The sequence below is a fragment of the Gemella sp. 20925_1_85 genome (assembly GCF_041433735.1).
Lineage (GTDB): Bacteria > Bacillota > Bacilli > Staphylococcales > Gemellaceae > Gemella.
In genome coordinates this window covers 57672-114898 of record NZ_JAPWCC010000003.1, presented here as the reverse complement: position 1 = coordinate 114898, position 57227 = coordinate 57672, and the positions used below count along the sequence as shown (strand labels likewise).

Below are 57227 nucleotides of genomic sequence, written 5' to 3'. Positions count from 1 at the left end.
GAAAATAATTTTCTTAGTAACAGTCTCAATCTGATTACTAGCGAATTCTTCAACATACTTATCTTTTATTTCAGAGTAAGACTTGGATTTCTCCCATAAACTATTAAACTCATCTAAGATATTATCAGTTAGAATCCTATCTCCTTCAATAAAGGTATTCCATTCTTTATTTATCGTCAGTGCTGCACTCGTTAAGTTAGAACTTCCCATTAGCACTTTCCATGAATCGCCATATCTAAATAAATAACCTTTAGTGTGGAACCCGTGTTTATTTTCTACACAATCATAAATCTTTAGAGAGATATTTTTAAAATTAGACAATTTCTCTAATACTTTAGGAGTATTAAAATATAAATAATTCGTCGTTAAAATCTTTCCACGGATATTTTTTTCTTCCAAATTCTTCAAAGTCTGAAGCAAACTAGTCAAACCACTTTCTGAAATAAATGCCACGCTGAAAATAAATTCATCACACATTTCTAATTCACTCTCGAGCGTACTAAGAACTTTCTTCGCTTCTAAATGATTATTATAAACAAATGTATTCTTCATTTTAACCTCCTTTTATTAGATTAGCCATTAATTATTTCATAAGTTATTAATGCTTCTTTCATAACTTTTACATTATGAACACGTACCATTCTAGCTCCTCGTTTCACCGCTTCTAATGATAAAGCCGCACTTACTATATCTCTATCCTTCGGATTACTATTACCACCTAGCACATAATCTGTAGTTCTCTTTCTACTTACCGCATATAAAATTTCACAACCTAGTGAATTAAGTAATTCTAGTTTTCGTGTAATTTCTAAGTTAGCTTCTGCAGTTTTACCAAATCCCATTCCAGGATCGACGATTATGTTTTCTTTCTTCACACCTACATTTAGACAAATATCAACGCTCTCGCCTAATTCACGTACAACTTGTTCAATCTCTTGCCCTTCTTCTACACCACCATTGTGCATAATAAAGATAGGAATATCATGTTTAGCAGCGACATCAGCCATACTACTTCCTTTAGCACCATTTACGTCATTTAGTACATCTACTCCTACTTCAATCATGTATTCAGCTACATTAGGCTTATACGTATCAACGCTAAAGCACACATCAGGGAATGTTTTTCTTAATGTTGGAAATACACTTTGTAATCTAGCAAGTTCATCCTTCTCGCTAACTACAGTAGAACCTGGACGAGTCGATTCGGCACCGATATCAATAATATCCGCACCTTCAGCTACCATCTTATGAACACCTTCTATCGCAGCTTCCACATCATAAAAATCTCCACCATCCGAAAAAGAATCAGGAGTAAAGTTCAATATTCCCATAATTAAATATTTTTTTTCATTTAATAATTGTTTTAATTTATTCATTCTGTCACCTTATCGTTTTATTTTACATACCTTACTATTATATCATGTGAGTATGGTGTTTGCAGTAAAAAAAGATAAAAGCCCATCGCCAATTCGATGAGCTTTTATAATTAGTAATAAAGAACTGAAGTATTGTAAATATAAACCTAATTAATCTACAATATCTTCACTATATTTTAGTTTATCTTCCGCTACTTCTCTTACTTCTTTTTTCTCTTTTAGAATTTTATTATTTCTTAATGAATGCTCCGAAAAATTCTCAACTTGTTCCATTACTTTATTGAAAACTTCATTATCATATTTTGGTGGATATCCATTTTTAGCTAAACAGATTTTTATAGATAGTTGCAATTCATTTCTAACATTCTGATTATTTAACCAATCAGCAAAAGAAGATTTTGTATCTATTTCCTCTTTAATTTTCTTAGATAACTCTTTACATTTCTCATTAATTACTACACCCTCTATAACAACGTCCTTTCCATAATCGAAATTATATTTATCTCGCATGGCTATTAAAATATCGTAAAATGCTTTTTCCTCAAAAGTTAATCCTAATTTTCTGAAACTTTCTCGACTCTTCTTCATTTTCTCTAATATTTCTAAAGCCTGTTTTGTAGGCATTGTTATAATATCTTGAGACGTCAATTCCTGAATCTCTCCTACCTCTTCTTCTCCATTTTCTAATATACTTTCTACTTCATTATATTTTAAAACTTCCTCGATCATTTTTGACACATCTCTATTCATAGAATCTGCATCTATATCACTTGTACCACTCATCTTACGAACAAATCCTGCTATAGCCATAAAACACCGAACTAAAGCCATATCTTTTTCATTTAATTCTCCAGATGGTTGACAAATATCATAAGCTGCTTTCATTCTTTTTACTGTCTTCAAAAAATATGTTTTAAACAATACCCCCCTTATCTTTCCACTAGATTCAATATTTAATTTTTCTAGAGATGAGAATACATATTCAGCTGCTGAAGCTAATAATGTATACCTTTCTATCGGATTATACTCAGCACTTATGAACGGTGACAAATCATAATTAGAAAACAATCTCTTCAAAATTTCTAGTTCTTCTATAAATGCACCCTTAGCCTGATAAACATCGTCCTTTGTAGGTGCAATAGATGTGTCTCCACCATAAGTTTTTAGGGCTTCTCTCATATTTTTTCGTATTCCTATATAATCTATAATTAATCCATATTCTTTATCTGGATATTTTCTATTAACTCTACTTATAGTTTGGATTAAAAGATGTTTCTTTAAAGGTTTGTCATTATATAGGTATGTTAGTGTAGGAACATCAAATCCAGTTATCCACATATTTACAACGATAACTACTCTGAAATTTGACTTATCATGCTTAAATATAATATCTAGTTCTTCAGAACGACTATCATTTTTTCCTCCCCCCAGATAATTATACATTTCTTCACGGTCGATTTTCCCTACACTTGCCACAATAGCAATAGTCGGCATTGGTTTTATTTTTTTCAATTCCTCAGATGTTACTTCTATCCCCTCTGGAACTTTTTTCTTTTCAAACCATGTAGGATACAATTGTTCAAATTTCTTCAGTAAGTTAAATGCAATTTCTCTATTAGAACAAACTACCATTGCTTTTTGAATTCTGTCTGGATTATTTTCACAAGAAGAAGTATAATGCTCATAAATATCTTTGGCTAATCTTTCTAAACGAGAATCTTCTCCTAAAATGATTTCCATTGAACTCATAGCTCGTTTACTAGCTTCAATATCTTCTTTTGTAGCACCCTCTTCAGCACATTTTTCATAATAAGATTCTATTTGTTTTACTTTATTTTCATCTAACAATACTTTTGCTATTCTAGGGTGATATTTAATTGGCACTGTTAAACCATCAGCTACCGCCTGATCCATCGTATATCTAAAAATCTTATATTTTATATTATGAAGAATCTAGCTAAAACATTATCTTTTAAAGATATATCTGAATTAAGTAATGTATCAGTATCTACAGTAGTATCATGAAGAGAAGTATTAGGAATTAAGACTCATTCAAACTTACCAAAGCAACTATGTTTCGATGAAATAAAATCTACTAAAAATAGTAAAAATGGAATAAGCCTCGTATTCTTAGGTGCTAAAATACATGATTTTATAGATATAGTAGATGGAAGAACACAACATATATTAAAACAATACTTTATGAGATATCCAAGAAAAGTAAGAAAGAAAGTTAAAACGATCTGTATAGATATTTACCCTCCTTATATGAATATGATTAGAGAGATGTTTCCTAACGCTGAAATAATAATAGACAGATTCCATATGGTTCAAAATATTAATAGAGAATTAAACAAAGCTAGAGTAAAACTAATGAATCAATATAAAAATAAAAAAGGCTCTACTTACACTATTCTAAAGAATTTTTGGAAAGTAATATTAGAAGATAGAGACAAAGTGAATTCAACAAAAACATTCTATTCTAGAAGCTTTAAACGCTATGTAACTAGAAAAGAAGTATTAGATTATATATTAGCTATAGATGCTGAATTTACAGCTAGCTATGAGAGAGTACATGAGATAAGAGAAGCTATTAAGACTAAAGATTCTGCAGAATTAGAGAAGTATATAGATATGGATACTAGAGGATTATCTAGAGGTGTATCTAAAGCTATAAATACTATGAAAAAGCACAAAGAGTATATGCTTAACGCTGTAAAATATGAGTATTCTAATGGTCCATTAGAAGGAGTTAATAATAAAATAAAACTACTAAAGAGAGTATGTTATGGATATTCTAGCTTTAGTAATTTCAGATTACACATTTTAATTATGTCTAGATTATTTGTTTCTGAGTATAAAAATAATATCAAACTTAAAGAAAATAAGAAAAAATCTAAGTAGTAAAATGCTGCCTAGATTTCTAGAGTGAATTTTTCCCATGCCCCGAACTTGACAAAGAGCCAGAATAAAAAAGGAGGACTTCTACACTTTGGCGTAAAAAGTCCTCTTTTAGAAATGTATTCTTTTTCTATTATATTATTTAATAACGCATAAAAATTTTCCTAAACAAAATATCTTACTTTCACACGATAAAAGAAATTCACATACACTTATATTTTCTATTATCATATCATGATATTTCATATTTTTATCTCCTTACATCTTTAAATCTCCTTTATTTTGATTTTTCAAATATGAGTATCTCTATGGATATTTACAAATATATAACATTGTCAGCTATCGAATTTAAAAATTCTTGGTCATGTGAAACAATAAATATTATTTTCTTATCACTTTTACATTCGTTGATTAGATGGGATATGTTCATCATATTGCAATAATCCATTCCACTGGTAGGTTCATCAAAAAACATAAGTTTAGATTTTTTACATAGTACAGATGCAATTGCTACCCTTTGCTTTTGTCCACCTGACAAGCTCATTGGATGACGATCTTTTGATTCATATAAATCAAGTTTTTTCAGAATATTTTCAACATAACTACTTTCAATATTTTTTATTCCAAGACTTACTTCACTTGCAATAGAATCGGTAAAAAGCTGATAATTAACATCCTGCATTACAAGGGATGATATTTTTAGCCTATCTGATTTTGAAAGTCTTTTGCCGTCCAAATAGATTTCATCCTTCGATTTTCTTTCTAAGCCTATAAGGCATCTGAGCAAAGTGGATTTACCAAGTCCGTTTGTTCCTACTATGCCGTAAATTTTTCCCATTTCAAAAGAGAGGTCTTTTAAATGCAATTTTTTATCTATGCCATTAAACTTAAATTCAATGTTTTTCACTTCTAAATTTCCCTTATTTTGATTTTCGGGTACTGTAAGTTTTACTCTATTCTTATTTCTTAAACCTAACTTCTTTAGCTTTTCAGACGGTATTTTCATAAAATCTATTTGAGTATATTCCTTTTGTATTTCCCCATCTTTAATCAAAAAAACTCTATCTACAATATCCATTAGATAAAATATTCTATGTTCTGAGATTATAAGAGTTTTCCCCTTATCTTTAAGTTTTATAAGCATTTCTTTTATGATTAGAATGTTTTCTTCATCAAGATTTGATGAAGGCTCATCTAAAACAATGATTTCCGTTCCAGATATATAACTTGCAGCAATACATAAAATCTGCTTTTCTCCACCCGAAAGCTTAAAAATATCTCTATTTAAAAGATGTTTTATCGGAAACAAATCCAACATATCATTTAGTCTTTCATCCATTTGTTTTTTTGAAAGCCCTATATTCTCCAAATAGAAAAGTAATTCAAGAGTAGTATTTATATTGAAAAAGTGTGTCTTTGGATTTTGAAATACATTTGATACTAAGAGCGATATTTCGTATAATTCGAGGTTTTTAATATCTTTATTATCAATCCTGATGGTTCCACCCATAGAAGCTCCATCATATCGTACAGCTAACCCATTGATAGAATTTATAATTGAAGATTTTCCGCTACCACTTTTCCCAGTAAATAATACACATTCACCTTTTTTTACATCTAAAGAAATGTTTTTTAACACTTTAGGAGAATTTCCATAAGATAGAGATAAATTTTCAATTTCTACCATAAAGCTCCTCCTATAACCATAATCAATATTGAAAGCACATAAACAAAATCAACTATTTTCGTTTTGACGGATATGTACCTTGTCTTTTTAACAGGATTTTCAATACATTTTGTTTCTGCTGCCTTTGCAATATCATCAGAAATATTAGAAGATATAACAAGTAAAGGCACAATTACATACTCGATGTATAAAATTGGATTTTTAAATGTAATACCTCTTATTTTCATAGCAAGTTTTATATTGTGACTTTCTTCCCTAAATGAAGGAAAAAACCTAAACATTACAGCAATTGGTATAGAAACAGTACGAGGCAAATTCATTTTATCCATTGAGGATATTACACTTCCTACATCCGATGTTTTTAAAAAAAAACTTCCCGCACTAAATGGAAGATAAAACATCTTACATACAGCAAATAGCATAAAAAACATCATTAAAATCGCATTCATATTTCTAATTACATCAAGATTAGGTATCAAAGAAAGAACCCCAAAAAATGATATGTTTTTTAAGGCTTCTTTCTTAAATCCATTCACTAAAAAAAGAAATGAAATAAGAAGCACAATTCCCCATTCAAAATAGGTATTTACTTTATAAAATACAGCAAATCCAAGTGAAAAACTTACTAAAATTTTACTAATTGGATTGGGATTATATGGATTGTCTAAAGAAACGGGCATTATACAATACCCGCTTTTTCGAAATGCTTTTTCAAAAAGACTTTACCGATATATGCGCCGAGTATCCCGCCGACAACAGCACCGATATATACCAATACCATACTGCGATAATTCAAAAGTGCTATGAGCTTCATTATATAATCGTGACCCATACCGCCTGTTTCAGCCAGTTTAATAACCTTGTCTTTAGCCAACAAAACTTGCATAAGGAAACCACAAATCCAAGTGTTGAATACGGCAAATGAGAGCATATTAAATTTAAATGATTTATATTCTCCTTTTTTTCTTAAAAGTTCCGCAATTGCCATACTGATTACAGCATGTATCAATATTACATATGTATTTCCCATTGCAATTACTACAAGACTACAAATCAACCCAAGTATAAATAATCCCCATGATTTTTGAACTTTTGTCATAAAGAGCATTATAACTATTCCTGTTATAATGCCTGCCAGTGTAGGGTATGCCAAGTATAAAATCGGTACAATACCAATCATTCCCGAAGCAAACATAAGTACAAAATATATTACTGTAAATACACCTATCGTAACTAAATCTTTAATTCTTAATTTTTCCATTTTTATATTTTCCTCCTAAATAAGTTTTCACTGAATATTTGATTTTCTAAGCATTGCTTTATAAAATTCCGAGCTTTTACAAAGTTCTTCATCTGTCCCTATCGCTTCTATTTTTCCGGCATTTAATAAAACGATTTTGTTTGCATTTCTTATTGTTCTTAATCTATGAGCAATAACAATTGCCGTTTTTTCTTTTATAAGTTCAGATAAAGCCTCTTGAATTAGACTTTCATTTTCAACATCCAGAGATGCTGTAGCCTCATCAAGCAATATGATTGGTGCGTCTTTTAGTATTGCCCTTGCTATTGAGATTCTTTGTCTTTCTCCGCCTGAAAGTCTTTGTCCGTTTTCACCTATTACTGTATCTATTCCATCCGGCATTTTGTCTATAAATTCATAACATCTTGCTATTTTAGCCGCTCTTATAATCTCTTCATCTGTAGCATCTTTTTTACCGATTTTTATATTATCTTTTATGCTTGAATTAAAAAGAATAACATCTTGGAAAACGATAGAGAAATTTTTAAAGAGTGTTTCCGGATCAATTTTACCGATGTCCTCTCCTCCTATCAAAATCTTTCCTTTATCTATATCCCAAAATCTTGCAGCAAGCTTGGTGAGAGTTGTTTTTCCGCTTCCACTTGAACCGATTAGTGCAGTGATTTCACCCTGCTTTGCAGTAAAGCTCACACCATTTATTACAGAATAATCATCATATCCGAAATAAACATCCTTGAACTCAATATCGTAATTTTTAATGTCAATATCTTTTTTTCCTTCTTGAACAGGCATGGTCTTTATTTCCTTTATTCTCCCTACAACCGCATCAAGCATAACTATCATTGACATAAAGGTGATTATTCCTTCTATAGGAAGATAAATACTTGCTGTAAGCATTAAGAATGCGATATAAACCAGCACACTTACCTCCCCTGCCATAAGCATGTTGACGCCGATAACGGCAACACTTATAATTCCAAGCTTTAAAATTGCAGTAGCTATTCCTGTAAGTGTTCCGGCAACAACTTCACCTTTCGTCTTCTGTTTTGTGGATGCATTTAATTTTTCAAAAAAATCATTTAACATCCTATCTTCTAAGTTGTAAGATTTTATTTGCTCTATCTGCTCTATATTTTCCTGTAGATTATCAAAAACCTTACGATTATCATCTATCCAGCCTTGTACTATTTTTTTCTGACTTTTCTTTGATAAAAATATAATCAAAATAGAAATTGGAATTACCCAAAGGGCTGCAAGTGCAAGTTTCCAATTATAGAAGATAAGCATTAAAGCAATAATACTTGTGGATATAGCCGTTGAATATATATGAGGTACAGCATGAGAAAAAATTGTTTCATATAAGTTCATGTCATTCATCATGGTTTCCGCAAGGTCTGCCAAATCTCTTTTACCAAAATAAGAAAGAGGTAATTTCTTTAACCTTTCCGCTAACTCAATTCTTGAATTTGCACTCTCGTTGTACACATTGGTGTAAAGTCTTACATAATCCCACCTCGCTATTAAGAACATCACAATCATCATTACTACAATTAGTGCAATGTAATGAACAGAAGTAAAATTGTAGCTCTCAATACTTTTTAAAATGCCTATATACTGAAACAGAAATATAAAAGCGATCATTGGTGCGAACAATTTAGTTAAATTAACAAGCGTGTGTGAAAATATGGCTTTTTTTAAGTTAAGAGCGCCTTTTTCTGACATCGCATATTTTTTCATAAAATAAGAAACCATATGTTTAACCTCCTATCTTCCAATTTACGGATTTTTGATATTCTTCCCAAAGTTTTTTGTAATGCCCATTCATACCTATTAAATCTGAATGCTTGCCTTCTTCTACAATTTTCCCCCTATCAATAACAAGAATTTTATCCGCATCTACTACTGTAGATAATCTATGAGCAATCATCAATGTTGTCTTGCTTTTTGATAGTTTCTTAAAAGACTCTTGAATCAAATGTTCATTTTCAGGATCTGCAAAGGCTGTAGCTTCATCTAAAATGATAATATCTGCATCTTTCAGAAAAGCTCTCGCTATAGAAATCCTTTGAGCTTCTCCTCCTGAAAAATATGTGCCTTTAGTTCCGTAAACAGTATCAAGTCCTTTATCTAAATTTTTAATAATATCTTTAGACCCTGAATTGATTAAGGCATTGTCAATTTCTTCATTAGTTGCATCAGGCTTTCCGATTAAAAGATTATCTCTTAAACTCATTTTAAATAGTTTAGAGTTTTGAAAAACAAAAGCAATTTTTCTCATTAAACCCTCTTTTTCAAAATCTTTTATATTAATTCCTCCAATATAAATTTCACCTGTTTTAATATCGTAAAATCGTGCAGCAAGCCTTGCTATAGTAGTTTTACCACTGCCTGATGATCCGACTAAAGCAACTCGTTCTCCTTTATTCACCTTAAATGAAATATCGTCTAATACATTTTCATCTTCATAAGAAAAGCTTACATTTTTAAACTCTATCCCAACATCAGAACTTGTTTTATTTCCATAAACAAAATCATCAAACTCAAGTATATTTTCAATTTTATCTAAAGCAAGTTCCGCAAAATAACTGAATTGTGTAATCGTCGCAGTTCTCATAATAAAAGTAGCAAATGCCGGTCCTATTAGGAAGTAAATAACAGAATCTGCAACTACATTAGATAAGTTTCCATTAAATTTTATTAAGAGTAATGCCACAGGTACCAAGAAAAATGCCGTCGATGTAGAAACGGTTTCAAACCACGACATTTTATTCGTATAACTCATAGTAAGCTTAAGTACATTGTCTTTTATTTTTATGATTAACGAATATAACTTATCAAAGCTCTCAACACTTTGTGCAAATGTTTTAACAACAGGAATTCCTCGAACATATTCCACTGTCTGAGAAGATAAATTGGAAAGTCCTGCATAATACTCATCTTTCATTTTTTTTGTTTCGGCTGTCATCATAGATGACATCAATGTCATACCGATAATCATCGGTATCATACTGGCAAGTCCTAACTTCCAGTTAAACACGAAGAAAAATACAAGCAGAACGATTGGCGATATAATGGTCATCGCCATATCAGGAAGTTGATGCGCTAAAAAAGAATGGGTTTCAGACGCTCCGGACACAATTACATTTCTTATCCTTCCACTTTCTTTGTCATCGAAATACCCAAGCGGTTTGTTTATTAGTTTTGTTACGGAAGTCTTAATAATGTTATCTTCCACTTCAAATGCAAAAATATGGGATAAAATTAAACCTATTAGGTATATGAATAGCCCCAGACCGGCAAAGACTGCTGCATAAATTGAATTTTCCTTTACATAATCAAAATTCACCATCCCATTTAAAATTAAGTTATTTACAATTCTATGAATATATACCATAGGCATCAAAACCATGACACCTGATATAGCAGACATAACCATAGCAATATAGAGTAAAAAACTTTTTTTACCACCGTAAGGCATTAGTCTTTTCAGTATTGATTTCTTCTTATTGTTCACTGAACAACTCCTCCTTTTTCTTAAAATTAGCAAACCCTATAAATAGCCTTTTTAGACTGATTTTAGAGGCTTGTTTTCAAACTTTTTTGCAATACGCATAGTTTTTTCTTGTTTTTATCTGTTATTTATTATATAATAAATAAGGATTTCAATCAATTAGATATGGCTAACTAAGTCTATTCGGGATAATGTCTATTCGGGATAAAATATAAAGCACGGAGGTATAATATGAGTGATTTTTATAACTTTGTTAAAAACTTTTTTTCAACAGACGAATCTATCGATAATACAAAATACTCCACTGTAGGACATGAATTCCGTTTTAGCACGGATAATACAGAAGGCATATATTGGTTTTACGAGGGCGATAATTTCACTATTGATATTTATGATGTTTTCATAAAAGAAGAAATTATCCATACAAGTCTTTCTGGTTTGGATAATTTCTATTCCTTTTATTCATCTTATTTAGTTACAGCAAACGGTGAATGTTTTAATCCTTATCAAAATCTTTCTTCAAATTCACTTTATATTATAAATACAAAAAATTCTAAAGACTATAGGTTTATACTTCACAAAAACTCTCCTTATTTAGGAATCGGTATAAATTTCAATCAGTCCATGATAGAGCAATGCCTGTCCTCTTATAAGAATAAAGTCTGTAACTATGAAGATTTATTTTTAAATGCCAGCACTATAATAAACAAACCTTTGGAAAGAATCGCAAAAGATATCCTTAATTGCAAGATGGAATCTCCTGCTGCTGAAATCTTTTTTGAGTCAAAGGCAAAGGAATGGTTAAGTATTACAATAGACTCTTTTTTAAATAAGTACACCAATCCACTATCTATTGCCGATGATGAGGCTTTGAAAAATGTCGCCAATTATATAGACGATCATTATGCAACATCTATCTCACAAGATACTTTGGAAAAAATATCCACTATGAGCGGCACAAAACTAAAAAAATTATTTAAGCAAAAATATCAATGTACAATTACAGAATATACTCAAAGACGGCGAATGAATATGGCGGAATTACTCCTACTGAACTCTACCCTTAAAATTCAGGATATAGCAGAGGCTGTAGGATATTCCTCTCACAGTAAATTTAGTACATACTTCAAAAAATATAAGGGATTTTATCCCAAAGACATAAAAAAATATGCGAAAAATAATCTTTCTGATTAAATACATAAAGAAGCCTAATTGAGGGCTTCTTTTGTATTTAACTCTTTATACTCACTTAAAGGTATCCCAACTCTTTTCAAAACCTTTATTTTCTCCCGTTTCTTCTGCTCTCTCCTTTTTCTTATATTTATCCTCATACTCTTTCTGTTTTCCGCTTGCTTTTCGTTTCAGGTAATTTTGGTGTAGCTTGTCTTTTCTTTCTTCGATTTTTCTTTCTTCTTCCTCAAGTTTTTGTTTTTCCTCTTCGCTTAACTCCGCCTGTGGCAGTTCATAATTACCTATGAAATTAAAGTAAATTGCTATCTTTTGCTTTGATGTCTGACTTCCTTTTCTGTCTCTTTCATGTACGATAATTTTTTCTACAAACTCATTTATCATTGTAGTTGTAAGTTCATCAAAGTTTTCATAACGACTGATAAGAGATATAAATTTTCTTGCTCTGTCTATTTCTTTTTTATATCTTGATATCTGATGCTCCAAATCCTTAATTTCTTTACTTAAAGTTACCTGCTCCGTTTCATATTGATTATTAAGGATTTCATAGCGATTATTCGGTATTTTATTCAGGATCATATCTTCGTAAATTCTGCACATAAGTCGTTCAAGTTCCTGAAGTCTGTTTTGGCTTTCCGTTAATCTTATCTTTTTCTTTTCTATCTCTATTTTTTCCTTTTCTTTCATTTCATTTTGAATGGAACGGATAAAGTCTTTATTATCTTCATCAAGGTATTTTTTAATATCTTTTAGTGTTTCCCTAATATGGTTTAAGACCGCTTCTGCTTTTATTCTGTGTGCTGATGGGCAAAGTGTGTCGCAAGGGGTTTTGGTATAGGCACTACAAGTGTAATATGGAATATTCTTATAGTTACTTGTTCTATGAACATACATCTTGCTCCCACAATCTGCACAATACATTAGTCCTGTGAGTGGGGGATATTCTCCCCAACCGTCAGGATACCTTTTTACATTTCCTCTTATCCTTTGCACATTGTCAAAGCTTTCTTAGTCTATGATTGGTTCATGCGTGTTTTTAAAAATAAGCCAGTTATCTTCCGATACATATTTACTTTTCTTGTCCTTGAAATGCTTTCTTGTCTTGAAATTGACTGTATGCCCCAAGTATTCTTGTTTCTTTAAAATGCTTGCTATGGTTGAGCTGCACCAACGATAGGAATGTTCAAAGTTTTTGCTTTGATATAGCCCATATCCTAATTTCTGTTGATGATAGGCGGGTATATCTACTTTTTCACTCTCCAATACCTTTGCTATTCGATACGGACCATTACCTTGCATGATCATATTAAATATTCGTCTTACTACTTCGGCTGCTTTTTCATCTACTATCCATTTGTTTTTATCTCTTTCATCTTTGATATAGCCATAAAGCGGTGTGCTTGCAGTATGTTTCCCACTTTCACCTTTTGACCTAAAAGTCGATTGGATTTTTCTTGATGCATCTCTTGCATACCATTCATTCATGATATTTCTAAAGGGAGTAAAATCATCTTCTCTGTAGAAACTATCTACATTGTCATTGATGGCGATTAGTCTTACGCCCTTTTGTCTTAGTATCTCCATACATTGATCGACTTTGAGATAATCTCTGCCAAGTCTGCTTATATCTTTTACAATGATACAACCAATATTTCCTTGATTGACTCCGTTCATCATTGCCATAAATCCCGGACAATCAAACTGTGTTCCGCTAATTCCGTCATCGGTAAAATGAATAATGTTCTCCAAATGATTTTTCTTTGCGTATTCTTCCAAGATTTTCTTCTGATTGACAATCGAATTGCTCTCGCCTTGTAGTTCATCGTCTCGGCTTAACCTTTCATACAAGGCGGTTATTTTCTCGTAGTTTTTCACGATACCCTCCTTTCGCCGGGATTCTTAATACCAAGTATAGGAATAGGTATAGTGATACCATTCTTCATTTTTCAGCCTTACACAAACAACTCCTTTTTCCAACCATACCTTTACAATGCTGATTCCATCTTTGTAATCATTACCGACTGCATTTTTATGGAGTTCATTAGTTTTGAATAGGATTTCTTTTTGTCTGTCATTTAGTTTTTCCAAGCCTTTTATCATAAATCACTCCTTTCAAACAATAAAAAAAGAATTAAGCAAAACATCTTTCACTCAAATAGTGATGAAGTGTTCTTCTTAATTCTATAACTCCAGCAGCAAGTTTGTACTTTTTATATTACTTAACTGCAAAATGTGTAGTCTCTTTCTTTTCCAAAGCTTCAAACAGTCTATCAATGGGATTCATATATGTTTCATCATCTTCCCTGACTTCTGAAGCATCTATCATATCCAGTAGTGTCGCAAAGTTCTTTTCTTCTCTTGGAGCTTCATAGAAGATATATCCAATAAGAGCTGTATAGTAGAGTTTTTCGGCTTTGACCCAAAAATCCTCACCTGCTTTTCCCCCTTCATCCTTAGTTTTTGCAATAATTGTCTGCACTAATTTGAGTATATCTTTTTCACTTCTAAGGTAATATATTTTTCTAATCATGAAGTACAAAAAGAAGCAACCCTAAAATCTTAATTTTAGAATTACTTCTCTATTTTGTTAATTGGGTACTACTCCCAGCTTTCTACTCACTCTTTTTCTTCAATGAACGAATGACGGGTTCTTTCCTAAATGCATAATACAATTGAGCTGCCATTACAACCCATAGAATAGGTTCTACAAATATTACTCCTAAATATCCTGCACTTGGAATAATAAATATTACAAATAATATTTTCCCTAGCATTTCTATAATACTTGAAACTAGTGGCATCATCTTTTGTCCTAATCCTTGCAAGGCATTTCTTAATATTACTAATACACTTAATATCGGATAAAATGCTGAACTAATTTTTAGATATAATGAAGCTTGATAAATTAATTCTTCATCATTGCTTCCTGTGACAAGTTCATTTAGATATGGACTAGCAAAAAATAATACAATACTAATAAAAATTGACCAAGTAATCGCAATAGCCATTGCTTGTCGAAGACCTTCAACAATACGTCTATATTGTCTCGCACCAAAATTCTGCGATGTGAAGGTTGTTACAGTCGCGTTCATAGCTATTATTGGAAGAAGTGCAAATATCATTATTCTTCTAGCACTTGTCTGAGCACTGATAATCGTTGAACCTAAGGCATTAATCGAAGTTTGCAAAATTAAAGTTCCAATCGAAACAACAGAAAACATAAGCCCCATAGAAATACCTTGCCCCAATAAATCAGCATAAAGTTTTTTATTCCATGCAAAATGTTTTTTAGATGGTATTAAAAACGGAGTTTTTTTGCGAATATAAATAAAACACAATACAGCAGACACTCCTTGTGAAATAATAGTTGCTACCCCAGCCGAGCGCACACCCATATGTAAGTATGCAATAAAATATATGTCTAATACAGTATTAACAATTGCTGAAAAAATTAAAAAATATAATGCAGCCTTACTATCTCCTACTGCTCGAAGTAGTCCAGCACATAAATTATACGCAAGAGTAACACCTACAAATACTACTATAAGATAAATATACTCATAAGACTGAGCAATAATATTACTTGGTGTCCCAAGTAATTTCAATAATGGATATAAAGCAAAATTACCTAATACGGCAATTATAATGCTCAATACTCCACCTATAACAAACATAACAGCTACAGCACTCTTTAACTTTTCATAGTCTCCTGCACCATAATAACGGGCAATAACTATACCCATACCATTTCCTGTACCTAATGCAAAACCAACTACAAGCTCAAATATCGCAGCAGTAGCTCCAACAGCAGCAAGGGATTCTTCTCCAAGGAATCTACCAACAATCATAATATCTACCGTATTATAGAGTTGCTGAAAAATATTTGCTATCATAACCGGTATCGCAAAAGCAATCATCGCCCGTAAAATCGGACCTTCTAATAAATTTACTGATGTTTTTTTCATAAATAATATTATAGCACTTTGAAATAAAGTTTCAAGAAATAACCTGAAAACTATTCTGAAAATGGAGAAAGGGACTGATAAAATAATCAGTCCCATATATTATGAAAAAAATATTATTAAGTTTCGTTATGTTTATATTATATCTCACTCACCTTATATGAACTTTAGATTATAATTAAAATGAAACTAAAGTTGAAAAATTTTGAAAATAATAATTATCTAGTTCTTTTCATAATATACTTCAAATTTGGACGTTCTATAACTTTATCAATTTTAAAACCTAATTTCTCATACAGGTTCTTAGCGATTATATTAGAATCAAATACTGTTAAAGTTATACTATCAATATTTTTATCTTCAAAAATACGCTGAACAAATGATCCTAATGCATTCTTTCCAAGACCTTGCCCTACTTTTTGTGGATTTAAAATAAATCTTCCTAAATGCACATTATCTCCCTCGATTTTTATAATTTGTATTATCCCAAGAAATTCTTCTTCATGAAAAATAGAAAATATATTCTCTAATTTCTGTATCTTATTTAAATTTAAAGGATAAGAAACCTTTAATCCCATCCATTGCTTTTGAAATTCTTCACCTTTCTCATTCGACCATTTACAGATCACTAGAGAATGGTTTTTGTTTATACCTTTTTCAAATCTAATATCCATATCTACACCTTCGTAAATATCACCTATACTAAAAATTTACACACTATTCCATTCTTTATAAAATTGTTCTAGTTTAATTTCTAAAAATCTAGATTTTTCATTTTCTAATCCCTTAACAGTATGAACATTCACAAAATTTTTAAAATAGTTATCCTAATTCATTCTATCTAATTAAATTAGACATATCAATTTATTTAACCTTAACTAGTAAGGCTTTCTCTTTTTCAAGCATCTCTCCTTAATCAATAAGGCTCTTAATACACCCTAATAATATCTTAAAAATTATTACTTGTCAAATCTCCATAAAAATGGAGAAAGGCCCATCTTTCGATGGACCATATATTATGAAAAAAAATATTATTAAGTTTTGTTATGTTTATATTATATAATCCGAACCTTATATCAACTTTAGACTATAATTAAAATGAAACTAAAGTTGAAAAAATTTGAAAATAATCCTCTGAAATGGAGAAAGGCCCATCTTTCGATGAGCCATTTATATTATGAAAAAAATATTATTAAGTTTTGTTATATTTATATTATATCCCACTTACCTTACACGAACTTTAGACTATAATTAAAATGTAATTAAAGTTAAAAAATCTTGAAAATTATTCTCTGAAATGGAGAAAGGCCCATCTTTCGATAAGCCGTATATTATGAAAAAAAATATTATTAAGTTTTGTTATGTTTATATTATATCCCACTTACCTTACATGAACTTTAGACTATAATTAAAATGAAATTAAAGTTGTTAATTTTCATATTTAATTTCAATAATACTATATAGATCTACTAATCAACATAACCATAAATAATTTATAAGGATTATTTATATCTTATTTTTGATTTTAACTTAAATTCCTTCACCAAAATTATATCCTTTACAATTCATCTTTAACATTATAAAATTAAATGTATATTATTAGAAATGTTGGTGTTTATTTATGAATTTGAATTGTAAAATAAAATTTGAAAAATATTTAAAAGAAAATAATTTAGAAGATAGAAATAACATATTAGAACTTTTCAATCAGTTAAGTTTAGAGCAACTTGCCGAAAAACTTCTAACTTTAGATGAAGATGAAATTGTAAACTACGCAATTGAGTGTGTTTGTGAAGAACTTCTTATTACTTCATCGTATAAAATAGAACGTACTGGGATGAAACTAGGTCTTCACAGAATGGAACATATTCTTGAACTTTTCGACCATCCTGAAAAAGATCTCAAGGTAATCCATGTTGCCGGTACTAATGGTAAAGGATCTACTTGTTCTTATTTGAAAGATGTCTTAAAAACTAAGTATAGAGTTGGATTATACACAAGTCCTGGTATGCTGAGTTTTAACGATAGAATTCGTGTTAACGATGATTTTATTTCATATAAAGAAGCTTATCGTTTATTCAAACTAGTTCAAGAGACTTACGACGAAAACAATCCAGATCCAAGTGACAAACTATCATTCTTTGAAATTATTACAGGCGTAGCATTATTATACTTTAGAGAGCAAAAAACAGATTTCGTAATTATGGAAGTTGGTCTTGGCGGAAGATATGATGGAACAAATATTTTTAAAGAAAAAGTATTATCTATTATTACAAAAATCGGTCTTGATCACACCGCTATTCTTGGCGATACTCTTGAAAAAATTGCCTATGAAAAAGGTGGAATTATCCAAGAAAATGATAATGTCCTAATATATCCTGCTAGTGAAGGTATTGTAAATGTAATAAAAGATATCTGCCAGGATAAAAATGCTAGCTTAAACATACTAAACGAAGAAGATATCGTCGTAAATAAAGTTGAAGCTAGAGGTAACGAATTCTCATATAAAGGTATAGATTATTCTACAAAAATGGTCGGTGCTCACCAAACTTTTAACGCATCTTTAGCTCTAGAAGCATTATCAAATCTGAAAAAACGCAATATTATCGATATAGAAGATAGTGTAATAAAAGAAGCCTTAAGTAAATCAGTTTGGGTAGGTCGTTTAGAATGGATTCGCGACAATATTCTTCTAGACGGTGCGCACAACAATGATGGTATTGATAGTTTAGTAGCCTACCTAGATAAGCAAAAATTCGCTAAACTGAAGATTCTACTTGGTATTCTGGAAGATAAAGACTACAAAGATATGATTGAAAAATTAAAAACTATTCCTGCTGAATTCTCAGCAACTAAAGTTCCAATAGAGATTAAAGAATCAAATCTTGATAACCTAGTTCAAAGTTTTGGTGATACTCATGTTGCTAAATATGAGAATTATGAAATTGCTTTAAACAATATTATTCCAAATCTGAAAGATGATGAAATTCTTCTAATTACAGGTTCACTTTATCTTATCTCAGCGGTAAGAGGTGAAATATTAGAAAAATATTAAATACATAACAAAAGAACCAGCATCACTGCCGGTTCTTTTATTTTATTTTATTTAGTTTTTTTCATTCATCGAATTAAACAACAAATCCCAAAAAGGAGGTGAACTAATCTCACCTCCTTTTAAAATTATTATTTTTTACTTTTCACCTTATTTTTAGGCACACGTTTTGATGAACCTATATTCCAAACAGTTTCCTCTTGTGAAGCTATTTCTTTATAGATACTTGCATTACTTTGCACTGAATTTTCTACTTTTTTAGCTTCTACTGTTTTTTTTTCTGCTGATTGTGTTTCAGTTTTTTTTACTTCTGGAGTAGTAGTTTTTACAGGATCATTAATAGATAGTCCTGTAGTTGATATACCTACCTGTTTATTCGAACTTTCAGCAGTATTGCGTGTTGCTGAACCATATACAGATGAGTAAACTGGTGATGGTTTGAATTTACCTACGTTACGTGGTTTTGGTGTGATAGTATTCGAACTCATCATTTGGCTCGTTACTGATTTAGTTGGCGCAGATAATCCTGATGAAGAGTATTTTTCAAAAATAGCATCAAGTATTTTTTGATTATTTTCTATTTTCTCTTTACTCACAGGTCTATAACCGTAATCAACTGTTTTATATTCCCCAAGTTTAGTACCATTACCTTTATCGAAGTATTCAGAAACATCATTAGTATATAATTTTTCTGTATAATCGATTCCACGTTCCACTTCATCCTCTTCTTTTACTTCTTGATGAGCTTTAACGTCTTCTAATCTCTTCTCTGCAACTTCCTTAGGAACAACTTTCTCATCAGTAAACTTATCTACATCATTAGTAACTTTAACAATCTTATTATTTGGTGAAACTTCTCTTAATAAGCTATCGATGTTCACTGAATCAGCTGATTCTTCAAGGTAATTTTGCTCTTCAAGTTCTTCGATTTCCTCTTCATCTAAGTGGTAATCGCTATAGCCTGATAATCTATCTTTTTTAACTTCCTTAAGTTCTTCATAGTCTTCAACTTCGATATCTTCGATCTTAGCCGCTTCTTGAACTAAATCAACATAAGATTCTTCTTTCTTGTCTTTTCTTAAATCTTCTAGATTTTCATTTAGTTCTTCGATTTCTGGTAGAGTTTCTTCTTTTTTCGGTGAAACATCTATATTTTCAGTCTCAATTAGCTCATCTAATGCTGTTCTTTCTTGTGAACTATCTGCTTTTTTACCTTCGTATAAACCTTTTCTAAAGTTTTCTACATCTTCTGTAGCTTCTTGGCTTCCTTCAAACCTGTCACCTACAAGTTTTTTACTAACTCTATCGATATCATCTTCAAATAAATCTTCAGCACCTTCTAATACATCATTTACAGAAGTATATTTAAGTTTTTCACGACGACTTCCTTCTGCATCAAGTTCTCTAACTTGTAGTTCAGGAGTCTCTTTCTCATGAGTTTTACTTTCTTTGTCGCGAATTTCATCGAAAATACCATCTAATTTTTCATTTTTCTTAGTATATAGAGGATTATCTTTTTCGATTTTATCGCTTCTTCTCTCAAGTGTATTGAAGTTTTCTTCAAATTCTCTTCGCGCTTCTCTGTTTTTAGTAACTCTTTCTTCTTGAACTGGAGTTTCTTCTTTAGCTTGTCCCCTGAATGAGCTTGCTACTTCTTCTTTCAACTCACTACTATCTTTACCTAGTACTACACGATCTCCAAGAGCGTCAATCTTATGATCTTGTTTTAGTCTCTTAGTTCTTACGGCTGCAAGTGTTGGGTGAGTTCTTCTCGGTGGATTTGCATCAAAGATATCAACATCGCGGATTTCAGATTTTTCCACTCCAAGTTTTTTCAATGCATCACTTAAGTCTGTTACTTTTCCTGCTGGTGCTACTTCTTCTTTTTCTTCATATGCTGTAATATCAATTTCCTCAAATTCAGATGTAGCTTTTTGTTCTTTTTCTTCTATAAACTCAATTTCTAACTCATCTTCAGTTTTTTCTATAACTTTTTCTTCGATTTTTTCTTCTTTAAATTGAGATTTTTTCTTATCAGGCTTTTTCTCTTCTTCTATTTCTTCTTCGAAATCATCTAATACTGCATCTAATTCCTCTTGATCAATTTCATCGTCACTTACATTGAACAGTTTGTCTTTTAGTCTTGAGAAGAATCCCACTTTTTTCTCAGTTTCTTCTTCATAGTCATCTTCATAATCAGACTCATCATATTTTTCTTCAATTACTCTAGATTTTTCTCTTTGTTCTCGTTTCTGACGCTCTAGATATGTTTTATAGTCCTCAGCTTCATCATCGTCTTCATCTTCTTCATCTAGATATTCATCATCTGAAAATTCTTCATCTTCTTTTTTATTAGAACTGAATAATCCTTTAAATTTAGAAATAAAGCCATTTTCTTTTTTAGATTTTTTCTCTTCTTCTAATTCTTCTTCGTAGTCGTCTTCGTAATCTTCAAAGTCATCGTAGTTATCTACTTCAAAATCATCAAGATTAACTTCCTCATAATCCTCAAATTTTCCTTCCTCTTTCTCATCACGTTTTCTAATACTACGTTGTGAACTAAACTCATCCTCATCAAATGATTTTTTAGACTTATTAGAACTGAAATCTATTTCGAAATCCTCTTCTTCATCAAGATAAACTCTCTCTTTTCTTCTATTCTCAGCTCTTTTTTCCCTACGTTCAGCTAAATCATCTTTTTTCTCTTTTTTAGCTGTGCCTTCTTCGTATATCTCATCTTCATCTTCTTCTAAAAACCACTTTTTCCAATTCACCATATTTTACACCTCCTAATTAGATTTTTTATTTAAGATTTAAATCTTTCACACGAGTTCCTACTTTAGTATCCGCGTCTAATACTAAAATACCTCTTGCTTCTTCTTGTGGTAAACCTAGTTCACGTTTTGAACATAGCATACCATTCGATTCAACTCCACGTAGTTTTGATTTTTTAATTAATAGACCACTTGGCATCATTGCCCCACTTAGAGCTACTACTACCTTTTGTCCTGCTTCTACGTTTGGAGCTCCACATACGATTTGTAGTGTTTCTTCTTCATTAACTTTTACTTCTGTTACTTTTAATTTATCTGCATCTGGGTGTTTTTCACAACTTAAAACTTCCCCAACTACGAAGAACTCATCATTATTACCTTCTAGGTCAATTTTGATTCCATTTTTTTCTAATCGTTTTTGAAGGATTTCTTTTTGATCTTCTGTTAAATCGATACTACCTTCTCCATCTAATTTTAAGTTCTCAACATTGAAAATATTTAGTCCAACTAAAGCTCCATTCTCATCTTTAATTAGTGTAATATTCTTCTTATCTTCATATGTTACCTCTTCCTTACTTTGAATAGTAATTAATAATGTTTCTCCTAACATCTTCTTATTGTAAAAAAATAACATGAATCTCTCTCCTATAATAAATTTTAATTTTAAAGTTATTCTACAAAAATAAAATAACTCTCTAGTTCTTTTCCATCGTATTTAAACGTTATTGTTGTTATCGGTACTAGTCCTTCTGTAAAAAAATGCACCATCATTTTTTGTAAAATTTCTAGTCCTTGCTTATTCTGTACATCTGCAATTATCAATGTATCTTGATGAGGTAAACCTACATAGAATGAATCACCTATTTTATCATAAAAGTAATTCAAGACGTTTTTATCGATTATTCTCGCCCCATCGTAACCGTCTTTCGCATTTAGGAAATAGAATTTATTTCCTGCAACTTCATCCACATTATACTTAAGTGGTAGTTTTTCTAAATTATCTTTAGCAAACCCTAAAAGTTCTTCTTCAGTTTTAGAAAATTTACTCAAAAAACTACCGTCTAATAATTTATAACCATCTTTAAAATCATAAGCTAAATATATTCTAGTTTCATTTGTATGATCAAAGCTAACAAGATTTTTCTCGTTATCTTTGTTAAAACTACTAGCTCTAACCACTGGAAAAATATTTTCCAATAATTCATCCTCAGTTATATCATCTATAGAAAGTTCTTTTTGTGCATTGAAGTTTCCTACTATGTAGTAAACAAATTCTTCTATCTTCTTGTCACTTTCGCTAGTTTTCTTATCTCCTAGCTTCCTTACAAAACTATCTATATCAATCTTAGCACGGCGATTTTCATATTCTAAAATAAAAACACTGCTTTCTTTTTCTCGCCTCTCATGAATTTTTAAAGTAGGTAGTTTTTCTATTATTTTTTCAAATATATAATCTCTTGAATAAGACATAATGCCTCCTATTTTGTGTATAATATGGCAACTTAATTATACCATATTTATTCGCATTCAATCAACATAATTAAGCAATATATACAAATATTATTCACTATTTTACACTATATATATTTTATTGCAGCTTTTCTTTTATTTTGTTATAATTTTATATATATACTTCGGAGGTTTTTTTATGGATATAGAGATAAAAAGAGCCGAATTACAAACAAAATACAATAACTGGATTAAAAAGAATACAAGAAGATTAGTAGTTGCTTTTATAGCTTATATAGTAATTATCCTTATAAATTTTTTACTATTAAAAAAACCTAAGATCACTCTTTTTTCTAGCTTCTTATTTTTCACATATACAGTTTATGTATTATCATTAATTTGGTTTATAAAAAATAAATTAATCGCAAATATCGACTCTGTTGATTTCGATGTGAAATAAAAGTACTTAAATTAATCATATAAGATTATTTAAGTACTTTTGTTATTTTCTATATAATATTATAGATACTATTTTTAAATTTTTTATAAAATATACCTTTATATTTTTAAAAATGAAAAACTGAAAAATATATAAAATTTTTTCAAAAAAAGATAAAAAAAAACTTACGAAAAAAATTTTTTTATGCTATAATCTGTTCATATTTCTCAAAAAATCAAAAGGAGTCAACATGACATTAAAAAGAAATTCTAAATTGTTTCTAGTGCTCTTTCTAGGAACGTTATCGGCTTTTGGGCCATTTGTTACAGATTTATATTTACCAGCACTACCTACTATGAGTTCGTATTTCAATTCTAGTACATCAACAATTCAACTTACTCTAACAGGTAGTATGGTCGGACTTGCATTAGGACAGCTACTTATCGGACCTATTAGTGATAAATATGGTCGTAAGAATCCATTAATAATAAGCTTAATAGTTTATTTAATAAGTACTATTGCTATTATAATTTTTCCTAATATATATGCAATGATAGTGTTACGATTTATCCAAGGTGTATCTTCTGCAGGAGCTGTAGTTATTTCTCGTGCTATTTCTACAGATTTATACCACGGACGTGAATTAGCTGCTTTCTTTGCCCTACTTATGGCTGTTAACGGCTTAGCACCTATTCTTTCTCCTATCCTAGGAAGTTTATTACTAGAACTTACAGACTGGAGAGGAATTTTCGTTACACTTGCACTGATCGGTGTAGTTTTATTAGCTGTAAGCTTTAAATTCAAAGAATCTTTAGCCGTTGAAAAATGCTTAGATCTTCCAATAACTAAGACATATTATTCTATTGTCTATGTTGCGAAAAACAAACTATTCTTTGCTCTTGTTATTATTCAAGGATTTGCCTTAGCTGCAATGTTCTCCTATATTGCGGCATCTCCATTTATCTTACAAACTCATTATAGCTTAAGTCCATTAATGTATAGTTTATGTTTTGGTTTAAACGGCTTTGCTATAGTTTTAGGAAGCAAGAGCGCTGGTAATTTCAAAGAGAAAGTTAGTATCAAACTAGGGTTATCCCTTATGTTATTAGTTAGCATCTACCTTGCAGTTGCACTAACTCTTACACTACCTTTCCTATTCATTGAAGTAGGATTCTTCCTTCTTTTACTAGGATTAGGATTTATTTTACCTGCTGGTTCTGCTATCGCTATGAGTTTAGAACGTGAGCGTGCTGGAAGTGCCTCGGCTTTCTTTGGATTTGTACCATTCTTCTTAGGTGGTGTTGTTTCACCATTAGTAGGAATTGGAAATATCTTCCACTCTAGTGCAATAGCAATCGTAATTTGTTCAGTTATATCATTCGTAACATTCAAACTAGTTGAAAAGAAAATATAAAATAAAAAAATCTAAGTTATAAATTCGGATACTAAAAACATCTAATTTAAAGATGAGTTTTTCCAATATAACTTAGATTTTTCTTTTTCATTTGAATGCGTTATTATTTTATTATACCATATATTCTTAATTATTATAAGACTTGTTTTACCCCTTAATTTATGATAAGTTGAAGATGAAAAGTAATAGCAAGTATGTTAGGGAGCAACTCAAAAATCGTGATTTTTAAAAATCAATTTTATTGAGTCATTATAAATAAAAAAGGGGGGCATAGAGATGTATATTCCAACAATAGTAATAATTTGTATGGTATGTGGCGGTATAGGTGGAGCTCTGGGTTCTTATCTTACAAAAAAGAATAAAAAACAAAAAAATAAAGAAGACGATTAATCGTCTTCTTTTACTTATTTATTACATTCCCCAAGCTGATAAACCTTGTGCTTGATATGCACGAGTTGCTGCATCGATTTGGTCTTGAACTGTTGCTGTAGATCCCCATCCAGGCATTGTTTGGAATAATCCACTAGCTCCTGAAGCATTTCTAGCTCCTACTTGACCATTTGATTCACGAGCGATGATATGTTCCCAAGTTGATGCTGGTACTCCAGTACGACGAGCCATTTCTTGAGCTGCTGCTGCTCCATCTGCACCTGCAGTGTTACCATTTGATAATACAACAGATCCACCTGGTGCTGAATATGATTGAGCTGGTGCTGCGTAAGATTGTTGTGCTGCTACTTCTTGTTGTTGAGCTGCTGGACGTTGTTTAGTTCCTACTACTACTACTTTAGCTGTAGCTTCAGTAATTACTTTCTCAGAAGCAACTTCTCTAGATACTTCTTTACCTTTTTCTCTTACAACGTTGTAAGTAACTTCTTTCTCACCGTTTTTACCTTCAACTTTTGTAACTTTTTCATCTACATATTTAGAATCATCTTTCTCTTCTTTTGTTTCAAATTTGATTACTTCTTTTTTAGTTTCAGTAGTTTTTCCAGTTCTAGCAATTTTAATTGTATCAACTGTAGCTACTTCACTGTTTAATCCTGGTGTAACTTCATCTTTTTCACCAAGAGTAATGTTTAATTCTTTTAAGATATCTTCAACTTTTTTGTAAGTAGTTTTTCTTACCGTAGTTGTATCTCCATCAACGATTGTTACTTCATGAGCTTTATAAATGCTGATAGTTTCCCCACCGTTTACTTTTGTATCTAAACCTGGTTCTACTCTATCATCTGCACCAAAAGGAATATCGTTAGCGATAAGAACTTCTCTTACTGTTCCTTTTTTAGTTTTTAGCTCAATTTTGTTACTATTATCTAAGTTTACGGCAAAAACATTGTGCCCTGTGTATTCTTCCGCTACTACGAAAGCTCCTGATAATAATAATCCCGATGTTGCCGCTGCGGCTATAATTCTAGCTAATTTCATGTATTAATTAATCTCCTTTTTATCTTCTAATCCGAACAACGCACATGCATTATTGAATGTTTGTTTTGTTAGTTGTTCATATGACATTTCTTTAAGATCTGCAATTTCTTGTGCTACATAATGCACATATGCAGGTTCATTTCTTTTTCCTCTATATGGTGTTGGTGTTAAGTACGGACAATCCGTTTCAATTAACAACTTATCTAATGGACAAGCTTTTGCTACTTCTTTAGGTGTTTTTGCATTTTTAAATGTTACTGGCCCACCCAATGAAATATAGAAGTTCTCTTTTAGCATTATATTCATGCTTTCTACAGATCCAGAAAAGCTATGCATTATTCCACCGATTTCACTAGCTTTTTCTTCTTGAAGTATTTGTATTGTATCTGCCATAGCATCACGCGTGTGAATTACTATTGGTTTATTCACTTCTTTCGCTAGTTGAATTTGTCTTCTAAATACTTCTTTTTGAATATCCTTTGGACTTTTATCCCAGTGATAATCTAGACCAATCTCTCCGATAGCTACTACTTTATCATTAGTTAAAGCAATTTTTTTTATCATTTCATATTTTTCTTCTGTAAAATCAATTGCTTCTACTGGGTGCCAACCTACTGTTAAATATAAAAAGTCATATTTAGCTGTGATTTCCAGTGCTTTTTCTATACTTTTATCATCGAAACCAACTATGTTTATTAATTTTACTCCCGCTTCTTTCGCACGAGCAATAGTTTCTTCTAAGTCTTCTAAATAAGCATCATCATTTAGATGCGCATGTGTATCAAATAACATACCACGCCTCCTTATGTTAATAATTATATCAAAACAACGTTTCATTAGAATATCTAAACTATTTCAATTATGTTACAATACATTTTCAATTAACGGAAATATTGTTACTTTATGCGTTTTCAGCAATATTTAGGGAGAATTATTGTCTTTTTTCAATAATTATTTCTAAATATTTAAGAAGTTGACAAAAAAGATGCCTTAGAGCATTTAAGCACTCTAAGACATCTCTATAAAATGAGTTTATTATATTTAATTTAGTTCTCCATGATACCAAACACGTACTTTACCATTCCCTATTGGATAAATATCACTGAAGTATAATGTACCTGAAGCCCAACCACTCCCATCATAAAATTGACTATAATTTACACTTGTTGGATATGATGAACCTACAGGATAGTCATAAGGAATACTTTTAGAAATCTTCTCTCCAGTATTTTCAGAATTATTCACAATTGTACTTTTATCTACTTCAACTGCATTATTTTTTTGATATGTTGTATTTTCTTCATTCACATTAGTATTTCCACCTGACGAAGAATAGACTGTACCAACTCCTAGGCTTCCTGGAAGTAGCACTAATAATAAACTCATCGCTCCTATTTTAATATTTTTTTTCATAAGTATGCACCTCCCCAACTACTTATCTTACTACTATTATACTCATTTTTTAAAATGATGCAAACCTTTTCATAATGATTTTTATAAAAAATGACTTTAAATATAAATCTGTCCTAAATTTCAGGAAAGCACATCATTATCTAAAGTCATTCTACTTATATTATTCAGCTTTGAAGTCTACTACTTGAGCACCGATAAGTTGCTCTAGTACTTCTGGTTTTACTTCTACTTGGTGACCTACTTTACCTGCAGAGATAATAATCGTTTCAACTTCACGACATTTCTCATCTACAAAAGTCGGAAATAGTTTTTTCATTGCAAATGGTGAACATCCACCTTTTACATATCCTGTAATTTTTGTCAGGTCTTTAAGTGGTAACATTGATAAACTTTTCACTCCTGCTGCTTTGGCAAGTTTCTTAAAGTTTATACTGTCTTCACTCATAAGTACACCTACAACGTAGTTACCTTTGCCATCCGTAGTCATAATTGTTTTAAATACTTGATTATGATCACGCCCGATAATATCAGCTACTCCTACACCAGTCTTCGCAGCATCACTTTCTGCATCAAATTCAAAATGATTATATTCTACACCGTTTTCATCTAAAAATCGCATAGCATTTGTTTTTAATTCTTTTTTCTTAGCCATAATTATACCTCATTATTTAATTTCTTCATAGGGCTGACCTAAAATCCCTAGATTTTAAAAAAGTTTGCAAGAAAACTCATAGACGCAGTGGTTTATTGATATCTAAATGCGCTTTATAAAAGCTTTTCAGATATCTAATAAACTTTGCGGGGGTGACTCGACAAAATCGATTTCTACGAAATCACAATTTTTGAGTCACTCCCTTATTTTACTCCAAAGTTTACCTACTGTCAAAATTTGTTTCAAATTATTTGAAAAAATACCAATCTCAAGAGCTAGATCTTCTATATCTTTGAGATTGATATTTTAATTTACTATTTTAATACAAAGTGTCCTTCTTCAACTTCTTCGAATTTTTCACTGCCAGTTATTACTATTTCCTCTGCACTAACTTCAAATTCCTCGAACATCTTTCTAGCTCTTACCGGATCAATTATCGGCATAGAACTTAGAAGGCGTTTTGTATAAACGTGCTGTGGATTTTTCATGATCTGTGCTGTTGTTCCTAATTCTACTAGATTACCTCTGTACATTACAGCTATTCTATCTGCGATATACTCTACTACACCTAAGTTATGTGAGATGAATAAATATGTTAGAGAAAATTTTTCTTGCAAATCTTTTAATAAATTAATTACCTGTGCTTGTGTTGAAGCATCTAAAGCTGAAGTCGGTTCATCGCATAAAATGAAGTCTGGTCTTGTTACAACTGCTCGAGCAATACCAATACGTTGACGTTGCCCTCCACTAAAAGCATTTGATAATTTTAACGCATCCTCATTAGAAATTCCCACAAACTCTAGTATTTCTAACGCTTTTTTCTTCGCTGTTTCTTTATCCTCTTTGTGTAAAGCTTCCATAACTATATCTAAAGCACTCATTCGCGGATTTAGTGATGAATAAGGATCTTGGAATATAATTTGCATCTTGCTATATACTTCTGCAAGCTCTTTTTTTGACATTTTTGTTAAAGACTTTTCATTACCTTCTACAAAAACTTCCCCTGATGTGAATGGATCAATATTTAAAATCCCCTTACCTAGAGTAGTCTTTCCACTTCCAGATTCACCTACTACAGCTAGCGTCTCAGCTTTATAAATATCTAAACTAATATCATTAACAGCTATAGTTTCTTTGACTTCTTTGCCCATTCCTTTAGACTTATAAACTTTTCGTACATTTTTTAGTTTTAAATACTCTTTACTCATTACTCCACCTCTTTCAGATACTCATGAGTATCGCTAAGTTTTTGCCAAGTATAGTGTTTGTCATCTTCTTTATAATCAACAGTAAGAAGTTCTTTATCAGTATTTTCTAATCTTGCCGCTGCAAGAAGTTGTTTTGTATATGGATGTTGTGCATTGCTGAAGATTTCTTCAACATTTCCTTTTTCGACAACTCTACCTCTATACATAATATACACATAGTCACACATTCCAGCTATTACACCGAAGTCGTGGCTGACTAGTGCAACACTAAGTTCTGTTTCTTTTTGTAATTTCTTAATAAGAGATAAAATCTGTGCTTGCACCGTAACGTCTAAAGCCGTTGTTGGTTCATCCGCTACCAATAACTTAGGATTAGCAAGTAATGCCATAGCTATTAATATTCTTTGACGCATACCACCAGACAATTCATGTGGATATTGCTCCATTCTAAGAGGTGCATTAAGAATTCCTACTTTTTCAAGTTGCTCTATTGCTAATTTTTTTGCTTCTTCTTTAGACTTATTCTGGAATCTTTCTATTACTTCTATTAAGTGAAAACCAATTGTTCTAACTGGATCTAGTGAAGTCATAGGGTTTTGGAAAATCATAGAGATTGGTAATTTTTCACCCTTCTTAACTTCCTTTCCATCAAAGAAAAACTTATCATTTTTATCGAAAATATTGTTAGGAAGAATAGACATTATGCTACGCATCAGGATACTTTTCCCACTACCTGATTCTCCAACAACACCAGTGATATGACCTTTTCTAAAATTAATATCGATACCGTGTATTAACTGTTTATCTACTTCTTTATTTGGTTTATAATTAACCGTTAGATTTTTTAATTCTACTATATTTGTCATACTATTCTCCCTCCTTTTGAATATATTTTGTAAGTAAGTTACCAATATTATTGAATGAATAAATTGTTAACATTACAAATAATCCAGGGATGATAGCCATATGAGGAGCACGTTGTAGACTTTGTTGTGCATTTTGTAGTAATGTTCCCCAAGAAGTCATAGGTTGTTGAATACCAAGACCTAAGAAACTAAGTGCCGCCTCTGTCATTATTGCATTTGCTATTGAAGCACTCGCTGCTACTACTAAAGTTGGTATTATAGCTGGAATAATGTGTTTCTTTAGGATAGAGATAGTTTTTACACCGCTAAATCTGCTATATACAACGTAGTCATATTCCTTTGCCGATAGAGTTTCTGCTCGAACTAATCTCGCAAGACGCATCCATGAAAAACATCCTATTACTATAATTATTGAACCAATTCCTGGTTTTAAAAATACACTAAGTACAATTACTAATACTAACCATGGAATAGATGATAATACATCAACTAAACGCATAAGTAAAGTATCAACTACTCCACCAACATAACCTGCTATAAGTCCTACTATCGTCCCGATTGTTACGGCAGTCACCATTGCTAGTAACCCTACTATAAGAGAAATACGACCTCCATAGATTACTCGAATAAAGTAATCACGACCTACCTCATCAGTCCCAAACAAGTGTTGTAAACTTGGCGATTGAGATAGATTTGCTACATCAGTAGCCGCTGGATCAATAGGAAGTAAAGGTGCTATTAATGATACAAACACTAATATTGCTATAAAAATAAGTGAAAAAATATAAATTTTTGAACTCTTAGCTATTTTAATAAATCTTTTCATCTTATTTACCTCCTCTTCTAATTCTAGGATCTACTATAGAGTAAAGTATATCTGAAATTAAATTACCTACTATTACTAGTGTAGCTGAAAGTAACATTACTGCCATTATAATAGGATAATCTAAAGCTCTAGTTGCTTGTGTAATATATGGTCCAATTCCTGGCCAACTAAATACTGTTTCTGTAATAATCGCTCCAGTTACTAACATTGGTAGTGACATACCCACTTGAGTAATTACTGGTATTAACACATTTTTTATAATGTGTCTTGTGAAAATTTGAGTTTTTGTCGCTTGAAAAGCTTGTTGAACTACTACATACTCTTCATTTGTTTGGCTTAAAGCTGAAGATCTTACATAACGTGTAAGTTCTGCAAAGAATACGATTGTTAAAGTTAGATAAGGCATAATAAAGTGTGATAAGAAATCACCAAAATCGCCTTCTTTACCAATTGTGTGCATTCCTATTATTGGGAATAAGTTTAATTGGTATCCTAAAACATAGATAAATATCATCGCTATCCAAAATGATGGAGTAGCTATTCCAAGTGAAGCTACAGCATCGATGAATTTATCTTGCCATTTACCTTTATTTGCAGCAGCTAGTAATCCAAGTACTATTGCGATTATTAGTGCTGTTATGTAGGCTGGTAATACTAATGATATTGTATTAGGTATTTTCGCTAGGATTTCTTCTCCTACACTATTATGAGTTACTAGTGAATGCCCGAAGTTCCCGCTTAATATTTGTCCCAACCAATCAACATACTGAATTAAGAATGGTTTATTAAGCCCACTTTGCTCACGAAGAATATTTATTTCTTCTTGTGACATATTCGACGTTATCTGTGCATCGATAGCATCATATGGTGCTAAATGTATTAAAGTAAATACTATAAACGATATTACTAAAAGTAGTGGTACTGCTTGTAATATACGTTTCAAAATATATCGAATCATACAATCTCCTTTAAATTCTAATTACTATATTTTTATGGAATTCATTTATAATTTATCACAAATCTTTTGGATATAAATTATAAATGAACGTTCCCCTTAAAACTAATAAAGCGAGGGAGATACTATAAAATCTTATTATAAATAGGATTTTATCGTACTCCCCCTCACACTATATTTTATTTTCCACTACTATTACTATTTAAGAGTAATTTTTGATAAATCATCAAATGTGTAGATTGGTACTAACTTAGCATCGTTAACATTTCCAACACGTTTGTTAACCGCTAAGATTTTTTGGTTATCTACGATTGGGTATAGGTATGCTTGGTTAGCAATTTCTTGTTGAAGGTTTTTGTACACTTCTTTACGTTTAGTTTCATCTAATTCAGCTGCACCTTGTTTGAATAATCCATCAATTTTTTCACTTCTGTATTGGAAGTAATTTGAAGTACCATTTGATCCAAATAGCTTAGAGTATAAATCAGGATCGTTACCCATGATATATCCACCTAAGAATAGGTTGTAAGCTTTAGAACCAGGTTTTCTTAACTCTGTAAAGATAGCTGTTTCATCTCCACCACGAAGCTCAACATTAATTCCTACTGCTTGTAATTGTTGTTGAATGAATGTTGCTTGGATAGTATTTGCAGCATCGTTACTTGCATACCCTAGGTTAAGTTTCAAGTTAGAAACTCCCGCTTCTTTTAATAGTGATTTTGCTTTTTCAACATTTTGAGTATATTTCTCTACATCATCAGTATGGAATGGATTTTTCGGTGGTAAGAATGAATAAGGGTTTTGGTAGTATTTGCTATCTAAGTAAGCCGCTTTATTCATGTCTTCTTTGTTTAATGCGTATAAAACAGCTTGTCTAACTTTAACATCTTTTAATTCATCTGTGTTTGTGTTTAGTCCTAAATATCCGATACGGTTTTCACTGTAAGGATAAGTATCGATGTTTTTAGAATCTAAATCTTTAATTACAGCAGGTAATACATATGCTGCATCTACCTCACCTTTTTGTAATGCTACTTTTGTAGTATCAGCACTTTTAATAATACGTAGTACTACATTTTTAACTTTTGGCTTACCGTTGTAATAATTTTCATTCGCTTCAAATTTAATGTATTCTCCACGTTTGTTTTCTACTAGTTTGTATGGTCCAGTTCCTACTGGTGTTTCTTTTAATTCTTTAACTGAGAAGTCAGATACATTTCCATAAACATGTTTTGGAATAATGTAAGTTTCATTCGCAATGTTATTTGCTGCAGCTGCACTTGGTTCTGGGAACTTAAATACTACAGTGTAGTCATCTACTTTCTCAATAGTTATCGGTTTGTCACCAATCCATAAGTTTTTAAAGTTTCCATTTTCTTTTTTAGCTTTTGTTTGATAAGTGAAGACTACATCATCAGCTGTGAATTTTTGTCCATCAGACCATTTTACATCTTTTCTTAAGTTAACTTTTAAACTAAGACCATCTTTTGCAAGTTCAGTAGATTCTGCTAACGCATATTCTTTTGAACCATCCCCATTAACTTTGATTAATGGTGAGTAAATAATATTAGTCATTGTTAATCCCCAACGGTCACTTACCTTGATTGGGTTAGTTGATGATGGATCATCACTAATAGCATACGTGAAAGTATCTTTATCTTGAGAAGTGGTAATTGTGTTTTGCGTTTTTGAACTACATGCTGTTACAACACTCATTACTAACGCTAGTGCTCCTATAAACAATTTGTTCTTTTTCATTCTTTTTTCCTCCTTGATTTTAAGTCCTATTTTTCTAACTACAAATTATTTTGGTTTCCCCTATTTAATAATGGTTAAATACATTTGTCTATTCGACAGTGAGAGACTTACATTGCTACTCATGTATTAATTAAATAGACTATATTTCATAATAAGAATAATAAAACCAGATATTATTTAACATTGAACGAATGAAATCAATGCTAGTTTAGTTTACTGTATTATATATAAAAATGTCAATTTATGTGCTTACTTTTATCATTTACTTTAATTATATAATTCTATTTATTTAGTATACTTTAAATAATACTAAAGTATTATTAATTTTCTGTGCCCCAAACTTCTTCTACGATTTCTTTTATTAGGGCGATTTTCTTCCATTGATCTTCTTCAGTAATCACATTTCCTTCTTCTGTAGAAGCAAAACCACATTGTGTACTTAAGTATATATTTTCTAATGGTACGTATTCGCTAGCTTCTTTAATTCTTGCAATTACTTCTTCTTTATCTTCTAAATCTGCAAATTTAGATGTAATTAATCCTAAAACAACTTTTTTATCTTTTCCAACTTTTGCTAGTGGCTTGAAATCTCCTGCACGATCTGTATCGTATTCTAAGTAGTATGCATCTACGTTTTCTCCCGCAAGTAACTCGTCTTCAACGTTTTGGTATCCACCTTGAGAAATCCATTTAGAAGCGAAGTTCCCACGACAAACGTGTGTATTGATTGCTAAATCTCCTGGTTTTCCTTCGATAACTTCATTATTTAATGCTAAACAACGTGCTGCATATTCTCTACGAACTTCTTCTAATGGACGCGCATCACGGAAACGATTCGCAAATCCATCATCAGCTAATGCTCCCCATGTACAATCATCGAATTGTAATACTCGTAATCCTTCTTTATAAAGGTCTGCGATTACTTGTTTATAAGCTGCTACAATCGCATCTTTTAATTCTTCAAATGTTGGGTAGAATTTTTCATATCCTTTAATGTGATCTTCAGTACGGATTAACTCGAAGTATAGTTGTGATGGTGATGGAATTGTTAATTTTACAGTCACATCTTTTTTATCCGCTACTAAGTCTCTTAAGAATTTGTAGTGTGCTACAAATGGATGGTTTTCTCCACTAATTTTCCCTGTTACTTTGGCTGTATCTGGTTTAGTTTCGATACCTTTGAATGGATATCCTTTTTCTCCTTGAACATGTTCTACACCGTTAAGTCCCCAAAAGAAGTCTAGGTGCCAATATGCACGACGAAACTCTCCATCTGTTACTCCTTTTAGTCCATTTGCTATTTGTTTTTCAACTAATTCTGTAATTACTTTATCTTCTACCTTAGTTAATTCTTCTTGTGATAATTCTCCTTTTGAAAATTTTTCACGAGCTTCTACTAACTCCTTAGGTCTTAAAAATGAGCCCACGTGATCTACTCTGTATGCTGCTCTTTCTACTACTTTATTTTGACATCCTTGACACATAATATTTTTTCTCCTTTTGTTTAACTAATTTATTTTCTCTATCTTCTTAGATTTATTTATCAAGCAACCAAGAAAAGGCTGGATCCTGAAAAATATGACGTTTAGGAACAGTTTGTAAATTCTGATCGCATTCATCTATTGTCCCTAATTTCAAAGCACAGACTTCTGGTATATTTTCTTGAACAGTGAAAATTTGACTATGACAGTTCTGGCAGTAATAACGCTGTTTTCCTGGAGAAGAACTATAGGAAACAAGATTTTCTTTTCCATGCAATACTAGCTTTTTACTGCTAACTTTAGCATTAACTGTATAGGCAGACGCAGTTGCTTTCCGACAAAATGAGCAATGACAAAAAACTAATTCCGATAATTCCTCATCTAGAGTGTAGGTCACTGCTTTACATAAACAAGATCCTTTAAGCATTATGTACGCTCCTTTCTACTACTTTATTTTGACATCCTTGACAGATATCCTTTTATTTAACTAATTTATTTTCTCTTTTAACTTTACTCTTCTGACTTTATTATTTTGACTTTATTATAAATTGCTAATTAATTTTGACCCCAAACTTCTTCTATGATTTCTTTTATTAGGGCGATTTTTTTCTCATAAACTAAAACTTTTTTATAAAGACCGTTCTATTCGTCTTCTGGTAGTATCGCTACTACTCTTACTGGTGATCCAGTTGCTTCTGTCCAGTTTGGATAAGCAATTGAGATTAGTGCTCCAGTCGCTGGTACTTGATCAAGATTTGCTAAAACTTCGATTTGGTAAATATCTTGTTCTAGTAAGTAATACTCTTGAATAAGTCCTTCAGCTGCCGCTGTAACACCTGAATCAGTATCTAGTGTTTCATGACCTACAGCTTTAACTTTTCTTTCTTTAATTAAGAATTCTAGTGCATCTCTTCCCCATCCTGGAGTGTGTTGAACATCATTTTCATCTAGATTTCTAATTTCATCATAGCTAGGCCAACGCTTAGACCAATCACTTCTGAATGCTACGAATGATTCTGGTAATATTTCTCCATGTTCAGCTTCAAAATCAAGAATATCTTGTTTAGAAATTACATAGTCATTATTCTCCACTACTTCTTTACTCTTATCAATTACGTATAAAGGTAATAGTAAATCTTTAAGTTCAATTTCATCTAACCAACGTCCACCTTCAACAAAGTGAATTGGCGCATCGATGTGTGTTCCGTATTGTCCAACAACTGAGAATTTTTGAACATAGAATCCATCTTTTAAAGTAAAGACATTTTCTTTTTCTAACGCAGGTAACGCTGGGAACTTAGGGGAATTTTCATCGATTTTGTGACTTAAGTTAACCCATTTTTTGTTTTTTAAAGTTTTATAAATATTTAGTAATTCTGACATGTTTCTTTCCTCCGAAATGTTTATATTATTTCTTTAAGTTAAGAATTCTTGTGATTATTTTGAGAAATAAAAAAAGTCCTCACAGAAGCTTTTGCTTCTGCAAGGACGTCTAATAATTTACGTGTTACCACCTTACTTTATGATATTCTCACAAATATCAACTCAAAAAGTACGCACCAAAATACAATGGTGTTATACCCTGAAGCTATAACGGGCTCACCCGTAAAGGTCTAATTATTCGACCATTAACACTCAAAGACCATTTTCAAAGTTTCCAATACGATCTCTTTTCACCAACCGAGACTCTCTTTACCATCTTTCACTTTTACTTATCTTATCAACGTGTGAATCATTAACTTGTGATTAAGTATAACAAGTTATTTTTTATCTGTCAATAGTTTTTTTGAAAAAAATTGTGTAATTCCTTTTGAAAACTTCACAAAACTCCATAGAATAGTCGGAAAATAAAGAATGATTTCTAATTGTTTTTAATTTTATACTCTTATTTTTGTTCCAACTAATTTCCAAACTATAGCTGGTATTAATAATATCGTTAATGCTAAGGATACACCTTGGCTAATAGTAAACACTTCTGTTAGCACTACCAGTGAAAAAGCAAATACTCCCATTAATAATATTAAATATCCCACTAATGAAACTCTTTCTATTATAAAAAATTCACCTTCTTTTTCTACATTATGTACTTTATAAACCTTACTTGCTAACAGCATAATTATTGTTAAAATAACTAGGTAAATAATAATATTTTTCCAAGGTGTATAACCGAAATAATAAAATATTGGCATCCTTGGTATATTATCAATAAACGGTCCTTCTGGAAGATAATTTACAAAGAACAATCTTCCTATAGCAACCCACACTCCCAATGGATAATATATCAGTGTAAGAGCCGGAATATACATCGCACCTATGCTTAATATACTTCCACAAAAACTTGATAAGATAGCTCCTAGTAATACTAAACCTATTCCCAGTATATATATTTTATTATTTATTTCAAGTACCGCTGACACGTTATAAATTTTTCCTAACAAACTATTACTTATAACCGCTATATTAGCTAGTCCTGTTAGAATATAAGTAACCATTAAAGTTAAGAACGATAGAATTACTTTTGCAAAATATACTTTTTCTTTTTCATATGGTAAGCTAGCTACAAATTTACCGAAATTAGTATGGTATTCAACTCCAAAGATTAGCAACGGGATTAAAGTTATCAAAATATAATAACCAATATTAGTCCCCTCATTAAACATAGTTTCTTTCAATTTAACTTTACTAGCTTCTAGATTTTCTTTTAAGAAGGTTAATGTTTTTATATTACTAATATCTAGTGCAGGAGGATATACTTTATCTAATTCCTCTTGTTTATCAAAGTACTCCTTGCTACCTGGCTGCATTCGTGACCATTCTTTATACTTAGGAACGTTATTCAGTTCTTCTTCAGTTAAGTATTGTTTGAATTTTTCACTTCCTTCACCTGTAAGTACATTTAGGTCCTCATTGTTGGTATAAAATGTCCATAATGGAGAACTTGGAAAATTATGTAAATATGCTCCAACTGCATAAGCATGTTTCATCTCACCTAATTTTTCTTTTGATAATTTTTCTTTATAATTTTTCTGATATTCTTCTTTCAACTTATACAGTTCGTGTGTTTTTTTATTTAATTCGTCATTAGATGTGCCTTTTCTAATTTCCAATTCCTTTGCTATTCCTGTTGTTAATTGAAAATCATAAACTGCAACCCCATTTTTCAATTGATTTAGTTGTTTATTAGTAGTCGTAGCCGCAAATGTCGAGAAGGTAATTAATAGTATAATTAACATTATTGAATATTGTTTCAAATATATACGAATAATTTTTAAAATATCTTTACACATTTTCATCTTCCCCTTTACTATTTAATAAAAAGATATCCTCTAATACAATAGGTAGTTTATCATATTGAAGAAGATCTTTATCTTGAATAATATCATGAGTAGCATCATAACTTCCTCTCATAATAACCACATAAACTCTTCCAATATTACTAATAATTTTTACATCAGGATTGTTACGTAACTCCGCTGGTATTTTCTCTTGGTACACTAATTGATATTTACTATACTCATCCTTATTAACTTCTTCACTAACTCCAACTCCATCATCTAAATAGACAACCTTATCACTTATATTTTCTAGAGCATTTAATTGATGACTACTAATTAATAACCCAATCCCCTCACTTTGAGCATCCAAAATATAATCAACTATCATTTTAGTATTTATCACATCTATACCGTCTAGTGGTTCATCTATGAGGATAAACTTAGTTCGGCATGAAATTCCCAAAATCAAACTAAAAATAGTTAGTTGTCCTTTTGATAATTCAGATAATCTGCTGGTTTGTGATAACTTAATTTTTTCTAATTCTGTTTTAAAATATTGTTCATCAAAATTTTCATAAGCTAACTTGTAGAATTCACAAACCCTTTTAATTTTAGAATTTTTAAAATAATCGAATCTATCCGGTATATAAATCAGTTGTTTTCTTATATTTTTATTATTTATGCCTTCAATTCCTATTTCACCAGAATCTTGACTATATATTCCTGATAGTATCTTTAATAAAGTTGTTTTCCCACTTCCATTTCTACCAACAAGTGCTACAATTTCTCCTGTACTTACGGAAAAACTAACATTATTTAATACTATCTTTTTGGAAAATTTTTTATTAATTTTTTCTATCGTAAGTTTCATAATTTTTCTCCTTTATCTTTTCTAAAATGACTTCACATAATTTCTCCATCGATAATCCTAAAAATTTCCATTCCATGATTAATTCTTTTAACTTTACATCAATCTTCTTCTCATTATCCATAATTAATCACCCTTTCGAAATTCTAACTTAATTTTTTCTAATAAATCTTCTTCCGAGATTCCCCTTATTTTTACTTCCCTAACTAAATCCTCAATTATCGAATCTATTAGTTCATAATTTGGAATAATATTGTCAAAATTGTTTGTAATAAAAGTACCTCTCCCTACTATCGTTGTAATTATCTTTTCGCTTTCTAACTGTTGAAATGCTTTTTGAATTGTACTAACATTGACACTAAGCATTTTCGAAAATTCTCTTACCGATGGTAATTTATCTCCCTCCTGTAATAAATTTTTGCTTATCATAGACTTAATTTGGTCTACTATTTGTTTATAAATCGGTTTATCTGATAATGAATCAATTTGAAACATGGTGACCTCCTTTCTAAGTGTACCATATATCGCCATACATCTTCTACTTAAAGTGTACCACACATCACCATACATTACAAGTAAAAAAATTAGATATAATAATAAATTTCAAAGAAACAATTATTATATCTTAATCTTGCTTAGCTTATCATAAAATCGTACCAATTTTTTCGATAATTCGATTTTTGTAAATCTATTTATTTAACTTTTTTATTTAATAATGGTTTTAGTACAACTCTAAAAATTGAATCTGCTATTATTATACCAACTGCTAAACCTATTGCACCATAAAAACTATTTAAGAAAATCTTTGCAGAATTTCCATATTCATCTAATAATAACGTTCTGAATGCATCATAAATAGTTACTCCAGGTACTACTGGTACTAGTCCTGGAACGAAATATACAGTTACAGGATTTTTAAATTTAATGGCACAAATTTGACCTATATTAGCTAATAATAACGAGCATACTAAACTGGACATAAATACACTATGTCCATGACTCCACATTTCCCAATATCCACACCATCCTATAGCTCCAATTATTCCACCAGTTACCAAAGTTTTTCTTGGAACATCACAAACAATTCCGAAAGATACTGAAGATATAAAGCTAAATATAAAATGATATAGTAGCAACAAGGCATGACTCATTACAGCAAGCATTATACCACACCTCCTAGTAGTCTAACTATATAGTACACAGTAACTATTCCTGCACCTAACGCAAATGCTACACAGAAACTTTCAATAAATCGAATAGAACCAGAAATAAACTGTCTGGCGATAATATCCCTCATCGAATTTGTTATCGTAATACCTGGTACAAGAGGAACTACTGCACCTATCATAGCAAGTCTTAGTGAATGTCCATTTAATAACGCATAGCCAATATAGCCAGCTACACCACCGACAAAAGTACTAATGTACTCAGAAATAAAAGGTGCTTTTAAATAGTCGATAACTTTAATATAAACATAAAATGCTACTGCTCCAGCTATTCCTCCTGGTATAACATCCCAAAAGGTACCATCAAAGATCAAGACAATACTACCACTAAGAACCCCTGAACAAAGAACTTTAAACCAATCCTTTATAGGACTCTTTTCTTCTTGAACTCTTTTTAGTGCCTTATACATATCTGGTAAACTTATTTTTCCTGATGTAAATGCCCTCGATAGCGAATTAACTTCCGATATTTTTGTTAGATTGTAGGTTCTGTCCCCTACTCTTCGGAAATCAGTCCCTAGTTTTTCTATCCTAATAAATATACCAGTAAGAGTAACATGAGTATAATATTCTTCAATACGCTCATCACCAACGCCATGTTTAATGATTCTCTCAAGAGTATCTTCTGTTCTATATACCTCGGCACCATTTTCCATTAATATTTTTCCCGCAAGTAACGCTGTTTTCATCAATAATTTCTCATACATTACTCTTCTCCATTCAAGATTAGGTGTAAAATCAAATTAAATAAAACTGTAAATAATTACACAGTTTTAAAAAATGAGATTCAACTGCATATCTAATCATCTTACCTTCCATAAATAAATTTTAAAATCATTATATCATAAAACCATGTATAAAAACATAGTTTTCAATTATTCAAACTAAAAAAAACACTACATCTATAAATCTCCATAAAACTATTTTAAAAGATTGCTCCTTTTGCGTATTTTGCATGTTAGGATTTTTACGAATCGAAAATTCTAAAAATAAAAACACTGCCTCGCAGTGGTTGTCAGCCAATCACTCATTTCATTCGTTCTCAGTAGAAATATACCAATCATTTCATCGTTTCACTCTTCATTCTTGGTATTCCTTTGTTTAGCTTTCTTCTAAACTTTTTTCGTATATGCTCAAGAAGTAAAGAATAAACCTATTGGGACAACTGTGCGTACGTTGTACGTAAGGATTTCGGCGTGCCTTTGGCACTAGAAATCCAAACGTACAACGCAAAAAAAGACTACCTTGCCTGGTAATCTTTTAAAGTATAATTAGATTTAATTTTTAAAGGGACAAAAGGGTATCCTAGCGATATGCTAGGATACATTAGAGCTAGACGACGTAGCCTTTTCCTACGCATTTCAAGCACTCTTTTGCCAAAAAATTAGTTTAAATTCTTGTTGTATGTGTTGTTTAGTTGTGTGTGTATGTAGTATGTTATTGTTGTATGAAAAATTTTTATTAAACTAATTCTATAATAGCTGTTTCTGCACCATCACCTTTACGTGGTCCAACACGTAGAATACGAGTGTATCCACCGTTACGGTCAGCATATTTAGGTGCTACTTCTTCAAATAATTTTTTAAGAGCTAATTGACTCTTACCTTCTTCAGTTGCTACTGCAACAGGTTGGATGAATTTAGCTGCATTACGTCTTGCTGCTAGATCACCTTTTTTACCTAATGTAATCATTTTTTCTGCTAATGAACGAACTTCTTTCGCTCTTGTAACAGTTGTTTCAATTCTACCGTGTACTAGTAGAGCAGTTACTAAGTTTCTTAACATCGCTTTACGGTGAGCTGATGTACGTCCTAATTTTCTGTAACCCATTAGTGTGCCTCCTTGTTAGTATTATTCTTCTTTGAATCCTAGTTCTAACTCTTGAAGTTTAATTTTAACTTCTTCTAGAGATTTACGACCTAAGTTTCTTACTTTAATCATTTCTTGTTCTGTTTTGTTAGCTAATTCTTGTACTGTGTTAATTCCTGCACGTTTTAAGCAGTTGTAACTACGTACTGATAAGTCTAATTCTTCAATTGTCATTTCTAACATTTGAACTTTATTATCTTCTTCTTTAGCTACCAATATTTCAGCAGCTTTTGCTTCTTCAGACATTTCCATAAATAATTCTAAGTGCGAGATTAGAATTTTTGATGCTAATGCTAAAGCGTCGTTAGCTGTAATTGAACCATTAGTAGTAACGTCTAAGATAAGTTTATCAAAGTCAGTGCTTTGACCTACCCTAGTTTTTTCTACTGTATAGTTAACTTTTGATACTGGTGTGTAAATTGAATCGATTGGAATAACTCCGATTGGTAAGTCACGTTTTTTGTTTCCATCAGCTGGTACAAATCCACGTCCTTTTCCAACGTAAATGATCATTTCAAATTGTCCACCTTCAGATACTGTTGCAATGTGTTGATCAGTATTTACTACTTCGATATCTGAATCGATAGCGATGTCTGCTGCTGTTACAACTGCAGGACCTTTAACACTGATTGATACTTGTTTTTCTTCTTCAGAATGAACTACAAACGCAATGTTCTTAACGTTCATAATGATTTCAGTAACATCTTCTACAACACCTTTAATTGCTTGGAATTCGTGTTGAACTCCTTCAATATCGATGCTTCTTGCTGCTGCTCCTGGTAATGATGAGATTAACATTCTTCTCAATGAATTACCTAATGTAGTTCCATAACCACGTTCAAGTGGTTCAACTACAAAGCGACCAAATCTTTTATCTGATGATTCTTCAATGATTTGAATTTTTGGTTTTTCTATTGCTAACATTATGTTAAACCTCCTAAATTTTGTCTATGTTATTATTATACACGACGACGTTTAGGTGGGCGACATCCATTGTGAGGAACTGGAGTTACGTCTTTGATTGATGTAACTTCTAATCCAGCAGATTGTAATGCACGAATAGCTGCTTCACGTCCTGCACCTGGACCTTTAACTGTTACATCTACATATTTCATTCCGTGTTCCATAGCTTGTTTAGCTGCTGCTTCACTTGCCATTTGTGCTGCGAATGGAGTAGATTTTCTAGAACCTTTGAATCCTAGTGCTCCTGCACTTGACCATGATACTGCATTACCATGTTCATCTGTAATTGTTACGATTGAGTTGTTGAATGTAGAACGAATGTGTGCAACACCATTTTGTATATTTTTTTTCACACGACGTTTACGTGATTGTTGTTTACGAGCCATAGTTGTGTTTCTCCTCCTATCCTAATTATTTTTTCTTGTTCGCAACTGTTTTCTTAGGACCTTTACGAGTACGAGAGTTGTTCTTAGTGTTTTGCCCTCTTACTGGAAGTCCACGACGGTGACGAATTCCTCTGTAACATCCGATTTCCATTAGACGTTTGATGTTTAATGAAACTTCACGACGTAAGTCACCTTCTGTTTTGTAGTTATCTACGATTTCACGAATTTTATCTAATTGATCTTCTGATAAGTCTTTAACTCTCACATCTTCAGAAACTCCAGCTTCTTTTAAGATTTTTTGAGAAGTTTTTAAACCTATACCATATACATAAGTTAGAGATATAACAACGCGTTTTTCACGTGGAATATCTACTCCTGCTATACGTGCCATTAAGTTTGCACCTCCTAATTAATTATCCTTGTTTTTGTTTATGTTTTGCGTTTTCGCAAATCACTAATACTTTACCACCACGACGAATTACTTTACATTTGTCACAGATTTTTTTTACTGATGGTCTTACTTTCATCGTTATTTCCTCCTTGAGTTTATAACTTACTTGAATCTATAAGTTATTCTACCTTTTGTCAGGTCATACGGACTCATTTCTACTGTAACTTTATCACCTGGTAAAATTCTTATATAATTCATTCTGATTTTTCCAGAAACATGAGCTAAAATAATATGACCATTTTCTAATTCTACTTTAAACATTGCATTCGGCAAGTTTTCTACTACTAAACCTTCTACTTCAATGACATCTTTTGCCATACTTTTCCTCCCTGACTATTTCAGTTTGTCTAATATATTTTGTACGTCTTGGAAAACTACTTTGATGTCTTGGTCACCATTAACATTTTCAACTACGCCTTCTTTTTGACTGTAGAAGTCTAAAAGAGGTTTTGTTTGTTTGATGTTAACTTCTAAGCGATTAGCAACTGTTTCTTCGTTGTCATCACTTCTTTGGTATAGTTCACCACCATCATTATCACAAACACCTTCAACTTTTGTAGGGTTGAAAAGTAAGTGATAAGTGTTTCCACATTGTTTACAGATTCTTCTACCTGTTAAACGAGGTAACAGAATAGCTGGATCTACATCGATATTTAGTACTTTATCGATTTTTCTATTAGTTTTTGCTAAAATTTGATCAAGGGCTTCAGCTTGTTCTACTGTTCTTGGAAAACCGTCAAGTAAAAAGCCTTCTTTTGCATCTTCTTGATTCAATCTTTCTTCAACTAATCCTATAGTTACACTGTCAGGAACAAGTTGTCCTTTATCAATATAACTTTTTGCTTCTTTTCCAAGCGGAGTCTCATTTTTAATAGCAGCTCTAAACATATCTCCAGTAGAAATATGCGGAATTGGATAATTCGCTTTAATTTGCTCTGCTTGAGTACCTTTACCCGCTCCTGGTAATCCCATTAAAATAATATTCATCATGATTATTTACCACCTTTTCGTCCTGTAATGAAACTTCTATAGTTCTTCTCTGTTAATTGAGTATTAAGTTGTTTAACTGTCTCTAGCGCTACACTGACAACAATTATTAAACTTGTACCACCAATTTGAACAGATGCTGGTAATTTAGCAATGCTTGTGAATATTGTTGGAAGAACCGAAACAGCTGCTAGGAATATTGAACCTACAAACGTTAGTCTGTATAAAATACCTGTAATGTATTGTTCAGTTTTTTTACCTGGTCTAACCCCTGGAACAAAACTTCCTTGTTTTCTTAAATTATCAGCCATTTTTTCTGGGTTAACTTGCACCATTACATAGAAGTAACAGAACGCAATAATTAATACTACGTATAATGTTAATCCTAGAACATGACTGAAATCGAAATATGATACAATTTTTTGTAACTTTTCGTTATTAGGTGCGAATATCGCAATAGTTCTAGGTAATTGTAAGAATGCGATAGCGAAGATTACTGGGATAACCCCGGCACTGTTCACTTTAAGAGGCAAGTAAGTTGATCTTGCTCCTAACATTCTACGACCTGCTCTCGCTTGAGAGTATTGAATAGGAATTTTACGAATTGCTTCTTGCATATAAACAACAGCAGCAACAATTCCTATAACAATGATTGCTACAATAACAATTTTTAAAATTGCTAATGTAAGGTTCTCAGCATCTTTAATTTGAGATTCATATACTTGAATGAATTCCATTGGTAAACGAGCTATAATACCCGCTAAGATAATGATAGAAACACCATTACCTACACCATATTGTGATATCTGATCCCCTAGCCATAATAATAACGCTGTACCAGCAGTTAATACTAAAGCTACTGTAATGAATCCTATAACAGATGTATCTTTAATTAATCCTTGATACGCGTTATTAAATCCATAAGACATAATAAGCGATTGGATAAATGCTAAGACAATTGCTAAGACTCTTGTTAATTTTTGTGTTTTCTTATGTCCTACTTCACCTTGTTTTGACCACTCAGTTAATGTAGGAATAACATCCATTTGCATAAGTTGAATTACGATAGATGCTGTAATGTATGGCATGATACCCATAGCAAATACAGAAAACTGTTGTAAAGCCCCTCCTGCAAATGTATTAAATATTCCGAATAGTCCAGATGCATCTTGACTTTTAAGAACATCTGCATCTACTCCAGGTATCGGTAAGTAAGAACCGATACGGAATAGGAATATACCAAATAAGGTAAATAAAATTTTGTTACGAGTTTCTTTAACTTTAAATAGATTTAGTGATGCACTAAACATATATTATAGCACCTCGCAAACTCCTCCAGCTGCTTCGATAGCTTCTTTTGCTGAAGATGAGAATTTGTGAGCTTGTACAGTTAATTTTTTCTCTAATTTACCGTTAGCTAATACTTTAACACCTGAAAGTTCTTTTTTAATAACTTTAGTTTCTAATAATAGAGCAGGTGATACTACAGTACCATCTTCAAATTTATTTAAGTCGTTAAGATTTACAACTGCAAATTCTTTTCTGTTTACATTGTTAAATCCACGTTTTGGAATACGTCTGAATAATGGGTTTTGTCCACCTTCAAATCCTGGGCGAACTCCACCACCACTACGTGCTTTTTGTCCTTTTTGACCACGTCCTGAAGTTTTACCATTTCCTGATCCAATCCCACGACCTACTCTGTTACGCTCTTTACGAGAACCTTCAACTGGTTGTAATTCATGTAATTTCATTTAGACTAGCACCTCCTTGTATTAATAATTCTTATTTTTCTTCTACTGTTACTAAGTGTGAAACTTTGTTGATCATTCCACGAATCGCAGCGTTATCTTTGTGTTCTACTGTTTGGTGCATTTTTTTAAGACCAAGAGCTTCTACAACTTTTCTTTGATTCTTTGGACGACCAATAGTACTACGAGTTAGGGTTACTTTTAATGTCATGTTCTTTTCCCTCCTCTTATCCTAATAATTCTTCCACAGATTTACCACGTAAAGCTGCTACGTGTTCTACTGTTTGTAATCTTGTTAATCCTTCGATTGTAGCACGAACCATGTTAACTGGTGTGTTTGAACCTAGAGATTTTGATAAGATATTTGAAATACCTGATAATTCTAATACGGCACGAACTGGTCCACCAGCGATAACCCCTGTACCAGGTGCAGCTGGTTTAATTAATACTGAACCTGCTCCAAATTGTCCGATGATTTCGTGAGGTATTGTTCCATTAACTACTGGTACAGTAATTAAGTTATGTTTAGCAGCTTCAACTGCTTTTCTGATTGCATCTGGTACTTCTTGAGCTTTACCTGTACCAAATCCTACGCGACCATTTTTGTCACCAACTACTACTAAAGCAGAGAAACGGAAACGACGTCCACCTTTAACAACTTTAGCTACACGGCGAATGGCAACTACGCGTTCTTCAAATTCTTTTTTGATTTCTTCTTGACGCATCTACTTATTTCCCTCCTTATTAGAATACAAGTCCGTTTTCACGTGCTGCTTCAGCTAATGCTTTAACACGTCCGTGATATAGGTATCCTCCACGGTCGAAAACAACTTTTTCAATTCCTTTAGTTTTAGCTACTTCTGCGATTAATTTTCCAACTTCTTTAGCTGCTTCTACACTTGATTTAGAAACGTTCTCAAGTTTTAATGAAGAAGCTGATGCTAATGTAACACCTTTAGTGTCATCAATAATTTGTGCGTAAATGTTTGTGTTTGAACGGTATACGTTTAAACGTGGAACTTCTGTAGTTCCTTGAACTTTAACACGTACTCTTGCGTGTCTTTTTTTACGAACTTTATTTTTATCAAGTTTCGTAATCATATTTGAAACACTCCTTTCTGTTATCTATTATTTACCAGTTTTTCCTTCTTTACGGCGAACATATTCACCAACGTAGCGAATACCTTTACCTTTATAAGGTTCTGGAGGACGTACTGCACGAACTTTAGCTGCGTATTGTCCTACTACTTCTTTGTTAATACCTTCGATACTAACTTTAGTGTTTCCTTCAACACCTAATGTAATTCCTTCGATTTCTTCGAATTCAACTGGGTGAGAGTATCCAACACTTAGTACTAATTTTTTACCTTGCATTTGAGCACGATATCCAACCCCGATTAATTCAAGTTCTTTTTTGAATCCAGTTGATACACCTTCAACCATGTTTGCTAAGATAGCACGAGTTGTTCCGTGTACTGTACGGTGACGTTTAGAGTCAGATGGACGTACTACTGTGATTTCACTTCCTTCAATGTTGAAAGTCATGTCTTTATCAAATTGTTGTTTTAATTCACCTTTAGGTCCTTTAACTGTTGCGAAGTTATCAACGATGTTAACTTCAACCCCTGCAGGTATTGTAATAACTTTATTACCTATACGTGACATTTAATTGGCACCTCCTTATAATATTACCAGATGTAAGCTAATACTTCTCCACCTGTGTTATTTTTACGAGCAACTTTATCAGTTACAACTCCAGTTGAAGTTGATACGATTGCTATTCCTAGTCCGTTTAATACTCTTGGCAGTTCATCTGCTTTAGCGTATACACGTAAACCAGGTTTTGAAATTCTTTTAATTCCTTTAATTACTCTTTCACCTTTTGAGTATTTAAGAGTAAGTTTAAGTTTTCCTTGTTTGTTGTCTTCGATGTATTCTACATCTTTAATGAAACCTTCTTGTTTTAAGATTTCTGCAATTTGCTTTTTAATATTTGACGCAGGTAATTCTAATGTTTCGTGTTTAACCATGTTAGCATTACGAATACGTGTTAGCATATCTGCGATAGGATCTGTCATTGTCATTAGGATAAATCCTCCTTTCTTCTACTAATATATTACCAACTTGCTTTTTTAACTCCAGGAATTTGTCCTTTGTAAGCTAATTCACGGAATTTAATACGGCTGATTCCAAATTTTCCAATGTATCCGTGAGGACGTCCAGTAATGCTACAACGATTGTGTAGACGAGCTGGAGCTGAGTTTTTTGGAAGTTTGCTAAGTCCGATGTAATCACCTTTAGCTTTTAATTCCGCTCTTTTAGCTGCATACTTGTCAACTAATTTTTGGCGTTTTAATTCACGCTCTACCATTGCTTTTTTAGCCATGTGTCTTTTACCTCACCTTTCTTATTTTGCGAATGGCATTCCACATTGTGTTAATAACTCACGAGCTTCTTCATCAGTGTTAGCTGTAGTTACTATAACGATGTCCATACCACGTACTTTACTTACTTTATCGTAATCAATTTCAGGGAAAATTAATTGTTCTTTAACACCTAATGTGTAGTTACCACGACCATCGAATGCTTTTTTAGAAACACCGTGGAAGTCACGTACACGTGGAAGTGCTACAGTTACTAATTTATCGAAGAATTCATACATTCTTTCTCCACGTAAAGTAACTTTAGCCCCGATAGGCATACCTTCACGAAGTCTGTAAGTAGCGATTGATTTTTTAGCTCTTGTTACTAATGGTTTTTGACCAGAAATTAAAGCTAATTCTGCTACTGCGTTGTCTAGGGCTTTAGAGTTTTGCACAGCATCACCTACACCCATGTTAATTACGATTTTTTCAATTTTTGGTACTTGCATTACACTGCTGTACTCAAATTTTGTCATTAATTCTTTTGTTATCTCAGATTTAAATTTATCTTCTAAACGAGCCATCTAAAATAGTGCCTCCTTTCTTCAACTATTATTATATTTCTTTTCCTGATTTTACTGCGATACGTACTTTCTTACCATCTTTTGTTTCGAAACGTACTCTTGTCGCTTTTCCAGTTTCAGGATCTTGTAACATTACGTTTGATACGTGAATTGCTGCTTCTTTTTCAACGATTCCACCTTGAGGTGCATCTTGAGAATTCTTAACGTGTTTTTTAATGATGTTAACACCTTCTACAACAACACGATCTTTTTTAGGTTGAGCTTCGATTACTGTACCAACTTTACCTTTGTCTTTACCAGTAATTACTACAACTTTATCACCTTTTTTAATGAACATTTCTTGTTAACCTCCTTCTTTACTGTACTTTTTATATTATAATACTTCTGGAGCTAGTGATACGATTTTCATGTAGTTACCGTCTCTTAATTCACGAGCAACTGGTCCGAAAATACGTGTACCACGTGGGCTCTTATCATCACGGATAATTACACAAGCATTTTCATCAAATTTAATATATGAACCGTCGTTACGACGAGCTCCTGTTTTTGTACGAACGATTACGGCTTTAACTACTTCACCTTTTTTAACAACTCCACCTGGTGTTGCTTTTTTAACAGAACATACAATTACGTCACCAATGTTAGCAACTTTACGTCCTGAACCACCTAGAACTTTAATTGTTAAAACTTCTTTTGCTCCTGAGTTATCAGCCACTTTTAAGCGTGTTTCTTGTTGAATCATGCGCTTTTTGCCTCCTTCTTAGGGTTTATCCTAGTTTTATTAGATTATAACTGCTTCTTCTACTACTTCTACTAAACGGAAGTTTTTAGTTGCAGATAATGGACGAGTTTCCATTATTTTAACGATATCATTTAATTTAGCAACATTGTTTTCATCATGTGCTTTGAATTTTTTAGAATATTTAACACGTTTACCGTATAGAGGGTGTTTTTTGTAAGTTTCTACTAAAACTGTGATTGTTTTGTCCATTTTATCAGAAACTACTTTTCCAACGTAAACTTTTCTATCATTTCTCTCAGTCATGTTTGCCTCCTATATTATTTATTCGCTAATTCTCTTTCGCGAATAACAGTTTTCATACGAGCGATTGATTTTCTAACTTGACTAATACGAGCTGTATTTTCTAATTGACCAGTTGCCAATTGGAAGCGTAAGTTGAAAAGCTCTTCTTTTAATTCTTTGATTTTTGTTTCTAACTCTTGTGAAGTTAATTCTCTAATCATTGATTTGAATTCATTTGTTTTCATTATGCTTCACCACCTGTTTCTTCACGTTTTACAAATTTACATTTAACAGGTAACTTGTGAGATGCAAGTCTTAGAGCTTCACGTGCAACTTCTTCACTTACTCCAGCAACTTCGAACATCACTCTACCTGGTTTAACGATTGCAACCCATCCTTCTACTGCACCTTTACCAGATCCCATACGTACTTCTAATGGTTTTTTAGTGTAAGGCATGTGAGGGAAGATTTTAATCCAAACTTTACCACCACGTTTCATATAACGAGTCATCGCTATACGAGCAGCTTCTATTTGACGAGAAGTAACTCTTGCTGCAGTAGTAGCTTGTAATCCAAATTCACCGAAATCTACTACGTTTCCGCCTTTAGATTTACCTTTTGTTGATTGTCTGTGTTGACGACGATATTTAACACGTTTAGGCATTAACATAAATTAGTTACCTCCTTTTTCAGATTTTCTAGTTGGTAATACTTCACCACGGTTAATCCAAACTTTAACTCCAAGTTTACCATATGTAGTATCTGCTTCTTCGTGAGCGTAGTCGATGTCTGCTCTTAATGTGTGTAGTGGCACTGAACCTTCTGAGTAGTGTTCTGCACGAGCGATATCTGCTCCACCAAGACGTCCTGATACTTGAGTTTTAATTCCTTTAGCTCCTGCTCTCATAGCTCTTTGGATAGCTTGTTTTTGAGCACGACGGAATGATACACGAGCTTCTAATTGACGAGCAATGTTTTCAGCTACTAATTTAGCGTCGATATCAACTTTTTTGATTTCAACTACATTAATGTGTACTCTTTTTCCAGTTAATTTGTTTAATTCTAATCTTAATTTATCGATTTCAGAACCACCTTTACCGATAACCATACCTGGTTTACCAGTGTGTACTGAAATGTTTACTTTCTTATCAAATCTTTCAATTTCTACTTTAGAAACTGAAGCGTCTTTTAATTGTTTACTGATGAACTCACGGATTTTGAAATCTTCGTGTAAGTTAGCAGCGAAATCTTTCTCCGCATACCATTTTGAATCCCAATCACGAATAACTCCAACACGTAAGCCTATTGGATTTACTTTTTGACCCACAGTTTGTAGCCTCCTTTAACTAGTTTAGCTTTTATAATTTCTTAATTTTTATTATTTGTTATCACTTAAAACGATAGTGATGTGACTTGTTCTTTTGTTGATTGAACTTGCAGCACCTTTTGCTCTTGGACGGAATCTTTTAAGAGTTGGTCCTTCATTTGCAAATGCTTGTGATACTACTAAGTCTTCTACATTCATTCCATAGTTGTGTTCAGCGTTAGCAGCAGCTGATTTAATAACTTTAGCTACTGGTAAAGAAGCTGATTTAGTTGTGAATTCTAAAATTCCTAATGCTTCGCCCACTTTTTTTCCACGTACTAAGTCTAATACTAGTCTTACTTTACGAGGAGCGATGCGGACTGTCTTAGCGATTGCTTTTGACTCCATGAATGTGCCTCCTTGATTTTACTAATTTCTAAATTATCTTCTTGTTTTTCTGTCGTCTGCAACGTGACCTTTGTAAGTTCTTGTTGGTGCAAACTCACCTAATTTGTGTCCTACCATATCTTCAGTCACATATACAGGTACATGTTTTCTTCCGTCATATACTGCAAAAGTAAGTCCTATGAATGTTGGGAAGATTGTTGAACGACGAGACCAAGTTTTAATTACTTGTTTCTTTTCTTGTTCGTTCATTTTTTCAACTTTTGCTAATAAGTGGTGATCAGCGAATGGTCCTTTTTTTAAACTACGAGCCATTGTGTTATCTCCTTTCCGATACTTTGCATACTTAAGGCTTTGGTAAAGAGCACTTGCTCCTCACCAACTAACCTTTGTTTAAATTTATTATTTAGTTCTAGCACGTACGATAAATTTGTTTGAACGAGCTTTTTTAGAACGAGTTTTCTTACCAAGAGTAGGTTTACCCCATGGTGACATTGGTGATTTACGTCCGATTGAAGTACGTCCTTCACCACCACCGTGTGGGTGATCGTTCGGGTTCATAACAGATCCACGTACAGTTGGTCTTTTACCTAACCAACGAGTTCTACCGGCTTTACCGATATTTACTAGTCCGTGTTGTTCGTTACCAACTTCACCGATTGTAGCACGGCAAGTTGCTAAGATCATTCTTACTTCTCCTGATTTAAGACGTACTAATACGTATTTACCTTCTTTACCAAGTACTTGAGCACTTGCTCCAGCAGAACGTACTAATTGTCCACCTTTACCAGGTTTAAGTTCGATGTTGTGAATTAATGTCCCTACAGGGATGTTTGCTAGTGGTAATGCATTACCAACTTTAATATCAGCAGTTTCACCAGATACTACGATTTGTCCTACTTTAAGTTCTTTAGGAGCGATGATGTATCTTTTTTCTCCATCTACATAGTGTAATAGAGCGATGTTCGCTGAACGGTTTGGATCGTACTCGATAGTAGCAACTTTTGCTGGTACGTTGTCTTTATTTCTCTTGAAGTCAATAATACGGTATTGTTTCTTGTGTCCTCCACCGTGGTGACGAACAGTGATTTTACCTTGGTTATTTCTTCCCGCTTTTTTCGGTAGCGGCGCTAATAATGACTTTTCTGGTTTGTTAGTTGTAATTTCCGCGAAATCTAATGATGTCATGTTACGACGACCATTAGTTATAGCTTTATATACTTTAATTGCCATTTGTCATTTTTCCTCCTTAATGGTATTTGTTATTCTTAAGCGAATAATCCTTCGATTGTTTGTCCTTCTGCTAACTTAACGATTGCTTTTCTACGTTTGTTAGTGTAACCACCGTATCTTCCAACACGACGGAATTTTGGTTTGTAGTTCATTACGTTTACTTTCTCAACTTTAACTCCGAAGATTTCTTCGATAGCTTGTTTAATTTGAGTTTTGTGAGCGCGTGTGTCTACTAGGAAAGTGTATTTATTTTCTTGCATTAATAAATAACTTTTTTCAGTTAGTACTGGGCGTTTGATAATATCGCGTGCTTCCATTATGCTAATACCTCCCCAACTTTTTCTACTGCATCTTTAGTGAATACAACTTTGTTGCTTCCTAAGATGTCTAATACGTTAAGTCCAGTTGTTTCTACGAATTCAACTCCTGGAATATTTCTTCCTGATAAAACAGTATTTTCTTCTAGTTCAGTAACTACGAATAATACTTTTTTCTCTAGGCTAAGGTTTGATAACATTTCTTTAAAGTTTTTAGTTTTAATTGTATCAAATGATAAGCTTTCTAATGCAAATACTTCGTTAGCTGCTACTTTAGAAGATAAAGCAGAACGTAATGCTAAACGACGCATTTTACGAGGCATTTTGAAGCTATAGCTACGTGGTGTAGGTCCGAATACAATTCCACCTCCACGCCATTGTGGTGAACGGATAGATCCTTGACGAGCACGACCTGTTCCTTTTTGACGCCATGGTTTGCGACCACCACCTGAAACTTCAGAACGTCCTTTTGTTTTGTGTGTACCTTGACGAAGTGATGCTCTTTGTAAAGTTACAGCTTGGAATAAAACGTGTTGATTTGGTTCAATTCCGAATACTGCTTCATTAGCTTCAACTGCACCAACTTTAGTACCGTCTTGTTTAAATAAATCTAATTGTGGCATTATCTAATTTCCTCCTTCCGTATATTTTCCGATTATTTACCAGATTTAACTGCTGATTGGATTTTTACGAAGCTTTTCTTAGATCCTGGAATACATCCTTTAACTAGGATTAATCCATTTTCTACATCTACGCTTACGATTTCTAAGTTTTGAGTAGTAACTGTAACTCCACCCATTTGACCTGGTAATGCTTTACCTTTGAATACACGGTTAGGTGCTACAGGTCCCATTGACCCAGGACGACGGTGGTAACGAGAACCGTGAGCCATTGGTCCGCGGCTTTGTCCATGACGCTTGATTGCCCCTTGGAATCCTTTACCTTTACTTACTCCTGTTACGTCAACTAAGTCCCCTGCTGCAAAAATATCAACTTGGACTTCTTGACCTACTTCATAATTAGCAACTTCTGCATCTCTGATTTCGCGTACGAAACGTTTTGGAGCAGTGTTAGCTTTATCTGCGTGACCTTGTTCAGGTTTGTTCGCAACTTTTACTAAACGGTCTTTACGTTCTTTATCGTAAGGACGTTTATCGTCGAATCCTAATTGGATTGCGTTGTATCCTTCAACTTCTTCTGTTTTCTTTTGTAATACGACGTTACCTTTCGCTTCAACTACTGTTACTGGGATTAATTCTCCATTTTCAGCGAAGATTTGAGTCATACCTACTTTTCTTCCTAAGATACCTTTGGTCATCGAAAGTCACCTCCTATAATTATAATTTTAATTCGATGTCAACACCTGATGGTAAGTTTAAGCTGATTAAAGCGTCAACTGTTTTTTGTGTTGGTTCAATAATATCGATTAGGCGTTTGTGTGTACGTTGTTCGAATTGTTCACGGCTGTCTTTGTAAATGTGAACTGAACGTAAGATTGTGTATACTGCTTTTTCCGTTGGTAATGGAATTGGTCCAGAAACTTTTGCTCCAGAACGTTTTGCAGTTTCAACAATTTTCTCTGCACTTTGATCTACTAATCTGTGATCATATCCTTTAAGACGAATACGAATTTTTTGTTTTGCCATCATTTCTCCTCCTATACATTTATTCGCCGCTATCTAGTAGCGACTTCTCCACGAAAGTTCTCCAGCACGCCATGCCATGGCAAAGCGGCCGGGCGTGTCAGTAACCTTTCGCTTCAACGCAAGTCTTTTTCAAGACCAACATTAATTATTATACATGGTAAAAGCATATATTGCAAGTGTTTTGTTAAAAAAAATTTAAAAAATTTTATGAATATGTTTTCCATTTTTTTATACTTTTTCCTTTAACGAATATAGACTATATTATATAGAAGAAAAAATTTATTTTCCTCCTAAAAAAATAAAAGAACTTAGAGTTTTTTCACTCTAAGTTCTTTTAAATAGTTATTTTACTTTAACGGTAAAATATTGTATTGAATTTCTAGATCAGATGATAATAAATGAGATACTTTACAACGTAGTTTAATATTGTCTAGCACACCTTGTCTATCTCCAGAAGCTAGTTGCTCTTCTGTTCTATCTACATGAACATTAGCTACAATTTTTTTATTATCATAGTCCACAACCAACTCAGTTTCAATTAATAAATCTACTAATTCGTATGCTCTGAAGAAATATCCTTTTGCACACATACTTACACATCCATTGTATGCTGTAGCAAATAGATCCATTGGACCATCTTTACTTTCTTCTATAAACATTTTATATTCTCCACCAAGTGGTGTTGTTGCATATGAAGTAAAACCTTCTTTAATTTTTAAATTAGACGTATACATAACTGTCTCCCTTTGTATATTTGATTTTAAGATTTCTCTTAATAAGTTTATTATACTCTTCTGAATAATTTTTGTACACTATTTGTTCTCAACAATTTCTTTAACTGTTTCTACTAAATCTACATCTTTATATTTATAATCCACTCCTGTGAAATCCATATGTTTTGTAATATCATTTGTTTGTAAAATTAGCGTCGCTCCCGATGCAGCAGCAGCTAACGCACCTGGTCGCGAATCT

General features: G+C 32.3%; 69 protein-coding genes, 3 pseudogenes and 1 other annotated feature (2 of these 73 cut by a window edge). Of the genes and pseudogenes, 5 read left to right on the top strand and 67 right to left on the bottom strand.

Annotated elements, in window-relative coordinates:
• The 3 genes from O3884_RS01965 to O3884_RS01955 form a co-directional block, all read right to left on the bottom strand.
• Window positions 1–552, bottom strand: the beginning of a protein-coding gene (locus tag O3884_RS01965) for a DEAD/DEAH box helicase (RefSeq protein ID WP_371451299.1). 2262 nt of this gene lie to the left of the window's left edge; 552 of the gene's 2814 nt are visible here — the first part of the coding sequence; its start codon is at window positions 550–552; its stop codon lies off the left edge, out of view.
• 20 nt (window positions 553–572) lie between these two features.
• Window positions 573–1376, bottom strand: a complete 804-nt coding sequence (gene folP / locus O3884_RS01960; protein WP_371451298.1) for a dihydropteroate synthase — start codon at window positions 1374–1376, stop codon at window positions 573–575.
• A gap of 150 nt (window positions 1377–1526) precedes the next feature.
• A complete protein-coding gene (locus O3884_RS01955) occupies window positions 1527–3290 on the bottom strand; it encodes a type I restriction enzyme endonuclease domain-containing protein (protein ID WP_102170422.1) in 1764 nt (587 codons plus the stop codon).
• A 3-nt stretch (window positions 3291–3293) separates the two neighbouring features.
• On the opposite strand from O3884_RS01955, the pseudogene O3884_RS01950 reads away from it, so the two are divergent.
• Window positions 3294–4280: pseudogene (locus tag O3884_RS01950) on the top strand (ISL3 family transposase); the annotation flags it as partial.
• Between the two features lie 313 nt (window positions 4281–4593).
• Here the strand turns inward: O3884_RS01950 and O3884_RS01945 are convergent.
• Genes O3884_RS01945 through O3884_RS01925 form a run of 5 tightly spaced genes read right to left on the bottom strand, consistent with a single transcriptional unit; the run spans window position 4594 to window position 10739 of the window.
• Window positions 4594–5964: an ABC transporter ATP-binding protein gene (locus tag O3884_RS01945; RefSeq protein ID WP_102170420.1), complete on the bottom strand. Its 1371-nt coding sequence runs from the start codon at window positions 5962–5964 to the stop codon at window positions 4594–4596.
• Window positions 5958–6644 (bottom strand): energy-coupling factor transporter transmembrane component T, encoded by a 687-nt coding sequence (locus O3884_RS01940; RefSeq protein ID WP_048802194.1) that lies wholly within the window; start codon window positions 6642–6644, stop codon window positions 5958–5960. Before O3884_RS01940 ends, O3884_RS01945 begins: the two co-directional genes overlap by 7 nt.
• Window positions 6644–7225 (bottom strand): MptD family putative ECF transporter S component, encoded by a 582-nt coding sequence (locus O3884_RS01935; protein ID WP_483299434.1) that lies wholly within the window; start codon window positions 7223–7225, stop codon window positions 6644–6646. Before O3884_RS01935 ends, O3884_RS01940 begins: the two co-directional genes overlap by 1 nt.
• A 27-nt stretch (window positions 7226–7252) precedes the next feature.
• The gene (locus O3884_RS01930) at window positions 7253–8977 is read right to left on the bottom strand and encodes an ABC transporter ATP-binding protein (RefSeq protein ID WP_048802196.1); all 1725 of its coding nucleotides are present in this window, start codon (window positions 8975–8977) and stop codon (window positions 7253–7255) included.
• Window positions 8978–8981: 4 nt separating this feature from the next.
• Entirely contained in the window at window positions 8982–10739 is a 1758-nt protein-coding gene (locus O3884_RS01925; RefSeq protein ID WP_371451297.1) for an ABC transporter ATP-binding protein, read from the bottom strand.
• A 228-nt stretch (window positions 10740–10967) separates the two neighbouring features.
• Between O3884_RS01925 and O3884_RS01920 the strand changes: the two genes are divergently transcribed.
• Complete coding sequence (locus O3884_RS01920) at window positions 10968–11930, top strand: AraC family transcriptional regulator (RefSeq protein WP_048802198.1); 963 nt, start codon at window positions 10968–10970, stop codon at window positions 11928–11930.
• A gap of 51 nt (window positions 11931–11981) precedes the next feature.
• Here the strand turns inward: O3884_RS01920 and O3884_RS09035 are convergent, their stop codons facing one another.
• The 6 genes from O3884_RS09035 to O3884_RS01895 form a co-directional block, all read right to left on the bottom strand.
• Window positions 11982–12917, bottom strand: a complete 936-nt coding sequence (locus tag O3884_RS09035; protein WP_483299433.1) for a DUF4368 domain-containing protein — start codon at window positions 12915–12917, stop codon at window positions 11982–11984.
• A gap of 15 nt (window positions 12918–12932) precedes the next feature.
• Window positions 12933–13799, bottom strand: a complete 867-nt coding sequence (locus O3884_RS09030; RefSeq protein ID WP_483299432.1) for a recombinase family protein — start codon at window positions 13797–13799, stop codon at window positions 12933–12935.
• 24 nt (window positions 13800–13823) lie between these two features.
• Window positions 13824–14024: a hypothetical protein gene (locus O3884_RS01910; RefSeq protein WP_048802199.1), complete on the bottom strand. Its 201-nt coding sequence runs from the start codon at window positions 14022–14024 to the stop codon at window positions 13824–13826.
• Between the two features lie 115 nt (window positions 14025–14139).
• On the bottom strand, window positions 14140–14463 hold the full coding sequence (locus O3884_RS01905) for a type IV secretory system conjugative DNA transfer family protein (protein ID WP_483299431.1): 324 nt from the start codon (window positions 14461–14463) through the stop codon (window positions 14140–14142).
• A 73-nt stretch (window positions 14464–14536) separates the two neighbouring features.
• Window positions 14537–15985, bottom strand: a complete 1449-nt coding sequence (locus tag O3884_RS01900; protein WP_142366964.1) for an MATE family efflux transporter — start codon at window positions 15983–15985, stop codon at window positions 14537–14539.
• A gap of 119 nt (window positions 15986–16104) precedes the next feature.
• The gene (locus O3884_RS01895) at window positions 16105–16560 is read right to left on the bottom strand and encodes a GNAT family N-acetyltransferase (RefSeq protein ID WP_102170418.1); all 456 of its coding nucleotides are present in this window, start codon (window positions 16558–16560) and stop codon (window positions 16105–16107) included.
• A 947-nt stretch (window positions 16561–17507) separates the two neighbouring features.
• Here O3884_RS01895 and O3884_RS01890 point away from each other — a divergent pair.
• The gene (locus tag O3884_RS01890; RefSeq protein WP_371451296.1) at window positions 17508–18941 is read left to right on the top strand and encodes a bifunctional folylpolyglutamate synthase/dihydrofolate synthase; all 1434 of its coding nucleotides are present in this window, start codon (window positions 17508–17510) and stop codon (window positions 18939–18941) included.
• A 128-nt stretch (window positions 18942–19069) separates the two neighbouring features.
• Here O3884_RS01890 and O3884_RS01885 read toward each other — a convergent pair whose 3' ends face one another.
• Genes O3884_RS01885 through O3884_RS01875 form a run of 3 tightly spaced genes read right to left on the bottom strand, consistent with a single transcriptional unit; the run spans window position 19070 to window position 23182 of the window.
• Entirely contained in the window at window positions 19070–21715 is a 2646-nt protein-coding gene (locus tag O3884_RS01885; RefSeq protein WP_371451295.1) for a hypothetical protein, read from the bottom strand.
• A 25-nt stretch (window positions 21716–21740) separates the two neighbouring features.
• Entirely contained in the window at window positions 21741–22346 is a 606-nt protein-coding gene (ytpR, locus tag O3884_RS01880; RefSeq protein ID WP_003144292.1) for a YtpR family tRNA-binding protein, read from the bottom strand.
• Window positions 22347–22381: 35 nt separating this feature from the next.
• Window positions 22382–23182 (bottom strand): DUF1444 family protein, encoded by an 801-nt coding sequence (locus O3884_RS01875; protein WP_371451294.1) that lies wholly within the window; start codon window positions 23180–23182, stop codon window positions 22382–22384.
• 178 nt (window positions 23183–23360) lie between these two features.
• Here O3884_RS01875 and O3884_RS01870 point away from each other — a divergent pair, with 178 nt between their 5' ends.
• Both O3884_RS01870 and O3884_RS01865 read left to right on the top strand, forming a co-directional pair.
• The gene (locus O3884_RS01870) at window positions 23361–23621 is read left to right on the top strand and encodes a transporter (RefSeq protein WP_371451293.1); all 261 of its coding nucleotides are present in this window, start codon (window positions 23361–23363) and stop codon (window positions 23619–23621) included.
• A 229-nt stretch (window positions 23622–23850) separates the two neighbouring features.
• Window positions 23851–25014, top strand: a complete 1164-nt coding sequence (locus tag O3884_RS01865; RefSeq protein ID WP_371451292.1) for a multidrug effflux MFS transporter — start codon at window positions 23851–23853, stop codon at window positions 25012–25014.
• A gap of 411 nt (window positions 25015–25425) precedes the next feature.
• Here O3884_RS01865 and O3884_RS01860 read toward each other — a convergent pair.
• The 50 genes and pseudogenes from O3884_RS01860 to O3884_RS01615 form a co-directional block, all read right to left on the bottom strand.
• Window positions 25426–25777, bottom strand: a pseudogene (locus O3884_RS01860) (transglycosylase SLT domain-containing protein); the annotation flags it as partial.
• A gap of 14 nt (window positions 25778–25791) precedes the next feature.
• Window positions 25792–26442, bottom strand: a pseudogene (locus O3884_RS01855) (ubiquitin-like domain-containing protein); the annotation flags it as partial.
• A gap of 3 nt (window positions 26443–26445) precedes the next feature.
• Window positions 26446–27234 (bottom strand): TatD family hydrolase, encoded by a 789-nt coding sequence (locus O3884_RS01850; RefSeq protein ID WP_371451291.1) that lies wholly within the window; start codon window positions 27232–27234, stop codon window positions 26446–26448.
• A 249-nt stretch (window positions 27235–27483) separates the two neighbouring features.
• Complete coding sequence (locus tag O3884_RS01845; protein ID WP_371451290.1) at window positions 27484–27855, bottom strand: hypothetical protein; 372 nt, start codon at window positions 27853–27855, stop codon at window positions 27484–27486.
• Between the two features lie 160 nt (window positions 27856–28015).
• Window positions 28016–28507 carry a Cys-tRNA(Pro) deacylase gene (ybaK, locus tag O3884_RS01840; protein ID WP_371451289.1) on the bottom strand — a complete coding sequence of 164 codons (492 nt, stop codon included), beginning with the start codon at window positions 28505–28507 and terminating at the stop codon, window positions 28016–28018.
• 314 nt (window positions 28508–28821) lie between these two features.
• Window positions 28822–29715, bottom strand: coding sequence for an ATP-binding cassette domain-containing protein (locus O3884_RS01835; RefSeq protein ID WP_314160939.1), 894 nt, complete (start codon window positions 29713–29715; stop codon window positions 28822–28824).
• A complete protein-coding gene (locus O3884_RS01830; RefSeq protein WP_371451288.1) occupies window positions 29715–30581 on the bottom strand; it encodes an ABC transporter ATP-binding protein in 867 nt (288 codons plus the stop codon). The genes O3884_RS01835 and O3884_RS01830 overlap by 1 nt, the downstream gene beginning before the upstream one ends.
• 1 nt (window position 30582) lies before the next feature.
• Entirely contained in the window at window positions 30583–31407 is an 825-nt protein-coding gene (locus O3884_RS01825) for an ABC transporter permease (protein WP_060914807.1), read from the bottom strand.
• A gap of 1 nt (window position 31408) precedes the next feature.
• Complete coding sequence (locus O3884_RS01820; RefSeq protein ID WP_294683213.1) at window positions 31409–32365, bottom strand: ABC transporter permease; 957 nt, start codon at window positions 32363–32365, stop codon at window positions 31409–31411.
• A gap of 195 nt (window positions 32366–32560) precedes the next feature.
• Entirely contained in the window at window positions 32561–34120 is a 1560-nt protein-coding gene (locus tag O3884_RS01815) for an ABC transporter substrate-binding protein (protein ID WP_371451287.1), read from the bottom strand.
• A 320-nt stretch (window positions 34121–34440) separates the two neighbouring features.
• The gene (locus O3884_RS01810; protein ID WP_371451286.1) at window positions 34441–35604 is read right to left on the bottom strand and encodes a 5-methyltetrahydropteroyltriglutamate--homocysteine S-methyltransferase; all 1164 of its coding nucleotides are present in this window, start codon (window positions 35602–35604) and stop codon (window positions 34441–34443) included.
• 52 nt (window positions 35605–35656) lie between these two features.
• Entirely contained in the window at window positions 35657–36028 is a 372-nt protein-coding gene (locus tag O3884_RS01805; protein WP_003144271.1) for a GFA family protein, read from the bottom strand.
• Window positions 36029–36243: 215 nt separating this feature from the next.
• Entirely contained in the window at window positions 36244–36984 is a 741-nt protein-coding gene (locus tag O3884_RS01800; RefSeq protein ID WP_371451285.1) for a cyclase family protein, read from the bottom strand.
• A gap of 98 nt (window positions 36985–37082) precedes the next feature.
• Window positions 37083–37334: a binding site (T-box leader), on the bottom strand.
• Window positions 37335–37478: 144 nt separating this feature from the next.
• A complete protein-coding gene (locus O3884_RS01795) occupies window positions 37479–38888 on the bottom strand; it encodes a hypothetical protein (RefSeq protein ID WP_371451284.1) in 1410 nt (469 codons plus the stop codon).
• On the bottom strand, window positions 38881–39747 hold the full coding sequence (locus O3884_RS01790) for an ATP-binding cassette domain-containing protein (protein ID WP_371451283.1): 867 nt from the start codon (window positions 39745–39747) through the stop codon (window positions 38881–38883). Before O3884_RS01790 ends, O3884_RS01795 begins: the two co-directional genes overlap by 8 nt.
• Window positions 39722–39868: a hypothetical protein gene (locus O3884_RS01785; protein ID WP_371451282.1), complete on the bottom strand. Its 147-nt coding sequence runs from the start codon at window positions 39866–39868 to the stop codon at window positions 39722–39724. The genes O3884_RS01790 and O3884_RS01785 overlap by 26 nt, the downstream gene beginning before the upstream one ends.
• Window positions 39869–39870: 2 nt before the next feature.
• Entirely contained in the window at window positions 39871–40239 is a 369-nt protein-coding gene (locus O3884_RS01780; RefSeq protein WP_371451281.1) for a GntR family transcriptional regulator, read from the bottom strand.
• Window positions 40240–40436: 197 nt separating this feature from the next.
• Window positions 40437–40907: a threonine/serine exporter family protein gene (locus O3884_RS01775; RefSeq protein WP_371451280.1), complete on the bottom strand. Its 471-nt coding sequence runs from the start codon at window positions 40905–40907 to the stop codon at window positions 40437–40439.
• Window positions 40907–41677 (bottom strand): threonine/serine exporter family protein, encoded by a 771-nt coding sequence (locus O3884_RS01770; RefSeq protein ID WP_371451279.1) that lies wholly within the window; start codon window positions 41675–41677, stop codon window positions 40907–40909. Before O3884_RS01770 ends, O3884_RS01775 begins: the two co-directional genes overlap by 1 nt.
• Window positions 41678–42431: 754 nt before the next feature.
• Entirely contained in the window at window positions 42432–42800 is a 369-nt protein-coding gene (rplQ, locus tag O3884_RS01765) for a 50S ribosomal protein L17 (protein ID WP_003144119.1), read from the bottom strand.
• Window positions 42801–42821: 21 nt separating this feature from the next.
• Window positions 42822–43763: a DNA-directed RNA polymerase subunit alpha gene (locus O3884_RS01760; protein WP_003144079.1), complete on the bottom strand. Its 942-nt coding sequence runs from the start codon at window positions 43761–43763 to the stop codon at window positions 42822–42824.
• 35 nt (window positions 43764–43798) lie between these two features.
• Window positions 43799–44188, bottom strand: a complete 390-nt coding sequence (rpsK, locus tag O3884_RS01755) for a 30S ribosomal protein S11 (protein ID WP_003144405.1) — start codon at window positions 44186–44188, stop codon at window positions 43799–43801.
• A 25-nt stretch (window positions 44189–44213) separates the two neighbouring features.
• Window positions 44214–44579: a 30S ribosomal protein S13 gene (rpsM, locus tag O3884_RS01750; RefSeq protein WP_060914797.1), complete on the bottom strand. Its 366-nt coding sequence runs from the start codon at window positions 44577–44579 to the stop codon at window positions 44214–44216.
• 22 nt (window positions 44580–44601) lie between these two features.
• On the bottom strand, window positions 44602–44715 hold the full coding sequence (gene rpmJ, locus O3884_RS01745) for a 50S ribosomal protein L36 (RefSeq protein WP_003144208.1): 114 nt from the start codon (window positions 44713–44715) through the stop codon (window positions 44602–44604).
• Between the two features lie 26 nt (window positions 44716–44741).
• Complete coding sequence (gene infA / locus O3884_RS01740; protein ID WP_003144387.1) at window positions 44742–44957, bottom strand: translation initiation factor IF-1; 216 nt, start codon at window positions 44955–44957, stop codon at window positions 44742–44744.
• A gap of 15 nt (window positions 44958–44972) precedes the next feature.
• Window positions 44973–45626 carry an adenylate kinase gene (locus O3884_RS01735; protein WP_294683240.1) on the bottom strand — a complete coding sequence of 218 codons (654 nt, stop codon included), beginning with the start codon at window positions 45624–45626 and terminating at the stop codon, window positions 44973–44975.
• A 5-nt stretch (window positions 45627–45631) separates the two neighbouring features.
• Complete coding sequence (gene secY, locus O3884_RS01730) at window positions 45632–46936, bottom strand: preprotein translocase subunit SecY (protein ID WP_371451278.1); 1305 nt, start codon at window positions 46934–46936, stop codon at window positions 45632–45634.
• Window positions 46937–46939: 3 nt separating this feature from the next.
• Window positions 46940–47380, bottom strand: a complete 441-nt coding sequence (gene rplO / locus O3884_RS01725; RefSeq protein ID WP_003147635.1) for a 50S ribosomal protein L15 — start codon at window positions 47378–47380, stop codon at window positions 46940–46942.
• Window positions 47381–47411: 31 nt separating this feature from the next.
• The gene (gene rpmD / locus O3884_RS01720) at window positions 47412–47588 is read right to left on the bottom strand and encodes a 50S ribosomal protein L30 (RefSeq protein WP_003144406.1); all 177 of its coding nucleotides are present in this window, start codon (window positions 47586–47588) and stop codon (window positions 47412–47414) included.
• 16 nt (window positions 47589–47604) lie between these two features.
• Complete coding sequence (rpsE, locus tag O3884_RS01715; protein WP_003144191.1) at window positions 47605–48102, bottom strand: 30S ribosomal protein S5; 498 nt, start codon at window positions 48100–48102, stop codon at window positions 47605–47607.
• A 19-nt stretch (window positions 48103–48121) separates the two neighbouring features.
• Window positions 48122–48478, bottom strand: a complete 357-nt coding sequence (gene rplR, locus O3884_RS01710) for a 50S ribosomal protein L18 (protein ID WP_003147634.1) — start codon at window positions 48476–48478, stop codon at window positions 48122–48124.
• Between the two features lie 27 nt (window positions 48479–48505).
• Window positions 48506–49042 (bottom strand): 50S ribosomal protein L6, encoded by a 537-nt coding sequence (gene rplF / locus O3884_RS01705; protein ID WP_371451277.1) that lies wholly within the window; start codon window positions 49040–49042, stop codon window positions 48506–48508.
• Window positions 49043–49065: 23 nt separating this feature from the next.
• Complete coding sequence (gene rpsH, locus O3884_RS01700) at window positions 49066–49461, bottom strand: 30S ribosomal protein S8 (RefSeq protein ID WP_060914795.1); 396 nt, start codon at window positions 49459–49461, stop codon at window positions 49066–49068.
• Window positions 49462–49493: 32 nt separating this feature from the next.
• On the bottom strand, window positions 49494–49763 hold the full coding sequence (gene rpsN, locus O3884_RS01695; protein ID WP_003144337.1) for a 30S ribosomal protein S14: 270 nt from the start codon (window positions 49761–49763) through the stop codon (window positions 49494–49496).
• A gap of 21 nt (window positions 49764–49784) precedes the next feature.
• Window positions 49785–50324, bottom strand: coding sequence for a 50S ribosomal protein L5 (gene rplE / locus O3884_RS01690; protein WP_003144426.1), 540 nt, complete (start codon window positions 50322–50324; stop codon window positions 49785–49787).
• Between the two features lie 31 nt (window positions 50325–50355).
• Window positions 50356–50661, bottom strand: a complete 306-nt coding sequence (rplX, locus tag O3884_RS01685) for a 50S ribosomal protein L24 (RefSeq protein WP_003144415.1) — start codon at window positions 50659–50661, stop codon at window positions 50356–50358.
• Between the two features lie 36 nt (window positions 50662–50697).
• A complete protein-coding gene (gene rplN, locus O3884_RS01680) occupies window positions 50698–51066 on the bottom strand; it encodes a 50S ribosomal protein L14 (RefSeq protein WP_003144098.1) in 369 nt (122 codons plus the stop codon).
• Window positions 51067–51105: 39 nt separating this feature from the next.
• On the bottom strand, window positions 51106–51369 hold the full coding sequence (gene rpsQ / locus O3884_RS01675; protein ID WP_003144356.1) for a 30S ribosomal protein S17: 264 nt from the start codon (window positions 51367–51369) through the stop codon (window positions 51106–51108).
• A 14-nt stretch (window positions 51370–51383) separates the two neighbouring features.
• Window positions 51384–51593: a 50S ribosomal protein L29 gene (rpmC, locus tag O3884_RS01670; protein ID WP_003144404.1), complete on the bottom strand. Its 210-nt coding sequence runs from the start codon at window positions 51591–51593 to the stop codon at window positions 51384–51386.
• Window positions 51593–52018, bottom strand: a complete 426-nt coding sequence (rplP, locus tag O3884_RS01665) for a 50S ribosomal protein L16 (protein ID WP_003144099.1) — start codon at window positions 52016–52018, stop codon at window positions 51593–51595. The genes rpmC and rplP overlap by 1 nt, the downstream gene beginning before the upstream one ends.
• 3 nt (window positions 52019–52021) lie before the next feature.
• Window positions 52022–52675 carry a 30S ribosomal protein S3 gene (gene rpsC / locus O3884_RS01660; RefSeq protein WP_371451276.1) on the bottom strand — a complete coding sequence of 218 codons (654 nt, stop codon included), beginning with the start codon at window positions 52673–52675 and terminating at the stop codon, window positions 52022–52024.
• A 51-nt stretch (window positions 52676–52726) separates the two neighbouring features.
• Window positions 52727–53062, bottom strand: a complete 336-nt coding sequence (rplV, locus tag O3884_RS01655) for a 50S ribosomal protein L22 (protein ID WP_003144105.1) — start codon at window positions 53060–53062, stop codon at window positions 52727–52729.
• Window positions 53063–53095: 33 nt separating this feature from the next.
• Window positions 53096–53374 carry a 30S ribosomal protein S19 gene (gene rpsS / locus O3884_RS01650; protein WP_003144310.1) on the bottom strand — a complete coding sequence of 93 codons (279 nt, stop codon included), beginning with the start codon at window positions 53372–53374 and terminating at the stop codon, window positions 53096–53098.
• 87 nt (window positions 53375–53461) lie between these two features.
• A complete protein-coding gene (gene rplB, locus O3884_RS01645) occupies window positions 53462–54292 on the bottom strand; it encodes a 50S ribosomal protein L2 (protein WP_294683200.1) in 831 nt (276 codons plus the stop codon).
• Window positions 54293–54327: 35 nt separating this feature from the next.
• On the bottom strand, window positions 54328–54609 hold the full coding sequence (rplW, locus tag O3884_RS01640) for a 50S ribosomal protein L23 (protein WP_003144216.1): 282 nt from the start codon (window positions 54607–54609) through the stop codon (window positions 54328–54330).
• The gene (gene rplD / locus O3884_RS01635) at window positions 54609–55232 is read right to left on the bottom strand and encodes a 50S ribosomal protein L4 (protein ID WP_048802796.1); all 624 of its coding nucleotides are present in this window, start codon (window positions 55230–55232) and stop codon (window positions 54609–54611) included. Before rplD ends, rplW begins: the two co-directional genes overlap by 1 nt.
• A gap of 32 nt (window positions 55233–55264) precedes the next feature.
• Window positions 55265–55927, bottom strand: coding sequence for a 50S ribosomal protein L3 (gene rplC / locus O3884_RS01630; RefSeq protein ID WP_003144195.1), 663 nt, complete (start codon window positions 55925–55927; stop codon window positions 55265–55267).
• Between the two features lie 19 nt (window positions 55928–55946).
• Window positions 55947–56255 (bottom strand): 30S ribosomal protein S10, encoded by a 309-nt coding sequence (gene rpsJ / locus O3884_RS01625; RefSeq protein ID WP_003147624.1) that lies wholly within the window; start codon window positions 56253–56255, stop codon window positions 55947–55949.
• 347 nt (window positions 56256–56602) lie between these two features.
• Window positions 56603–56989, bottom strand: coding sequence for an OsmC family protein (locus O3884_RS01620; RefSeq protein WP_371451275.1), 387 nt, complete (start codon window positions 56987–56989; stop codon window positions 56603–56605).
• Between the two features lie 78 nt (window positions 56990–57067).
• Window positions 57068–57227, bottom strand: partial view of an HAD family hydrolase gene (locus O3884_RS01615; protein WP_371451274.1) — the final stretch only. 506 nt of this gene lie beyond the right edge of the window; only the last 160 of its 666 coding nucleotides appear in the window; its start codon lies off the right edge, out of view; the stop codon is at window positions 57068–57070.

Excerpts from the sequence above, each read along its gene's own strand:
- folP (WP_371451298.1), bottom strand. The coding sequence starts at position 1,376 with ATGAATAAATTAAAACAATTATTAAATGAAAAAAAATATTTAATTATG.
- O3884_RS01955 (WP_102170422.1), bottom strand. The coding sequence starts at position 3,290 with ATGGATCAGGCGGTAGCTGATGGTTTAACAGTGCCAATTAAATATCAC.
- O3884_RS01945 (WP_102170420.1), bottom strand. The coding sequence starts at position 5,964 with ATGGTAGAAATTGAAAATTTATCTCTATCTTATGGAAATTCTCCTAAA.
- O3884_RS01940 (WP_048802194.1), bottom strand. The coding sequence starts at position 6,644 with ATGCCCGTTTCTTTAGACAATCCATATAATCCCAATCCAATTAGTAAA.
- O3884_RS01935 (WP_483299434.1), bottom strand. The coding sequence starts at position 7,225 with ATGGAAAAATTAAGAATTAAAGATTTAGTTACGATAGGTGTATTTACA.
- O3884_RS01930 (WP_048802196.1), bottom strand. The coding sequence starts at position 8,977 with ATGGTTTCTTATTTTATGAAAAAATATGCGATGTCAGAAAAAGGCGCT.
- O3884_RS01920 (WP_048802198.1), top strand. The coding sequence starts at position 10,968 with ATGAGTGATTTTTATAACTTTGTTAAAAACTTTTTTTCAACAGACGAA.
- O3884_RS01910 (WP_048802199.1), bottom strand. The coding sequence starts at position 14,024 with ATGATAAAAGGCTTGGAAAAACTAAATGACAGACAAAAAGAAATCCTA.
- O3884_RS01900 (WP_142366964.1), bottom strand. The coding sequence starts at position 15,985 with ATGGGACTGATTATTTTATCAGTCCCTTTCTCCATTTTCAGAATAGTT.
- O3884_RS01895 (WP_102170418.1), bottom strand. The coding sequence starts at position 16,560 with ATGGATATTAGATTTGAAAAAGGTATAAACAAAAACCATTCTCTAGTG.
- O3884_RS01890 (WP_371451296.1), top strand. The coding sequence starts at position 17,508 with ATGAATTTGAATTGTAAAATAAAATTTGAAAAATATTTAAAAGAAAAT.
- O3884_RS01885 (WP_371451295.1), bottom strand. The coding sequence starts at position 21,715 with ATGGTGAATTGGAAAAAGTGGTTTTTAGAAGAAGATGAAGATGAGATA.
- ytpR (WP_003144292.1), bottom strand. The coding sequence starts at position 22,346 with ATGTTATTTTTTTACAATAAGAAGATGTTAGGAGAAACATTATTAATT.
- O3884_RS01875 (WP_371451294.1), bottom strand. The coding sequence starts at position 23,182 with ATGTCTTATTCAAGAGATTATATATTTGAAAAAATAATAGAAAAACTA.
- O3884_RS01870 (WP_371451293.1), top strand. The coding sequence starts at position 23,361 with ATGGATATAGAGATAAAAAGAGCCGAATTACAAACAAAATACAATAAC.
- O3884_RS01865 (WP_371451292.1), top strand. The coding sequence starts at position 23,851 with ATGACATTAAAAAGAAATTCTAAATTGTTTCTAGTGCTCTTTCTAGGA.
- O3884_RS01850 (WP_371451291.1), bottom strand. The coding sequence starts at position 27,234 with ATGTTATTTGATACACATGCGCATCTAAATGATGATGCTTATTTAGAA.
- O3884_RS01845 (WP_371451290.1), bottom strand. The coding sequence starts at position 27,855 with ATGAAAAAAAATATTAAAATAGGAGCGATGAGTTTATTATTAGTGCTA.
- ybaK (WP_371451289.1), bottom strand. The coding sequence starts at position 28,507 with ATGGCTAAGAAAAAAGAATTAAAAACAAATGCTATGCGATTTTTAGAT.
- O3884_RS01835 (WP_314160939.1), bottom strand. The coding sequence starts at position 29,715 with ATGAGTAAAGAGTATTTAAAACTAAAAAATGTACGAAAAGTTTATAAG.
- O3884_RS01830 (WP_371451288.1), bottom strand. The coding sequence starts at position 30,581 with ATGACAAATATAGTAGAATTAAAAAATCTAACGGTTAATTATAAACCA.
- O3884_RS01825 (WP_060914807.1), bottom strand. The coding sequence starts at position 31,407 with ATGAAAAGATTTATTAAAATAGCTAAGAGTTCAAAAATTTATATTTTT.
- O3884_RS01820 (WP_294683213.1), bottom strand. The coding sequence starts at position 32,365 with ATGATTCGATATATTTTGAAACGTATATTACAAGCAGTACCACTACTT.
- O3884_RS01815 (WP_371451287.1), bottom strand. The coding sequence starts at position 34,120 with ATGAAAAAGAACAAATTGTTTATAGGAGCACTAGCGTTAGTAATGAGT.
- O3884_RS01810 (WP_371451286.1), bottom strand. The coding sequence starts at position 35,604 with ATGTGTCAAGGATGTCAAAATAAAGTAGTAGAAAGAGCAGCATACAGA.
- O3884_RS01805 (WP_003144271.1), bottom strand. The coding sequence starts at position 36,028 with ATGCTTAAAGGATCTTGTTTATGTAAAGCAGTGACCTACACTCTAGAT.
- O3884_RS01800 (WP_371451285.1), bottom strand. The coding sequence starts at position 36,984 with ATGTCAGAATTACTAAATATTTATAAAACTTTAAAAAACAAAAAATGG.
- O3884_RS01795 (WP_371451284.1), bottom strand. The coding sequence starts at position 38,888 with ATGTGTAAAGATATTTTAAAAATTATTCGTATATATTTGAAACAATAT.
- O3884_RS01790 (WP_371451283.1), bottom strand. The coding sequence starts at position 39,747 with ATGAAACTTACGATAGAAAAAATTAATAAAAAATTTTCCAAAAAGATA.
- O3884_RS01785 (WP_371451282.1), bottom strand. The coding sequence starts at position 39,868 with ATGGATAATGAGAAGAAGATTGATGTAAAGTTAAAAGAATTAATCATG.
- O3884_RS01780 (WP_371451281.1), bottom strand. The coding sequence starts at position 40,239 with ATGTTTCAAATTGATTCATTATCAGATAAACCGATTTATAAACAAATA.
- O3884_RS01775 (WP_371451280.1), bottom strand. The coding sequence starts at position 40,907 with ATGCTTGCTGTAATGAGTCATGCCTTGTTGCTACTATATCATTTTATA.
- O3884_RS01770 (WP_371451279.1), bottom strand. The coding sequence starts at position 41,677 with ATGTATGAGAAATTATTGATGAAAACAGCGTTACTTGCGGGAAAAATA.
- rplQ (WP_003144119.1), bottom strand. The coding sequence starts at position 42,800 with ATGGGTTACAGAAAATTAGGACGTACATCAGCTCACCGTAAAGCGATG.
- O3884_RS01760 (WP_003144079.1), bottom strand. The coding sequence starts at position 43,763 with ATGTTAGCAATAGAAAAACCAAAAATTCAAATCATTGAAGAATCATCA.
- rpsK (WP_003144405.1), bottom strand. The coding sequence starts at position 44,188 with ATGGCTCGTAAACAACAATCACGTAAACGTCGTGTGAAAAAAAATATA.
- rpsM (WP_060914797.1), bottom strand. The coding sequence starts at position 44,579 with ATGGCACGTATAGCAGGAGTAGATATTCCACGTGAAAAACGCGTTGTT.
- rpmJ (WP_003144208.1), bottom strand. The coding sequence starts at position 44,715 with ATGAAAGTAAGACCATCAGTAAAAAAAATCTGTGACAAATGTAAAGTA.
- infA (WP_003144387.1), bottom strand. The coding sequence starts at position 44,957 with ATGGCAAAAGATGTCATTGAAGTAGAAGGTTTAGTAGTAGAAAACTTG.
- O3884_RS01735 (WP_294683240.1), bottom strand. The coding sequence starts at position 45,626 with ATGAATATTATTTTAATGGGATTACCAGGAGCGGGTAAAGGTACTCAA.
- secY (WP_371451278.1), bottom strand. The coding sequence starts at position 46,936 with ATGTTTAGTGCATCACTAAATCTATTTAAAGTTAAAGAAACTCGTAAC.
- rplO (WP_003147635.1), bottom strand. The coding sequence starts at position 47,380 with ATGAAATTACATGAATTACAACCAGTTGAAGGTTCTCGTAAAGAGCGT.
- rpmD (WP_003144406.1), bottom strand. The coding sequence starts at position 47,588 with ATGACATTAAAAGTAACCCTAACTCGTAGTACTATTGGTCGTCCAAAG.
- rpsE (WP_003144191.1), bottom strand. The coding sequence starts at position 48,102 with ATGCGTCAAGAAGAAATCAAAAAAGAATTTGAAGAACGCGTAGTTGCC.
- rplR (WP_003147634.1), bottom strand. The coding sequence starts at position 48,478 with ATGATTACGAAACTTGATAAAAATAAAGTTCGTAAAAAAAGACACGCA.
- rplF (WP_371451277.1), bottom strand. The coding sequence starts at position 49,042 with ATGTCACGTATAGGTAATAAAGTTATTACAATACCTGCAGGGGTTGAA.
- rpsH (WP_060914795.1), bottom strand. The coding sequence starts at position 49,461 with ATGACAATGACAGATCCTATCGCAGATATGCTAACACGTATTCGTAAT.
- rpsN (WP_003144337.1), bottom strand. The coding sequence starts at position 49,763 with ATGGCTAAAAAAGCAATGGTAGAGCGTGAATTAAAACGCCAAAAATTA.
- rplE (WP_003144426.1), bottom strand. The coding sequence starts at position 50,324 with ATGGCTCGTTTAGAAGATAAATTTAAATCTGAGATAACAAAAGAATTA.
- rplX (WP_003144415.1), bottom strand. The coding sequence starts at position 50,661 with ATGTTCATTAAAAAAGGTGATAAAGTTGTAGTAATTACTGGTAAAGAC.
- rplN (WP_003144098.1), bottom strand. The coding sequence starts at position 51,066 with ATGATTCAACAAGAAACACGCTTAAAAGTGGCTGATAACTCAGGAGCA.
- rpsQ (WP_003144356.1), bottom strand. The coding sequence starts at position 51,369 with ATGACTGAGAGAAATGATAGAAAAGTTTACGTTGGAAAAGTAGTTTCT.
- rpmC (WP_003144404.1), bottom strand. The coding sequence starts at position 51,593 with ATGAAAACAAATGAATTCAAATCAATGATTAGAGAATTAACTTCACAA.
- rplP (WP_003144099.1), bottom strand. The coding sequence starts at position 52,018 with ATGTTAATGCCTAAACGTGTTAAATATCGTCGTCAACACAGACAATCA.
- rplV (WP_003144105.1), bottom strand. The coding sequence starts at position 53,062 with ATGGAGTCAAAAGCAATCGCTAAGACAGTCCGCATCGCTCCTCGTAAA.
- rpsS (WP_003144310.1), bottom strand. The coding sequence starts at position 53,374 with ATGGCTCGTAGTTTAAAAAAAGGACCATTCGCTGATCACCACTTATTA.
- rplB (WP_294683200.1), bottom strand. The coding sequence starts at position 54,292 with ATGGCAATTAAAGTATATAAAGCTATAACTAATGGTCGTCGTAACATG.
- rplW (WP_003144216.1), bottom strand. The coding sequence starts at position 54,609 with ATGGAAGCACGCGATATTATCAAACGCCCAGTACTAACTGAAAAAAGT.
- rplD (WP_048802796.1), bottom strand. The coding sequence starts at position 55,232 with ATGCCACAATTAGATTTATTTAAACAAGACGGTACTAAAGTTGGTGCA.
- rplC (WP_003144195.1), bottom strand. The coding sequence starts at position 55,927 with ATGACCAAAGGTATCTTAGGAAGAAAAGTAGGTATGACTCAAATCTTC.
- rpsJ (WP_003147624.1), bottom strand. The coding sequence starts at position 56,255 with ATGGCAAAACAAAAAATTCGTATTCGTCTTAAAGGATATGATCACAGA.
- O3884_RS01620 (WP_371451275.1), bottom strand. The coding sequence starts at position 56,989 with ATGTATACGTCTAATTTAAAAATTAAAGAAGGTTTTACTTCATATGCA.